Origin of the sequence: Actinomadura sp. NTSP31 (assembly GCF_041951385.1) — a bacterium.
GTDB classification, from domain to species: Bacteria; Actinomycetota; Actinomycetes; order Streptosporangiales; family Streptosporangiaceae; genus Spirillospora; species Spirillospora napierensis.
Genome location: NZ_JBGNUT010000024.1, coordinates 112,940 through 160,426, shown reverse-complemented (window position 1 = coordinate 160,426; position 47,487 = coordinate 112,940). Strand labels below are relative to the sequence as shown.

Here is a 47,487-nt window from a genome sequence, read left to right as displayed (position 1 = left end):
GCGCCCGGTGCCCGGCGTTCTAGGGGGACGCGGCGTCCCAGGGGCGGTTCAGTGCGTCGACGGAGACCAGGCCGTTCTCCACGATGGTGACCGCGCGGTCGAGGGCCGTCCGCATCGACAGCGGGTCGTAGCCGTGGCGGCGGCAGTGCACCACGACCGCCTGCATTCCGCCCACCGCGACGCCTGCCGCCGCGACGGCGTCGATCTCGTTGATGCCGGGGCACAGGTCCCGTAGCAGGCCCTCGATCTTCTCTTGCGTGTCGGTAAGGCGCTGCAGCGCGCGCGCCTGCAGGCCGGGGCGTTCCAAGATGAGCGCTATCTGGACCGGGCCGTACTCGCCGTGCTCGCTGACGATCGCCTCCAGGACGGCGACGACGCCGCGCCGGATCGCCTGCATGGGGGACTCGCCGGGGACGCGCGTGGCCAGCCGTTCGGCGACCTCCGCGAGCCGGTCGTCGACCTCGGCGAAGACGACGTCCTCCTTGCTCGGGAAGTAGCCGAAGAAGGTGCGGGGGGCCACGTCGGCGGCGGCGGCGATGTCGGCGATCGTCGTCTCCTCGTAGCCGCGCTCGGCGAACAGCCGCAGCGCCGCGGACGCGATCGCGCGCCGGGTGCGGCGCTTCTTGCGCTCCCGCAGGCCGGTCCGCTCGTCCATGTGACGGACGTTACCACGGCTGCAAAGTTGCATCTATTGCAAAAATGCACGAATGCTGTTTCTCTGCGACCATGGCCGGATTCCTGGACGCACTGGGGCGTTTCTGCGTGCGCCAGCGGCGCACCGTCTTCGAGGTCTGGCTCGCGGTGATGCTCGGCGCCGGCGTCCTCGGCCTCGTGCACGGCGGCATGTTCGTCCAGCAGAGCAGCCTGCCCGGCACCGAGACGCAGCGGGCGGTCGACGCCCTCGCGCGCGACTTCCCGTCCCAGACCGGGCCCACCGCGACCGTCGTGTTCCACCAGACACCGCAGGCCAGCCCGGCGGACTGGCGCGTAGCCCTGACCATCGGCCGGTCGATCGACAACCTCGGGAAGCTCGACCGCGTCGCGTTCGTGCAGAACCCCTACGTCCCCGGCATGGGCGGGCTGAAGGACGACAAGGCCGTCGTCGTCCAGCTCAACTTCACCGGCACGATGAGCGACCTCAGCGCGGGCGATCTCGACCGGCTTCGCGAAGCCGTCGAGCCCGCGCGGATGGCAGGGCTGGACGTCAAGTTCGGCGGCATCGCCGCGATGATCCTCAACCAGCCGAAGAGCGGGCCGCAGGAGGCCGCCGGGATCGTGCTGGCCCTGATCGTGCTGCTGCTGGCGTTCGGGTCGTTCCTCGCCGCCGGCATCCCGATCCTCGTGTCGCTGTGCGGGCTGGCCGTCGCCTACTCGCTGATCCACTTCGGCGCGTCGCTGTTCCAGGTGGCGCCGACCGCGCCGATGGTCGCCGCGATGCTCGGCCTCGGTGCCGGCATCGACTACGCGCTGTTCATCGTCACCCGCTACCGGCAGCAGCTCGCCGACGGCGACGACGTCGAGACGGCCGTCGGACGCGCCATGGCCCATTCCGGCCACGCCGTCGTGTTCGCGGGCGGGACGGTCGTGTTCGCGATCTGCGGGCTGTTCCTGTCCGGCATCGCGTTCATCGGCCGGATCGGGCTCGCCTCCGCCATCGCCGTCGCGATCATGGTGGTGGCCGCGCTCACCCTGCTGCCCGCCGTGCTCGGCGCGCTCGGCCCGCGCATCGACCGGTACCGGCTGCCGCGCGTCCGCCCCGACCGCTCCTCCGCCCGCTGGATCGCGTGGGGCCGGCACGTGGACCGGAATGCCTGGCCTTACGCGATCCTCGCCACCCTGGTCCTGCTCGGGCTGGCCGTCCCCACCCTCAGCCTGCGGTTCGGCGTCATGGCCGACAGCATGTCCTCGAAGAAGCTGGAGGCGCGGCAGGCCTACGACATCGTCGCGCGGGAGTTCGGCGCCGGCCACTACAGCCCGTTCGTCGTCGTCGCGAAGGTGCCGGGCCCGGAGAGGACCGTCAAGAGCAAACCGCCGGTCGTGAAGGGACCGCAGGGCCTCAGCGGCCTCAGCGGCCCGCCCGCCGGGGCGGCGCCGTCGGCCGCGCCGTCCGCCGCGCCGCGCGTCAAGGGCGCCCCCGACCTCACCAAGAAGCCCGACAAGCAGGCCACGCTGATCGCGCAGGAGCTCGCGCAGCGCATCTCCGAGGTCTCCGGCGTGGTCTTCGTGGGGGAGCCCGTCGTCACCGGCACCACCGCGACCCTGACGGTCGTGCCGCGCGACGCCCCGCACGAGCAGTCGACCACCGACCTCGTCCACCGGCTCCGCGACACCACGATCCCCGCCGTCCGCGACGCGCACCCCGGCGCGCGGGTCTACCTCGGCGGCGAGAACCCCGCGATCATCGACATCGCCGACACGGTCGGGGCCCGGATGAGGACCGTCGTCGTCGCGGTCGTCGTCGTGGCGCTCCTGCTGCTGGTCATCGCGTTCCGCTCGATCGTCGTGCCGGTCAAGGCGGCGCTGATGAACCTGCTGTCGATCGGCGCCTCGTTCGGCGTCGTCACGGCCGTCTTCCAGTGGGGCTGGGGCGTCCGGCTGCTCGGCGTCGACCAGGCCATCCCGATCATGGCGTTCGTGCCGCTGTTCATGTTCGCGCTGATCTTCGGGCTGTCGATGGACTACGAGGTGTTCCTGCTGTCGCGGATCAAGGAGGAGTACGAGCGGTCCGGCGACCCGCACGAGAGCGTGGTGGTCGGCATCGGCTCCACCGCCCGGCTGATCACCTCCGCCGCGCTCATCATGATCTTCGTGTTCGCCGGGTTCGTCCCGCAGCCGGACCCGACGATCAAGCTGATGGCGCTCGGCCTCGCCGTCGCCGTCGCGGTGGACGCCACGATCGTCCGGCTCGTCCTGGTCCCGGCGCTGATGAGCCTGCTCGGGCACGCCAACTGGTGGTGGCCCGGCCGGGGCCGTCCCGTCCCGCCGCCGCCACCGCCCTCCCCGGCGCCCGTGGCCGAGCAGCTCGAGCTCGAACCTTTGCCTTGATCGGTCCGGAAGGCGCCGCCCGCCCGCGATGAGTTCCGGCGCCGCCCCTGGTCTAACCGGGGACGAACACCATCGACCATCGGGAGCGGTGAACATGGGGAAGGTCAGCACGTGTCTGTGGTTCGACGGCCAGGCCGAGGAGGCGGCCGCGTTCTACACGTCCATCGTGAAGAACTCGCGGGTGATCGACATCGTGCCGTACGGCGAGGTGGGCCCCGGCGAGAAGGGCTCGGCCATGCTCGTGCGGTTCGAGCTGGACGGGCAGCAGTTCGCGGGCCTCAACGGCGGCCCGCAGTTCACCTTCGACGAGGCGGTGTCCGTCCACATCTTCTGCGACTCCCAGGAGGAGATCGACGAGCTGTGGGAGAAGCTCACCGCGGACGGCGGCGAGGAGGGGCCCTGCGGGTGGCTGAAGGACAAGTACGGGCTGTCCTGGCAGATCGACTCGCGGGCGCTGTTCGAGATGATCGTCTCGCCCGACCAGGAGGCGGCGGCCAGGGCGACCAAGGCGATGTTCACCATGAAGAAGCTGGACGTCCAGGCGCTCCAGGACGCCTTCGACGGCAAGTCCTGAGCGCGGCGCCGTCCTTCCACCGGGCAGGCCGGGCGCCCCACATGACGGGTGGATCGCGCCCGGCCTGGACCGCGGTGCGGACGCCGGCTGGCCGGCGGATCCGCGGGTGCCGGGTCACCCGGCCATGCCCGGGCGCCGGGCCGGGAAGCCGTGGACGCGGGCGCCCGCGACGGCGATGAAGGCGGGCACCAGGAGCAGGAGGACGCTCCAGGGGAGGGACGTCGCGCCGAGCGCGTCGAGCAGGACGCCGCCGATGATCCCGCCCGCGGCCATGGCGACGTTCCACAGGGTCACCAGCATGGCTTGGGCGGCGTCGGCGCTCGCGCCTCCCGCGTCCGCGGCGGCCGTCTGCAGCAGGGTGGGCAGGCCGCCCCAGCCGAGGCCCCACAGCAGCGCCGCCAGGTAGACCAGAACGTCGCTGTGGGTCGGGATGCCGAGGAGGGCCGCGGCGGCGCCGACGAGCAGGACGCTGCTGATGGTGAGGGTGCGCAGCCGCCGGTCGATGTGGGCCCCGGTGAACCAGATGCTCACCAGGGAGGCGATCCCGAAGTCCAGGAGGACCAGGTCGGTCGACCCGCCCATGCCGATGTGGTCGAGGAAGGTGGCGATGTAGGCGTAGATGACGGTGTGGGCCAGGACGAAGACCAGGGTGACGAAGAGGACCGGTGCCACGCCCGGGACGGCGAGCGCCCGCAGCATCCGGGGCCGCTCCTGCGAGCGCTGGCCCGGGTAGTCCGGGACGGCCGCGGTGATCCAGCCGAGCAGGACGAGGGCGAGCCCCGTCATGGCCAGGAAGGCCACCCGCCAGCCGAGTGCCTGGCCGGTGAAGGTGCCGGCGGGGACGCCCAGGGACAGGGCGACGGGGATGCCGGCCATGGCGACGGCGACCGCCTTGCCCTGGAGGTGGGCCGGTGCCATGCGGCGGGCGTAGCCGGCCAGCAGGGCCCAGGCGAGCCCGGCGGCCACGCCGGCGACGAACCGGGCGATCAGGGTCAGCGCGTAGTCGGACGAGACGGCCGTGACCGTGTTGGCCGCGGCGAATCCGGCCATGGCCGCCAGCAGCAGCCGCTTGCGGCGCCACCCCGCGGTGGCGGCGGTCAGCGGGATGGCGGTGAGGGCGGTGCCGGCGGCGTACACCGTCACCGCCTGCCCCGCTGCGGACTCGCCCACATGGAGGCTGCCGCTCATCTCGGGGAGGACCCCGGCGGGAAGCGTCTCGGTCAGGCTGGTGATGAAGACGGCGGTGGCCAGTGCCAGCAGCGCCGCCATCGGCAGTTTCTCGGTGCTGATCGGTGCCCGGAGATCGACGGGCCGATCCGTGCTCTCGGTCGACATGGCAGGATGGTCAAACCTTCACATGGATGTGAAGGTCAAGCCGAGACCATGTGAGGTGGGACATATGCGCATCGGACGGCTGTCCGAACTGACCGGCGTCTCTCCCCGGCTCCTGCGCTACTACGAGGAGCAGGGCCTCATTATCTCCGAGCGCTGCGCGAACGGCTACCGCGACTACGACGAGCGGAGCGTGGACCGCGTCCTGCAGATCCGCGGGCTGCTGGACGCCGGCCTGCCGACCCGCATCATCAAGCAGATCCTGCCGTGCCTCGACAAGCCCCGGCGCATCGTCTTCTCCGACGCCACACCGGAGATGCTCGCGACGCTGGAGGGCGAGCTCCAGCGCATGAGCCGGCGCATCGAATGCCTCGCCCGCAACCGGGACGCCATCGCGGGATACCTCGAAGAGGTCCGAGCCGCCAGCTCCGCCCCTGAGGGGCGAACCGACCCGCTTCCGGTGCCCGCGGCGTCCTGATGACCGGCGAGCGTCCGGCGCATCGAACCGCTGATGGGCTCTAGAGGGTCTGCTTGAGTGCCCTTTCGATGATCTGGGCGATCTGGAGCACCCGCGTCTGCCGTTCGGCGTCCGTGCGCTTGTCGGGGCTCTCCGTGAGGTAGACGCCTATCTCAGCGTTCCGCAACGTGAAGATGATCTTCTCGCCGCGCCAGTCGCTCTGCCCGTCACCGCCCTTCGATTCCCGGACCGCGGCGTCCCCGAGACCGGGAACCCTCGTCCAGTGCAGGAGGTCCGCCACCGTCGATCTCCGGGGAAGGCCGGCGCGGACCGCCAGCGTGGCATCGACGGTCCGGGACGTTCCCTCGTCCCGGACGACGTCGCTCCACGCGCAGGAGTCGGCATCGTCATGGTCCTGGTACGGGCCCCAATCGAGGATCTCCGAGACTTGGGGGTTGGACATGAGTTCCTTGAGAACGGGCCCGTTCCTGACAACGGCGCAGGCGTCCGGAATGGACTCGAACCTGTCCTTTGAATCCGCGTCGGACGACATCAGGAACGGAACGCTCACGCCGATCCCGGCAAGAACGAGGAGGACGACAAGGATCGCCGTGACCAGCAGGCCCTTTTCCGGTTTCCGGAGTATCGACCTTTCCGTCAGTGTCCTGGTCGGAGCGTGCCCGTCCGCGACGGCCCTCAGCCCTTGCGCGGCGCGCCCCGAGTCCCAGCGCTTTCCCGGGTCTCTCTGCAGCAGTCCCCTGAGGACGGGCTTCAGCGCGCCGGACCGGACGAAGACGGGGTCGTCTCCCATGAGGAGCCGGCCGATGAGGACTTCCAGTTCGTCGGCCTGAAAGGGCGGATGGCCCTCCACCGCCATGTAAAGGGTCGCCCCCAATGACCACAGATCCGATGCCGGGCCCTGCGTGCCGGACCGGAACCGTTCGGGGGCCATGAAGACGGGCGTTCCGACGAACCTGCCCGTCCGGGTGTAGGCGGTGGCGTTGGACACCGCCGCGATCCCGAAGTCGGTGAGGACGACACGGCCGTCATCGGCGATCAGGACGTTGGCGGGCTTGACGTCGCGGTGCAGGATGCCCGCCTTGTGCGCGCAGTCCAGCGCGTCCAGCAAGGTGAGCCCGACCTGGGCGGCCCGGGCGGCGGGAAGCGGTCCGTCGGCGCGGACGATCTGCTCCAGGGAGCGGCCCCGGACGTACTGCATGACGATCCACGGGCCCTCGTCGTCCTCGATGACGTCGTGGACGTTGATGATCGCCGGATGGTCCAGCCTCGCGGCGGCGCGGGCCTCGCGCAGGAACCGGCCTTTGAGGGCGCCTCGCTCCTCCTCGGCCAGGTCATCGGGGACCTGGAGCCGCTTCATCGCCACCTGGCGTTCCAGGGCCCGGTCGTGCGCCTTCCACACGATCCCCATGCCGCCCCGGCCGATCTCCTCGTCGAGCCGGTACCGGCCCGCGACCACGGTCCCTTTCAGCACGGGATCGACTCTATCCCGTACAGACGCCGGTGTTCCTTTAAGTGCCCGCCACGTGCAGGGGCGGGACCGGCCCGCAGACGACCGGCGTCCCTCCGGACGGTGCGGCCCGGAGGGACGCCGGTGCGCCGCCGGGGATCAGCGCGTCCAGGTGGCGGTGGGTCCGTCGCTGTAGGCGTCGCTCGACCAGGTGGCGCCGGTGACGGGGCTTCCCGGCGCGGCCAGGACGGGGGCGCAGGTCCGGTACGACTTGCCGGGCGGGAACTTGTGCGTGTCCGGGTAGCCGTCGCACTTGGGGAACCGGCCCAGGACCGACAGGCTCCTGGCCTGGCCGCCGTCCGCCAGGACGCCGCGCGGACCGTCCGGCATCGTCAGCGACAGGTCCGTCGTGCCCGCGTTCTTGATCACGGCGTGGATGTAGTACGGCACCATCTTCTTGGCGTCGCCGCTGAGGTCCAGCCCGGACAGGTCGGCGACGCGGCCCTTGGCGATGCCGGTCACGGTGATCTGCAGCTTGCCCTTCTTGTCGTTGTAGGCGAAGTCCATCACGGCGGGCTGCCCGAACTTCAGCGTCTTGTCCGCCTGCGGTGTGGCGGCGGCGCTCGCGGACGGCCTGGAGGGCGCGGGCGTCCGGCCGGCCGAAGGCTTGGCGTCGGAGCCGCCACCGGATGACCCGCACCCGGCCAGGGCCAGGCCGGTGACTGCGATGGCGGCGATGCTGCGGGGGCTGTGGAGTACGGTTCTCGAACGTGGCATAACGGCTGATGAGTGTATTAGCCCCTCAAGCAGCGCGATCGGCTAGCGCGCCACGCGGTAGCGGAGGTAGACGACCTTCGAGACGAAGGTGCGGGTCTCCACGAGTTCGAGGTCCACCCGGCGCTCGCGCTGGGGGAAGAACGGAACGCCACCGCCGACCAGCACCGGGTAGACCCTGGCCCGGTACTCGTCGATCAGGTCCGCCGCGGCCGCCTCGGCGGCGAGGGTCGCGCCGCCGATCGCGATGTCGCCCTCGTCCGGCTCGGCCCGCAGCCGCTCGATCTCCTCCGCCAGGCCGCCCGAAGCCAGCTGGGCGTTGCCCTGCACCGCCGACAGCGTGGTGGAGAACACCACCTTGGGGAGCGGCTTCCAGAGCGCGGTCCACTCTCGCATCGAGTCGTCGAGCGATGGGTCCTGGTCGGCGGTCTCCCAGGCCAGCATCGTCTCGTAGAGGCGCCGTCCCATCAGGTGGACGCCGACCTTCCGTATCTCGTCGATGGCGAAGCGAAAGACCTCCTCGTCGGGTGCCGACCAGTCGAAGCCGCCGTCCGGCCCGACGATGTAGCCGTCCAGGGAGACGCTCATCGAATAGGTCACGCTGCGCATCAGCAGTCCTCCTCGCCAACGGGTTCGACAGTACGACCGCCGGACGCCCCAGGACTCATCGCTCGCCGCGGCGGCGGACGCGGTAGCGCAGGTGGGTGACCTGCCGCGCGGGATCCTCGCCCGGCGGAGTGGTCAGCCGGCGGACCAGTTCGAGGTCGACGTGCCCGGCCGGCAGGTCGCCGAACAGGCGCCGCCCCTGCCCGAGCAGGACCGGCACGACGTGCAGTTCCAGTTCGTCGAGCTGCCCGGCTCGCAGCAGGGCCTGCGCCGCCCCGGCACCGTGCACCATCACGTCGCCGTCTCCGGCCGCCGCGCGGGCCTGCGCGGCGCACTCCCGTACGTCGGTGACGTAGCGGACGCTGCCCGGTGCGGGTTCGTCCGGGACGTTGTGGGTCAGGATGAAGACGGGCACGCCGTTGTGATGGTCGCCCTGCCAGCGGTTGGCGTGTTCGTAGGTGCGGCGGCCCGAGATGACGGCGCGGGTGGCCATCACCTCTGTGTAGACCTGGCCGTTGGGCCCCGGGTCGTTGCGCCGGTCGAGCCAGTTGAAGAGGCGGAACCCGTCGATGCCCATCGGGTCGTCCATGCTGTCCCGCGGCCCGGTGACGTAACCGTCCAGGGACATGGTCATGTAAAGCCGGATGATCGCCATCGCTCAGCCCTCCGTCCTGACGCGGTAGCGCAGGTGCACCACGCCCGGCCCGTCCACGGCATCGAGCAGTTCGAGTTCGACGTGGTCGGGCGGCATGTCCTCGAAGAGCGGTTCGCCCTGTCCCAGCAGGACCGGGACCAGGTGGATCCGCAGTTCGTCCAGGACGCCGGCGGCCAGTGCCAGCCGAGCGGTGCGGGCTCCGTGGACCAGCACGTCCTTGTCGCCGGCGGCCGCCCTGGCCCTGCTCATCGCGTCCGTCACGTCGCTGACGTAGGTCACCCCCGGCCATTGCAGCGCGGGATCGGGCCGGTTGCGGCTCAGGACGAAGATCGGCACGCCGTCGTGGTGGTCGCCGCCCCAGCCGTCGGCGAGCTCGAACGTCCGCCGGCCGACGACGACCGCCCCGGTGGCCATGAATTCGTCCATGACCTCGCGGTTCACACCCGCCATGCGGCCGGTGTCCCTCCTGCGTTCGGGGTCGGCGTCCGGCAGGAACCACTCGTGCAGCCGGCGCCCCTGGTCACCGAGCCCATTGCCCGGGGCCACGTTCGGCCCGGCGATGAACCCGTCCACCGACATCGACATCGACAGAATGGTCCTGCTCATGTTTCCCGGTCCTTTCGGTACGCCCAACGGGGTGCCACGAGAGTCATCGCGGGTCCGGTCCGGTGGCCGTGAAGGTACGGGCGCTGAGAGCGGTATTGGCGGTGGTCATGGCTACGGCTCCGGTTGAGTGATCCGGCCCGGCCGGACGCGTACTGCTTTGTGCGCCCAGCATGCGAGATCGCGGAGCTGATTCATATCCCAGATTTCTGGGGTCAGGCCGTCGATCGCTATAAAGTCCCCATCGTGGGCAACGTGATGGCGGCGCATGCGCGCGCCCGCGACGAAATCCTCAAGCTGGTCCACCGAGGGTTGCCCGTGCCGGAATTCTCACGGGCCGTCGGCGACGCCCTGGGCCGGGCCGTGCCCGCCGAAGGCACCTGCCTGATGACGACCGACCCGGCGACCATGCTCCCCACCGCGGAGTTCGTGGAGAACGGCCTGCCCGCGGCCGGACTGCTCCGGCTCGTGGAGATCGAGGCGCGCGAGCCGGACTTCAACAAGTGGGCGCAGCTCGCCCACGCCGGCCGCGCGACCGGCAGCCTGAGCGAGGCCACCGCCGGTGATCTCGACCGCAGCCTGCGTCAGCGGGAGATCCGCCGCCCCGGGGGATTCGCCGACGAATTGCGGGTGGTGCTCGCCGGCAGTACGGGGATGTGGGGGCAGCTGACCGTGTTCCGGGAGGCGGGGCGCCCGCACTTCTCCTCGGCCGAGGTGGAGTTCGCATCGTCGGTCGCCGGACTGATCGCCGATGGTCTGCGGCGGGGCATGCTGCTCGGTGGCGCCCAGACCGGCGATGACGACGTCGGTCTGCTGGTCCTCGACCCCGACGACGGCGTGCGCATGTCCAACGGGACGGCGGACCGCCTGCTGGACGAGCTGGGCACCGGTAGCAGAGAGGGCGCCCGGCTGCCGCTGGTGATCTCGTCCGTCGCCCGCCAGGCCCGTTCCCTGTGCGGCCCGGAGACGAGCGCGGCACCCGCGCCGGCCGGCGCCCGGCCGGCCAGGGCCCGAGCGCGCACCCGGGCCGGCCGGTGGCTGATCGTCCGGGGCTCGCTGCTGAACGACGGTCCGGAACCGCAGGTCGCGGTGATGCTGGAGGCCACTCGCCCCGCCGAGATGGCACCCCTGATGGTCGATGCCTACGGCTTCACCGACAGCGAGCGCCGTGTCACCGAACTGGTCGCTCAGGGCCTGTCGACCAAGCAGATCGCCGCCCGGCTGCACGTGTCGTCCTACACCGTGCAGGACCACCTGAAATCGATCTTCGCCAAGTCCGGCACCGGTTCACGCGGAGACCTGATCGCCCGGCTGTTCCTCGACCACTACGCCGTCTCCTTGACGTCGGGCACCTGATCTAGAAGACCAGGCCGACGGCCTGGCTCACGACATCTTCCTGTCGAGGGAGGTCGGAGTGGCGCAGTGCTCGTCGCCGCCGGTCAGGTCGTCGCGCACCAGGACGAGGAGTTGCGTCAACTGTGCGCGCTGGGCATCGGTCAGCGAGCGGAAGAGGTCGTCCTCCACCTCCTGCTGCGCGGCCGTCGCCGCTTGCAGCCGCCGCCGTCCCGCCTCCGTCAGCACCACCAGGTGGCGGCGCCGCGTCCGCCACCCGTCCGCCCGTGCCGCTCCTCGATCCGAGTGCGGATCTGGGCCTCCACGGGGCCCGCGCCGTCGTCACCGGAGGAACCCGTGGCATCGGCGCCGCCACGGTGCGCCGCCTGGCCGCGGCCAGCGCACACGTGGTCGCCATCGCCCGCAACACGGCCGAAGTGCCCGCCGGAGTGCACCTGGTGACCGCCGACCTGAACACTCCCGGCGGGGTCGAGCACGCGGCAGCCGCAGCATCCGATCTCCTGGGCGGCATCGACGTGCTCGTCGACAACGCCGGACGCAACACCCAGGTACCCGACGGCGTCCTCGCCGCGACCGACGAGGACTGGCTGGCCAACCTCCAGGCCAACCTGCTGTCCGCCGTCCGCCTCGACCGCCTCCTCGTCCCGCGCATGACCGCGCAGGGCCACGGGGCGGTCGTCCACGTGTCGTCGAACGCCGCCCGCTACCCGCAGCCCAACGGCGCTCCCTACGCCGCCGCGAAGGCCGCCCTCAACGCCTACAGTAAAAGCCTCGCGCTCACCTGCGGCCCGCACGGCGTGCGGGTGACCGCGGTCATGCCGGGAGTCATCGAGACCGGCGCCGTGGAAGAGAGCCTGCGGCAGGCGGCCGAACGCACCGGCCGCGACCTGGACACCGTCCGCAAGGAGTTCCACCAGCGCCTTCCCGCCCCGCTCGGCCGTCCCGGACGGCCGGAGGAGGCCGCAGAACTGATCGCCTTCCTCGCCTCCCCGCGCGCCTCCTACCTCACCGGCATCACCATCTCGGTCGACGGAGGCATCCTCCCCACCCTCTGACGAACCGTCCGGGAGACACCTCGGACCCGCGCACGGGCTGAGCGAGAGCCGCCATATCCGGCGGAAAGATGGTGCCGGTGAACTGACCGCCGGACTCCCGCGAGGCTAGGTGGCCGTCGGCGGTGCCTGGAGGACGAAGAACAGGAAGCAGGGTTTGGTCGCGAGGTCGCGGACGTCGTCTTCGGGAAACAGTTCGCGAGCAGCCGGATCGGGCTGCGGCTCGCTGATGGCGGCCAGGCGGAAACCGGCGGCGGCGAAGGCATCGGTCATCGCGTGCAGCGGCTTGCGCCACAACTTCATCGGGATGAGCCGTCCGTTGAGCATCCATTCGAAGGAATAGCTGGTGGTCGCGAAGTAGTCGGGCCGGGGCTCGGAGATCGTGTAGGCCACGAAAGGGTGGTCCACCGACGCGATCAGCCTGCCGCCGGGCCTCAGCACGCGCCGCATCTCGGCCAGCGTCGGCCCCCAGTCCTCCAGGTAGTGCAGGACCAGCGACGCGACCACGTCGTCGAACGCGCCGTCGTCGAACGGCAGGGGGTCTTTCAGGTCGGCCACGTGCAGGGCCGCGTCGTCACCGAGCCGCTTCCTTGCCAGCGCCAGCATTCCGGCGCTGGCGTCGATTCCGGTGACGATCGCCCCGCGGTCGCGCAGTGCGGCCGTCAGGGGACCGGAACCGCAGCCGGCGTCCAGGACCCGGCGGCCGGCCACGTGTCCGGCGAGCGCCAGCATCGCGGGCCGCTCGTAGTAGGCGTTCACGAGACTGTTCTCGTTCTCCGCCGAATACACCTCGGCGAAGCCGTCGTAGTCGTTCACCTTGGCCGGATCCGCAGGCTGGGCCAGACCCTCGGGCATGTCCGTCGCTCGGTCCATCGGCTCAGCCTAGGCCGTGTCTCTTCGATCAATGACCTTTGTTCTGATCACAGCGAACGGTCGACCTCGCTGGGGCACCCAACTGCGCTGTTAACGTGTCCTTTTGAGCGAGGGGGATGAAGAGAGCAGATGGCATCGGCCACTTTTCTTATCGGCGGGGATCTGAGTGTGCAGCGGCTCGGGTTCGGAGCCATGCACCTGCCGGCCGAGCCCGCCTCCGACCGCCGGGCATCCCTTGCGGTCGCCCGGCGGGCCGTCGAGCTGGGCGTCACGCTGATCGACACCGCCCACTTGTACGGTGGGGGCGCCAACGAGGAACTCCTTGCTGAAGCCCTGTACCCCTACCCGGACGGGCTTCTCATCACCACCAAGATCGGCGTCGCACGATCGGCCTCCTCAGGCGAGTGGGGACTGGACGGCCGGCCGGCCGTTCTACGCGCTCAGGTCGAACAGGCCCTCCGTCGGCTTCGCGTTGAGCGGATCGAGCTCCTCCAGCTGCACCGCATCGATCCGACGACACCTCTTGCCGATCAGCTCGGCACGCTGCAGGACCTTCAGACCGAAGGCAAGCTCGGCCGCATCGGACTGTCCGAGGTCACCGTCACCGAGCTGGACCAGGCACGCGAGATCATCAACGTGGCGAGCGTGCAAAACCGCTACAACCTGCTCGACCGTGAGCACGAGCCCGTGCTCGCGGCCTGCGAGGCGGCGGGCATCGCCTTCTTGCCGTGGCGGCCCGTCGCCGCAGGGGCGTCGGGCGCGCAGGCCGAGATCGCCGCCGTGGCGGCCGAGATCGGCGCCACGCCCACTCAGGTCGCGCTCGCCTGGCTTCTCGGCCGTTCGCCGGTCATCCTCCCGATCCCGGGCACCGCCCGGATCGACCACCTGGAGGAGAACCTCGCGGCGGCGGACCTCCGTCTCGCTCCGGCCCAGCGCGAGCGCCTCGACCGGCTAGGCGAGCCGGTGTAGGTCTCCTTCCTCACGAGGCGGAGCCAGCTGAGGAGCGCGGCGGCAGTGCCGCTGTCTTGGTAAAGGTGTCCGCGCTGTCCTCTCAAGCATGAGCGGACGTGCCGTCCCGCCCCACCGACCCGCGTCAGCGGGGCGGAAGGGGCCAGACGTTCTTCAAAGTGTCGGTCAGGTGCCGGAACTGGTTGCGGCTCAGGACGAGCATCGGGCCGTCCGGGTCCTTGCTGTCCCGAACCGCCACGACGCCCGTCCCGTCCGCGACCTCAACGCAGTTGTCACCCTCGGCCGTGCTCCGCGAAGCCTTCCGCCAGCCGGTCTCGGAGCCCGGCACTGAGGCCAGTTCGACGCAGTTGTCGCCCGACTCATTGCTGAGACGTGCTTTGCGCCAGGCCAGCGCGGACCTCGGGAAGGAAGCGAACTCGACGCAGTCATCGCCTTGTTCGCTGCTGTGAGACGGCTTGTGCCAGGTGACGTCGGTCAACTCCAACACCTCGTCTACGCCGGGGGAGAAGCTAGTACGCGCAGCCTAAATGTTTTTGAGGGTCTCGGCTAGCTGGCGGAAATCGCTGCGGCACATGGTGAGCCTGGGTCCGTTGGGATCCTTGCTGTCACGGACGGCAATGACGTGCTCGATTGACGCAAGCTCGATACAGGCGTCGCCCTCTTCGTGGCTCTTCGCGGCTTTGCGCCAGAGTTGCTCGTTCAACTCCATCTTTCTCTGATTACCTTTCTTATTAGTTCACGTGAGTCGTGCGTGTTGAGGGATTGTGCGGTCAGAGTGTGCATCACTGTGCTGACCTTGGAAAGCTCGGACGGGTCGCGCGTGATCTCTCCTCCCGTCGCCTTCACGACGTAGGCGATTTCGCTTCGATCGGGCTGCGTGGCGATGTGGAATGACGCCTTCGCGTTCCGGTAGTGCCCGGTTTTGGCTATCTGGATGAAGATGCCCTCCCGTAGGGAAAGCTTAATCAGGTGCTCGAGTTGCTCGCACATGACCTTTCCTGAGCCGACCTCGCGATACAAAATGCTTTCTTCCAATACCACGCTGATCAAAGGCGGAGGTTTTCGGGTCAGAAGCTCCTGTCGCTTCATCCTGGTGGCTATCGGCTCGTCGTCGACTAGTAGCACACGAGCATACGCCTCGGTCTGAAAGAGGCCATAGACGAGATGCGTCTCATACACCCGTAGCTGATCGGCCGACGCCTCTGCCTTGGGGAAGGCGACGAAGTGGGTCGGGTACCTCACTTGCTTGATCTGCTCGAGCAGGTCGTCCCAGGCTTCGGCGATCTCTCCGTTCGTGTTGAGCATGCCGTCGAGGCGCTCGGCGAAGTCCCGGCGGCACTTCGTCCGGCCACATTCGACATGGCTGATGTAGGAGCGCGCGACGTTGACGAGCTGCGCCAGCTCGTCCTGCTTTAGGCCGTTCGCCTCACGGAACCGCCTGACCACAGTGCCGAAACCCACCAGTTCGGGATCGATCGTGGGCCTGGCGCTACCACTTGCAGGCATGACTGCTCTCCTCGGTGACGCTAGTAGCGCGCCAGTGGCCGCTACTGGAATGTGGCTGTTCTGCTGCTCTCTCGTGAGAATACGAGTTTCTGTGGCCTCATGGTGTTCGTTCGATGACAGAGAGTGATTTGGGGCGGGATCTTCCGGTTTGCGGGTGAGAGTCGTCCGAGGTCGCTGACGTTCGCGCTCGAAGGGCGTACACCGATGCCAGCAGCATCCACACCGGAGTCACCGGCTCTCGTGCTCGCGCCGACCGACCAGGCGCCTCGCCACGCGCGCCGCTTCCTCGTGGAGCGGTTCCGCGAGCTGGGGATCGCGGAGACCTACGTGGGGCGGGTCGTGGTTACCGAACTGGTGACCAACAGCTACAAGCACGTGGGGTTCGGGCACATCGTCGTCCGCGTTCTGCCGGACGTGCGGGACGGCCTCGTGCGGATAGAGGTCTGGGACCAGGGCGCTGGGACGCCCGAGGTCCGTCCGGAGAACTACGAGGCGACCAGCGGGCGGGGCCTGCTGATGCTGGCGCAACTCGTCCAGGACTGGGGTGTGCGGCCGCTCGTGGAGGAAGGAAAGGTCGTTTGGGCGGCCTACGTCCCTTGAAGCCGTGCGCTTTGCGGTGGCGCACCCTGCGCGGCCGCGCGGGTCGGCGCTGTTCTGAAGCACCGCATGTCCCCGTCCATCTGGTGACCGGAGGTACCGCTGTGTTCTCGCAGGACTCGGAGTTTCGTCATCGCGGGGCGGTGGGCGCCGGTCCTGCGCTCGTCCCGCCGCCCGGCCACCGGTACGGGAACCGGCTGGAGGTCGATTCCGACATAGAGCTCGCCGTGGAGCGGTTGCGGCTTGCCTTTCCCGGCGTCTGCGTCTGGCACGGCGAGTTCACCGGATCGCTGTGGGCGTTGCTGCCGGGGCGGTTGGTCGAGGCGCGTGTCGCCGATGACCTCGCGCGGCGGCTGCATGCGGAACTCGGCGGCTCCCGGATCCGGCCGGCCGACGTCGGCGTTCCGGTACCGGGACGGCGGGGAGCGGACGAGCCGGTGCCGATGAGGCGGCCTCCCGGGCGGGTTCGGCGGCGGCGGTCGGTGCGGACGATCGTGGAAGCATGGTTGCGTCCTCTGGTCCGGCCTCGCCGGGGTGCGTTCTGAATTGCCGCATCCGGGAACGCGGAGATCAACAGGCCGGGTTTTCCACGGTTTTCGTGACCGCTTGTGGGCGCTGGGCGGAATCTGTGTCGTGGGACGGGCGGCCGGTGTCTAACGTTCCGCCATGGTCGCGTTTCCGCATGAGTGGGCGTTGGTGGACGTGGAGACGTCCGGGTTCAGTTCCGCGCGGCACCGGGTGCTGTCGGTCGCCGTGGCGACGATCGGGAAGGACGGGAGTCCGGGGGAGGAGTTCTCGACGCTTCTCGATCCCGGATGCGATCCGGGCCCCGTTCACATTCACGGGTTGACGGCCGGTCGGCTGAAAGGATCCCCGGTGTTCGGGGACGTCGCCGAGCGGGTCGCGCGAATGCTCAAGGGGCGGGTTCTGGTGGCGCACAACGCGCCTTTCGACTATGGATTCCTCGCCCAGGAGTTCGGGCGTGCGGGGAAAGGTCTTCCGGTCGAGTCGAGGCTGTGCACGCTCGCGCTGAACCGGCGTCTGGCTCCGGCGACGTCCGATCTGAAGCTCGGCACGCTGGCCGCGCATTACGGTGTGCGGGTGGGGAGGGCGCATGACGCCCGGGAGGACGTCCGGGCGCTTGCCGGGGTACTGCGGGGGTCGCTCGGCGAGGCGGCCCGGCTGGGCGTGCGGTTGCCGCTGGTGACGTGCCCGCCCAAGCAGAATGCCAGGCAGAACGGCGTGTATCCGCCGTCCGCGCCGAAGGTCCACTGCGCGTTCGCGTGTCCGGGGCGGTTGGAGAACGGCGCGCCGCTCGTCCAGGGGATGAAGGTCGCCATCACCGGGGAGACGGACGTTTCCCGTGACGAACTCGTCGCGCGGTCCGTGGCGGCCGGGCTGAACGTCATGGGGTCGGTCAGCAGGTTCACGAGCGTGCTCGTGACCAACGACGGCGGTTCCGGGACGGCCAAGGCCCGCAAGGCGAGCGAGAACGGGGTTCCGGTCATCGATGAGCGGACCTTTCTGCGGCTGCTGGACGGTGTCCGTCCGGGCAGCGCTCATGACGAACCGCGACCTGCGGTCCCGGCGCCGGTCGCGAAGGCGGAGGTCACGCGGCCGTTGGACGGGCGGCGGGTGCTGGTGCTCGGCGGGACGCACCCGAAGGCGTCCAAGGCGCGGGGACGGGTCGTGGAGCTGGGCGGTGCGGCGGCGGTCAATCTGTCGGCGAGCGTCACCGACGTGGTCGCGCTCGACGCCGGCGACCGCCGCATGGAGCGGGTCGTGAAGCTGGAGCTTCCGGTGCACGCGGAGGTCTGGTTGGAGGCGCCCGAGCGGGGTCCGGTGCGTGAGGGAACGCGGGTCCTGCCGCGTGGCGGTGCCGTCGACCTGCCGAAGGGTGGGCGGTGGACGGTCGAGGCGTCGTGGGTGCGGCACCCGTCATGCGAGGTCGACGTGGTGGCATTCGCCCTGGACGAGGACGGTCAGGTGGCGAGCGACGAGGACTTCGTCTTCTACAACGCCGCCGAGACGCCGGACGGATCGGTGCGCCTGGTGGCCGACGGCCCGGCCGAGCAGGCGATCACCGTCGACCTCGACGGCCTGCCCGGTGCCGTGCGGACGGTCACCGTCGCGGCGGCGATCGACGGGGCGGTGACGTTCGGGGATCTCGGCGCCATCGAGGTCGTGGTCGGGCCGGACGACGCGGAGAGCGCCTTCGTCCAGGCGACCCTCGACGCGGGCACCAGCGAGCGGACGATGCTGCTCGCGGACATCTACCGGCGCGGCGACGGCTGGCGCGTGCGGGTCGTGGGGCAGGGCCACGAGTTCGGCCTGGACGGGCTGGCGCGCGCGTTCGGGGTCGACGTGGAGGACGAGGGCTGAGTCACCCGATGATCAGGGGCAGCTTCGCGGCGAGGTCGCCCAGCACGGCCTTCTCCGCGTCCGAAGGTGCGCGGCGGCCGGTGCCGACCAGCAGGGCGTCCTTGTCGGAGAACGAGGGCGGGAACGGTGCCCCGGCGATCCTCTCCAGCAGGGCGCGGGCCGCCGCGAGGGGTTCGGCGGGCGGTTCAGCGGCCGACGGCAGGTGCGCGATCAGGTCGAGGTGGTGCAGCGTCCATTCGAGCACGTACGCGGACAGGTAGTCCCCGGCGATCAGCACCTTGTCCTGGGTGGCGACGCGGGCAGCGGGGTCGGCGAGCCGGGCGGCGCGGCCGGCGGCGGAGCCGACGTCGTCAAGGTGGAACTTCAGCAGCCGCGGCTCCCCGTATGCGGCGGCCAGCCGGGGGATCAGGGCGTCGAGCGGGTCGTCGCCGGTGGGCGGGTCGACGAGGTCCCAGTAGGTGGCGGCGTCCGCGGTCGGTTCGGTGTCGGCGGGCGTGACCAGGGTGATCAGGACGTCCTGGGCGTCGATGACCAGGTGGCACGCGAGGTCCCGGACGAGCCAGCCGGCGCAGCCGGACGGCCGTGCGAAGTCCTCGTCCGGAAGTTCGGCGACCGCCGCGAGCAGGGCCGTCCACGAGCGTGAGAAATGATCCACCGGGGCACGGTAGGCCGGGACCGGGGCGTCGGACAACCGGATTGAGCGCGCCGGGCCCGGCAAGGTTCACGGGACGGAAGGTGAGGATTTGGTGGACGTTTCGGACACCGGCCGTCCGACCGGGTAGACCAGCATTCGTGCAGGTGAGTTATGTGAGCGAGGCGACGCCGGGGCGGCCCAACGAGGACTTCGTCGCGGCGGGCCCGGGATGGGTCGTGCTGCTGGACGGGGCGACCGCGCCGGCGGGGGTGGACAGCGGCTGCGCGCACGACCCGGCGTGGCTCGTGCGGCGGCTCGGCGGGCAGATCGCGGCGCGGATGGCGCTGGAGGACGGCAAGCCGCTGCCCGACCTGGTCGCCGAGGCGATCAAGGTGACGGGGGAGGCGCACACCGGGACGTGCGACCTGGAGAACCCCGACAGCCCGTCCGCGACGGTGTCGCTGCTGCGGCGGCGCGGCGGCGCGGTCGAGTGGTTCGTGCTGGCGGACTCGCCGATCGTGCTGGACGTGGGGGAGATCCGGGTGATCCGGGACGACCGGGTCGACCGGCTGCCGAGCTACACCCTCGACGCCGTCCGCAAGTCGCGCAACAGCCCCGGCGGGTTCTGGGTGGCGAGCACGAAACCGGAGGCGGCGTACGAGGGGCTGACCGGCGAGGTGCCGGTCGCGGGGCTGCGGCGCGCCGCGGTGCTGAGCGACGGGGCGTCCCGCCTGGTCGAACGGTTCGACCGGCTCGACTGGGACGGCCTGCTGCGGCTGCTGGACGAGGAGGGGCCGCGCGAGCTGGTCCGGCGGACCAGGGCCGCGGAGGAGTCGGAGACGTTCGCGCGGGGCAAGCGGTACGACGACGCCACCGCGGTCCTGGTGCGGTTCTAGAGCGGGTTGTTCGGCTCGGCGATGTGCCCCCACCAGCCGGTGAGGTCCTCCGGCAGGTGCATGCCGTCGACGCGCAGGGTCGCGGGCATCAGCGGGAACCGCCGCCCGGCCGGGAAGGTGCGCTGGTAGGACGGCGGGTCGAGGACGATGACGCGGGTCCCGTTGACGGCGGGGACGTCGGCGGGCACCCCCTCGTTGTAGATCCACTCGCCGCGGGCGTCCACGAGGTTCCACGGGCTGGACACGATCGGCCGGCCGGGCGGGACGTCGGCGTCGAGGAAGCAGGCGACGATCTCCGGGGCGGGCGGGGTGCCGGGCATGCCGCCGGGACGTCCGACGAGGGCGCCGGCGAGCAGCATGTGCAGCTGGAAGTTGTCGCCGACGCCGCCGATGGTGATCGTCCAGCCATGCCGGGTGGCACGGTCCAGCACGAGGATCTGCTCGCCGTCCAGGACCTGTAGCAGCGCGTGGACGTGCCCCATGTGCGGGAGGTACTGGGCGGCCTTCTCGGCGGCGAACACGCGGAAGTCGCGCTCGTCCAGGCCGGCGCGGGTGGACGGCGACATCTGCAGGACGGTGCTGCCCGCCATCGCGAACCGCGGCAGCGCGAACCACGCCATCATCGCGGTCACGGTGCCCTCGCCGAGCACCGGGCTGACGGTGTCGAAGACCTGCTGGGAGGGCTGCTCCTCCTGCATGTCGGGCGGTTTGCCGCCGGTGGCCTCCTCCCAGGCGTTGCCGAACGCCAGGGCCGCCGCGGTCGTGTCGGTGAGCCGGTTCACCACGGCCGGCCCGACGGCGGCGGGGTCGGCGCCGGACTCGATCCACGCGCCCGACATCACGGCGAGCCATCCGCCGAGGTTGACCGGCGACTCGGCGATGCCCTCGGCCAGGCGGGGCAGCGCCGCGGTCTTCGCGGCGGTGGGCGCCGACTGCGACTCCTGCATGAGCCGGGGTAGGAGATCGCTGAAGGACTGGTCCTCGACGAGCGCCGCGCGGACGATCTCGTCGACGAGTTGCTGGAAGGCCGTACTCATGAACGATCACCCTGGCACAGCCGGGGCGCCGCGCGGACTTCTTGGAATCTGATTCTAGAATGGTGCCCATGGAGTCACAGGATTTCGCCGACGTGCTCAAGGCCGTCCGCAGCTTCGTCCGCGACGAGGTCGTCCCCCGCGAGGAGGAGATCGAGGAGACCGACGCGATCCCGGAGCCGCTGCGGCGGACGTCCCGGGACATGGGCCTGTTCGGGTACGCCCTGCCCGAGGAGTACGGCGGGCTCGGCCTGTCGCTCAGCGAGGAGGTCCGGCTCGTCTTCGAGCTCGGCTACACCAGCCCCGCCTTCCGCTCCATGTTCGGCACCAGCAACGGCATCGCCGGGCAGGTCCTGGTGAACTCCGGGACCGACGGGCAGAAGGCCGCCTGGCTGCCGCGCCTCGCGTCCGGCGAGATCGTCGGCGCGTTCGCGCTGACCGAGGCCGAGGCCGGCTCCGACCCCAGCACGCTGTCCACGTCCGCGGTCCGCGACGGGGACGACTACGTCATCAACGGCGCCAAGCGGTTCATCACCAACGCCCCCGAGGCCGACGTCTTCATGGTCTTCGCCCGGACCGGCGGCGCCGGCTCCCGCGGCATCTCCACCTTCCTCGTGGAGAGCGGCACCGACGGCCTCAGCGTCGGCCCCGCCGACCACAAGATGGGCCAGCGCGGCGCCCACACCGCCGAGGTGTTCTTCAACGACGTCCGCGTCCCCGCGAGCGCGATGGTCGGGCCGGAGGGCACCGGGTTCCGCACCGCCATGGCGTCCCTCGCCCACGGACGCGTCAGCATCGCCGCCCTCTGCGTCGGCCTCGCCCAGCGGATCCTGGACGACACCGTCGAGTACGCCAAGAACCGCAGCCAGGGCGGCAGCACCATCGGCGAGTACCAGCTCATCCAGGGCCTCATCGCCGACTCGCAGGCCGAGCTGTACGCCGGGCGGGCCATGGTGCTGGAGGCCGCCCGCGCCTACGACGCCGGCGAGGACACCAAGCTCGGCCCGTCCTGCGCCAAGTACTTCTGCTCCGAGATGGTCGGACGCGTCGCCGACCGCGGCGTCCAGGTCTTCGGCGGCATGGGCTACATGCGCGGCGTCTCCGTCGAACGGTTCTTCCGGGACGTGCGGCTGTTCCGCATCTACGAGGGCACCAGCCAGATCCAGCAGCTCGTCATCGCCCGCAGCCTGCTGCGCTGACCAGCGGAGACGCCTGCCGGCGGCGTCCGGGGCAATCCAGTTCGCGCGCGGTCCCGAGTCCGTGTATCGTTTTCCCTGCGCGAACGACGCAAGCCCCTTTAGCTCAGTCGGCAGAGCGTCTCCATGGTAAGGAGAAGGTCTACGGTTCGATTCCGTAAAGGGGCTCCACGGCATAATGGCCGCCATCCGGATCACCGGACGGCGGCCTTCGTCGTCCCCGGGCCTGGCGCCCCCGGACGCCGCCGGGCGGGACCTCCCACCGCGCCGGGACAGGCCGCCGCGGACCGATTCGCTCGAAACCGGGCCCTGTGATACCGTCCCACCGGTTCCAGCAGGGCGTTCGTCAGGCCACCCTCCTCCACCGGGTAACCTGGGGAACGGCCCGCGGGCCACGGAACTCCGATTCCCCGACCACGGTCCGGGAATTCGCGTTTCCAGGGTCAGGTGAGCATCCGGTATCCTTGCAATCCGGTCCACACCGACCAGCACGGCGGGGTAGCTCAGTCAGGCAGAGCAAGCGGCTCATAATCGCTGTGTCGCCGGTTCAAGTCCGGCCCTCGCTACTACCCATCTCCCTCACCCCCACCGGGGGTGAGGCGGGCTGGGTCGAATCGCCGGCCGCCCTTCCACGGGCGGCCGGGATGCGTAGTCCATGTTCCTAGCTCAGAAAGGCACTCCATCGTGGCTGCCACCGACGTACGGCCGAAGATCACGCTGGCCTGCCAGGAGTGCAAGCACCGCAACTACATCACGCGGAAGAACCGGCGCAACGACCCGGACCGCCTCGAGATCAAGAAGTACTGCCCCAACTGCCGCACCCACCGCCCGCACCGCGAGACCCGCTAACAGGGTCCGCTGGCCGGTGGTCCCGGACGGCGCGCGGCCCGGCCCGCGCCGTCCGCAGGACGGTTGCAGAATCCTCGGTCAGGGCGAATCGGCCAGTGCAGGTCGCACGCCTGAACCGTCACGCGAGCGCGTTATCTGACCGGCGAGGCGACGCCGAAGGCGAGCCTCGCCGGGAAGCTCGCGAAGCGAGGTCGCGCTCGCCCGAGCACGGTCAGGATGCGAGCCGCCAGGCGAGCATCCTGGGCCGGGATCGTGAGAACACAGCCCGTTTCCCGCAGTGAGACCCGCGGGGGACGGGCTGAACGTCGTTCTGTTACGGTCCGTCGAGACGTTGCAAGTGTGCTCGGACGCGGGCGGCGCCGCCGCGAGCCCCGCCGGGACCTGGAGGGACGGACTGCATGGCACTCAACCGTGACTTCATCGGGCGGAGCTTCCCGCCCAGTGAGCCGTACGAGGTCAGCCGCGTGAAGATCCGCGAGTTCGCGGACGCCATCGGCGACCCCAACCCGATCTACCGCGACCGCGAGGCGGCGAAGGCGGCGGGCCACCCCGACGTCATCGCCCCGCCGACGTTCCCCATCGTGGTGTCGCTCGGCAACCCGGGCCTGGCCGACAAGGACCTCGGGCTGAACTACGCGATGGTCGTGCACGGCGAGCAGCGGTTCGAGTACACCCGGCCGGTGCGCGCCGGGGACGTGGTGACCTGCACCTCGACGATCACCGAGATCAAGTCGATCGGCAACAACGAGAAGATGGTCGTCGAGACCGACGTGACGACCGTCGAGGGCGAGCTGATCTGCAAGACCTACAACACGATCGTGGAGCGGGGGGCCTGATGACCGCCAAGGTGAACTACGCCGACGTCGAGGTCGGCACCGAGATCCCGGCGCGCTCGTTCCCGGTCGACCGCGCGAACCTGGTGATGTACGCCGGCGCGTCCGGCGACTTCAACCCGATCCACTGGCGGGAGAGCTTCGCCAAGGCCGTCGGCCTGCCGGACGTGATCGCGCACGGCATGTTCACGATGGCGCAGGGCGGCCGGTTCGTCACCGACTGGGCCGGGGATCCGGGAGCCGTGGTGGACTACGGGGTACGGTTCTCCTCGCCGGTCGTGGTGCCCGACGAGGGCGGCGCGACCCTGGAGATCAGCGGCAAGGTGGAGGAGAAGCTCGACGACGGCAAGGTCGTCGTGGCGCTCACCGCCCGGTCGAACGACCAGAAGGTCCTCACGCGCGCCAAGGCCGTCGTCCGGCTCGCCTGAGGGCGCGCCGGGACACGCACCGGCCGGGCGTCCGGCCGGTGCGGACGTGCACGTTCGGGGAGGGGACAGGGCTGTGGCGGTGTTCGCGGAAGAGGTGAACCTGGCCGGCTACACCACGTTGCGGCTGGGCGGCCCGGCGCGGCGCTTCGTCGAGGCGACGTCGGAGGACGAGCTGGTCGCGGCGGTCCGCAAGGCCGACGACGCGGGCGAGCCGCTGCTGGTGCTCGGCGGCGGCAGCAACCTGGTGGTGTCGGACGACGGTTTCCCCGGGACCGTGGTGCACGTCGGGGCGCGCGGCGTCGAGCGCACGGCGGGGGAGGGCGACACCGTCCTCGTCCGGGTGCGGGCCGGCGAGGACTGGGACCCGTTCGTCGCGCGCTGCGTCTCGGACGGCCTGGCCGGCGTGGAGTGCCTGTCCGGGATCCCGGGACGGGTCGGCGCGACCCCGATCCAGAACGTCGGCGCGTACGGGCAGGACGTCAGCGAGACGATCGTGGAGGTCCGCGCGTACGACCGGCAGGCCCGCGGGTGCGTCACCCTCGACCGCGACGCGTGCCGCTTCACCTACCGGCACAGCGTGTTCAAGGGCAGCGACCGGTACGTCGTGCTGCACGTGACGTACGCGCTCCGCGAGACCGAGGAGTCGCAGCCGATCGCGTACGCGGAGCTGGCGAAGCGCCTCGGCGTCCGGCCGGGCGAGCGGGTGTCGCTGAAGGAGGCGCGCGACGCCGTCCTGGAGCTGCGCCGCGGCAAGGGCATGGTCCTGGACGCCGGGGACCCCGACTCGCGCAGCGCCGGCTCGTTCTTCACCAACCCGATCCTGACCCCGGAGCAGCTCGCCGGCCTGGAGCGCCGCGTCGCCGAGCGGCTCGGCCCGGACGCCTCCTTCCCCCGCTACCCGGAGCCGGACGGGCGGACCAAGACCTCCGCGGCCTGGCTGATCGACAAGGCGGGGTTCGCGAAGGGGCACGCGCTCGGCCCGGCGCGGATCTCCACCAAGCACACCCTCGCGCTGACGAACCCGGGCGGCGCGTCCACCGCCGACCTGCTGGCGCTGGCCCGCGAGGTCCGCGCCGGCGTCCGCGCCGCGTTCGGCGTCGAGCTGGTGAACGAACCCGTCATGGTCGGCGTCGCCCTCTGACCCCGGGCGCCCTCTGACCCCGGGCGCCCTCTGACCCCGGGCGCCCTCTGACCCCGGGCGCCCTCTGACCCCGGGCGCCCTCTGACCCCGGGCGCCCTCTGACCCCGGGCGCCCTCTGACCGCGGGCGCGCTTTGACGTCGCAGGTGCGGGGGTTGATAGCCTGCACGTGTCGAGGGGGAGTAGTCCCGAATCGCGTGATCGACATGCTGGCGCCGTTCGCGGTGCCCGGTCGCGCGGGCCTTCACAGGAGGCGGACGAGACCTTCGGCCCGGCACAACACGCCGGGTCGAGGTCGTGCGCGCCCGAAACGGCTCCCCCCGCCCTCGCCCGGCATCCGAGCGAGAGGGACCCGGTGGTCACCGCATTCATCCTCAGCCTGGCCGTGATCTTCGTCGCGGAACTGGGCGACAAGAGCCAGCTCATGGCCATGACCTTCGCCACGCGCTTTCGCGCCATGCCCGTGCTGATCGGGATCACGGCCGCGACGGCGCTGGTGCACCTGGCGAGCGTGGTGGTCGGCGCGGTGCTCGGCGCCGCGCTGCCGACCCGGCCGATCTCGGTGCTGGCCGGGCTGGCGTTCCTCGGCTTCGCGCTGTGGACGCTGCGCGGCGACGAGCTGGACGACGAGGAGCGCGACAAGGCCAAGAAGGCGCGCGGCTCGGCGATCCTGGCCGTCGGCACCGCGTTCTTCCTCGCCGAGCTGGGCGACAAGACGATGCTGGCGACGATCACCCTCGCCGCCGACCACGGCGGCTTCCTCGGGCTGACCGGCATCTGGCTCGGCTCCACGATCGGCATGGTCGCGGCGGACGCGCTGGCCATCCTGGTCGGGCAGCTGCTCGGCAAGCGGCTTCCGGAGCGGGTCATCAAGTACGGCGCGGCGGCCGGGTTCGCCGTCTTCGGCGTCCTGCTGCTGGTGGAGGGCATCGCCGGCTGAGCCGCCGCGGCCGCCCTTGACGAAGTTAGTGATTGGACACTAACTTTCTCCCCATGGGCCCGAGGATGAGCGCCGCGGAGCGCCGCGAGATGGCGGTCGAGGCCGCGGTGGCCGAGTTCGCGCGCGGCGGCTACGACGGCACGTCCACCGCGGCCATCGCCGAGCGCGTCGGCGTCTCTCAGCCGTACATGTTCCGGCTGTTCCCGACCAAGCGCGCGCTCTTCCTCGCCGCGATCGACCGCTGCTTCGTCGACATCGAGGACCTGCTGCGCGAGGCGGCCGGCGGCCACCGCGGGAAGGCCGCGACCGCCGAGATGGCCGAGGCCTACCGGCGCATCCTCAAGGAGGACCCGCACCTCCTGCGCTTCCAGCTGCAGATCTACGCCGCCGCCGTGGGGGACGAGGAGATCGGCCGGATCGGCCACGCCCGGTGGGCGCGGCTGTGGCGGCTCGTCGCCGACGTGTCCGGCGCGGAGCCGGCCGAGGTCACGCGGTTCATGTCGGTCGGCATGCTGGTCAACGTGCTGACCGCGTTCCAGGTCCCCTACGTGCCGGGCACGGCGCTGCCCGAATCCCTGCGCGACTGGGCGGAGGGCCTGCGCGGCGCCGACCCGGACGCCGTCGACACGGGAGGGGACCGTTAGGCGGGCGGCCACGACGGCCGACCGGGCACTCGATTTTTTTTATCCCGGTAAGTTAGTGAGTGATAACTAATGATTAAGCCGCATCCCATCCGGACCTTCGTCATCACCGGCGTCGCGCTGTTCATGGTGGCGCTCGACAACCTCATCGTCACCAACGCCCTCCCCGACATCCGCACCGACCTCGGCACCGGCCTCGAAGGCCTCGAATGGACGGTCAACGCCTACACCCTCACCTTCGCCGTCCTGCTGCTGCCCGCCGCCGCCGTCGCCGACCGGTGGGGACGCCGCCGGCTGTTCATCGGCGGCCTCGCCGTCTTCACCGCCGCGTCCGCCGCCGCCGCGCTCGCCCCGGACATCGGCACGCTCATCGCCGCCCGCGCCGTCCAGGGCGCCGGCGGAGCGATCGTCATGCCGCTCACCCTCACCCTGCTCGCCGCCGCCGTGCCCCCGGCCCGGCGCGGCGTCGCGCTCGCCGCGTGGAGCATGATGAGCGGCCTCGGCGTCGCGCTCGGCCCCGTCCTCGGCGGCGCCGTCACCGAGGCCGCCACCTGGCAGTGGATCTTCTGGATCAACGTCCCCGTCGGCGCCGTGCTGCTCGCCCTCGCCCCCGGGTTCCTCACCGAGAGCCGCGGCGCCGCCAAGCGCCTCGACCTCGTCGGCACCGTCCTCGTCGCGGGCGGCGTGCTCGGCCTCGTCCTCGGCCTCGTCCGCGCCAACGAGCACGGCTGGACCAGCGGGCAGGTCCTCGGCTCCCTCATCGGCGGCGCCGTGCTCCTGCTCGCCTTCGCCGGCTACGAGGCGCGCACCGCCGAGCCGGTACTGCCCATGCGGATGTTCCGCAGCCGCGGGTTCAGCGTCGTCAACGGCCTCTCCCTGGTCATGTCGTTCGCCATGTTCGGCGCCACGTTCCTGCTCATCCAGTTCATGCAGGGCGTCCAGCACATGAGCCCGCTCGGCGCCGGCGTCCGCTCGCTGCCCTGGACCGGCATGCCGCTGCTCGTCGCCCCGCTGACCGCGCCGCTCATCGCGCGCATCGGCGTCCGGAACGTGCTGGCCCTGGCCATGGCGTTCCAGACCGCCGGCATCGCCTGGCTCGCCGCCGTCCTGTCGCCCACCGCCACCTACGGCGAGATGGTCCCCGCGTTCGTCCTCGCCGGCATCGGCATGGGACTGTTCTTCCCGCCCATCGCCCGCGCCGTCCTCGGCTTCGCCCCGCCCGAACTGTCCGGCGTCGCGTCCGGCGTCAGCAACTCGCTGCGCCAGCTCGGCACCGTCCTCGGCATCGCGGTCCTCGGCGCCGTCTTCGCCGCCCAGGGCGACTTCACCACCCCGCAGGCCTTCACCGACGGCCTCCAGCCCGCCCTGTGGCTCGCCGCCGCCGTCCTCGGCGCCGCGGCCGCCGCCGCCCTGCTCGTCCCCGCCCTCCCCGCCCACGGCGAGCAGGTCCCCGTCGAGGCCCCCGAGCCCGCCGAGACGCCCGCCTGAACGACGCGGCCGTTCAGTTGAGCCAGGCGTCGATGCCGTCCAGGAGCCTGCGGCGGACGTCGCCGGGCGCGGCGGACGCCCGCACCGACTGGCGCGCCAGCTCCGCCAGATCCGCATCGGAGAACCCGTGCACCGTGCGGACGAGGTCGTACTGGCGCGCCAGCCGCGACCCGAACAGCAGCGGGTCGTCGGCGCCCAGCGCGATCGACGCGCCCGCCTCGAACAGCCGCCGGACCGGGACGTCCTCCGCCGTCGCCGCGACCCCGAGGCTCACGTTCGACGCCGGGCACACCTCCAGCGTCACGCCCCGGTCCACGATCCGCTCCAGCAGCCGCGGATCCTCCACCGCCCGCACGCCATGGCCGATCCGGTCGGCGTCCAGCGTCTCCAGGCACTCCCGGACGCTCGCCGGGCCCAGCAACTCGCCGCCATGCGGATCCGACAGCAGACCGCCCCGCTTGGCGATCCGGAACGCACCCTCGAAATCGTAGGCGCGGCCCCGCCGCTCGTCGTTGGACAGCCCGAACCCCACCACCCCCTGATCGGTGTAGCGGACGGCCAGCCGCGCGAGGGTCTTCGCGTCCAGCGGGTGCCGGGTCCGGTTCGCCGCGATCACCACGCCGATCCCGACCCCGGTCGCCTCCGACGCCTCCCGCGCCGCGTCCAGCACCAGCTCGACGGTCGGCGTCAGCCCGCCGAACCTCGCCGCGTACCCGCTCGGATCCACCTGGATCTCCAGCCAGCCCGAGCCCTCCGCCGACTCGTCCTCCGCCGTCTCCCGCAGCAGCCGGCGCAGGTCGTCCGGCGTCCGCAGGACCGACCGGGCGATGTCGTACAGCCGCTGGAACCGGAACCAGCCGCGCTCGTCGGTCGCGTGCAGCTTCGGCGGCCAGTCCTCCACCAGCGCGTCCGGCAGATGGACGCCGTGCCGGGCGGCCAGCTCCACCAGCGTCGAATGCCGCATCGAGCCGGTGAAGTGCAGATGCAGGTGCGCCTTCGGGAGCAGGGCCACGTCCGGGCGGGCGGAGCCGGGCCGCTCCGCGGCGGGCTCATGGCGGTCCGGCTCGCCGTCCCGTCGCTGCGGACGGTCCTGGGCCGGGCGGGGTGACACGGTACGGGCCTCCATGGACCAATGTTGCCGGATCGCGCCGCCGCTCGAACCCCCCGCCCCACCAGGATCATCACACCGGACTACCCCGCATGGCCCCCGGCGGCCATCCCGGCCCGTGGACATCATCGAAAAAAACTTCGGAACCGCGTGCAACCCCGCTCCGTGGTCGCGCGTATACGAGGGGCGCAAGAGGCGAAAAGCAGAGCGACGGGCAGAGAGGGACACACGATGATCACGCTGAAGGCCGCACTGATCGCTGCGGGCGCCATCGGCACGGTGGCCGTGGGCGGCGGCGCCACGTGGGCCATGACCGGCTCCCACCAGGACGCGGGGCTGCGGTCCGACGCCGCGAAGCTGCCCGGCGCGCACCGCGTCGTGGACGCCGCGCCGAAGTCCGCGCCGACCTGCCTCCCCGCGTCCGCGCTGCGCAAGACCGGCAAGCTCCCCGAGAACGCCGAGCTGCCGAAGACCGACAAGCTGCCGAAGACCGGCGACCTGCCCACGGCCGGCCTGCCGACGACCGGGAAGCTGCCCGAGGGCAAGGTGCCCTCGAGCAAGCTGCCCGCCGCGGAGAAGCTCCGCCAGGAGGCCGAGGCCGCCAAGAAGAAGGCCGACGCCGCCAAGCCCGGCGTCCAGGTGCCGAACCCCGGCGTCCCCGGCGTCGTCGCCCCGGGCGCCGCGCCGTCCGCGGCCCCGTCCGTCCCGGCGAACCTGCCCGCCTGCGCGCCGTCCGCCAAGCCCCTGCCCGCCGGCGGCGCCCCGGCCGCCAAGCCGTCCGCGCGCGTCCCCGGCAAGCCGGCGCAGCCCGCCGCGCCCGCCCTCGACTGCCGCACGCTCGCCCCCGCCGTGAAGATCGGCGGACCGGTCGAGAAGACCGTCATGCTGGCCAAGGGCCTGAAGTACACCACCGCCACCCCCGGCGGCGCCGACCTGCAGAAGCTCCGCGTCTGCGCCATCACCCAGAAGTGGACCGGCAAGGCCGGGCAGTGGCTCACCGTCGAACGGCTGAAGACCCCCGCCGGGATGACGCAGAATCAGCTCCGGCAGGCCCTGAAGCTGCCCGAGGGCGGCACCCCCCTCACCGTCGGCGGCTTCGCGGCCTACCAGGGACCGCACGGCGGCGGCGTCCTGGTGTTCGACCCGAACGGCTACTCGCTGTTCGTCAACGGCAGCCCCGTCCTCACCGGCGGGCCGAAGGACGTCGCCACCGCCCTGCGGCAGGCGCACCAGTAGAAAGGCGGGGCGGACGGTCCTGGCGCGGGGCCGTCCGCCCGGCACGCGGGAACCCCTCCACCCGGACGGAGCACAGTGGGGCGTCGAGACGACGAGTCGTTCGTTGAGTTCGTGGCGGCACGCGGCGATGCCCTGCTGCGCACCGCCTCGCTGATGTGCGGTGCCCGGCAGGACGCCGAGGACATCCTGCAGACCGCGCTGGAAAAGGCGTACCGGCACTGGGGACGGCTGGACGCCGACACCGATCCCGAGCCCTACGTCCGCCGGATCCTGGTCAACCTGGTGATCAGCCGGTCCCGGCGGTGGAAGGTGCTGCGGGAGATCCACATGGCCAGGCCGCCCGAGACGCCGACGCTCTCGGGAACCCACGCCGTCGAGCTGAGGGGGACGCTCATGAACGAACTGCGCGGACTCGGCGCACGGCAGCGGGCGGTGCTCGTCCTGCGCTTCTGGGAGGACCTCTCGGAGGCGGAGACCGCGCAACTGCTCGGCTGCTCGGTCGGCACGGTCAAGAGCCAGACCTCCCGGGGGCTCGCCAGGCTCCGGGAGCGACTCGGCGCGAACCTGGCGCCACTGGGGAGCTGAACGATGGATCTGGAGAGCGAACTGCGGAAGGCCATGGCCGAGCGGGTGGCCGGGACGACCGCGCCGCCCTCGCTCGTGGCCGACGTCAGGCGCCGCCACCGGCGCCGGACGAACCGCGTCCGCGCCACCGTCGGCGTCGCCGCCGCGTCCGTCGCCGCGCTCGCCCTGGTACCCACCTACCAGTCGTTCCGGGCCACACCTGCCGGGGACTCCTCGACCTCCCGCCCCACGGGCGGGCCGTCGATCCTCGAGCAGCCGGGACGGCGGCCCGCCCCGGGCCTCCCCGCGTCCCCGTCGCCAGAGGGGAGGCCCGAGGCGGGAACCACGCCCAAGCCGTCCGCGCCCGAGCCGTCCGGCGGAACCGGCGGCGGGGGAGACCCGCGGCCCGGCGCCCCCGGCGCCGCCGTCCGGCTCCCGCACTGGATGACGTACCTGCCCGGCGGCCTCACCGCCACCGGCCCGTGCGCGGTCACCGGCGACGCCGAGCGCCGCACCACCACCTGCAAATGGCGCGGGACGGCCGGCTGGGTGCAGGTCGCCCTCGTCAAGGCGAGCGGCCTCGGCCTCACCGACCTGGCCCCCGTCGGCGGGGTCCCGGGCCGCACCACCGTCCACGGCACGCCCGCGCTCACCGCCGACCGCCCCGGCTCCGCACGCCAGATCTCCTGGATCGCCAAGCCCGGCACCGGCGTCACCGTCACCGCCGCCGGCACCGCCAAAGACCAGCTCATGCGCATAGCCGAAGGCGTCCACCCCTAGACCACGCTCCGGCGGGACAGTCCTCGAATGGCGGAGAGGGGCCGCCAGGACGGTCCCGCCGGAGCGACCCTGCTTATTGGCAGTGCCCTTGGCGGTCGGGCCCTGGGGGCCCTCCCTTCGGCGGGCACTGCGTGCGATCGCTGCATCGCTCCGACTCGGCCCTGGGGGCCTCGCTACGCGATCGGATTCTTGCTTCGCTCGAATCCGGCTTCGCTCGCGATCGCGACGGTTCGGGTCGGTGCGTGGCTGGGGTTGTGGGCTGGGGTCGTCGGAGGAAAGCAGCGGCCCCGGACGTTGGCGTCCGGGGCCGGTTTTGTGGCTGGGGTGGGTCAGGTCGCTTCGTTGAGGAGCTTCGCCACGCGGGAGACGCCTTCCACCAGGTCGTCGTCGCCCAGGGCGTAGGAGAGGCGGAAGTAGCCGGGGGTGCCGAACGCCTCGCCGGGCACCAGCGCGACCTCGGCCTCCTCCAGGATCAGCGACGCCAGCTCCACCGACGTCTCCGGGCGCCTGCCGCGGATCTCCTTGCCCAGCAGCGCCTTCACCGACGGGTAGGCGTAGAACGCGCCCTCCGGCTCGGGGCAGACGATGCCGGGGATCTCGTTCAGCATCCTCACGATCGTCTGGCGGCGCCGGTCGAACGCCTTGCGCATCTCCGCGACCGCCGACAGGTCGCCGGTCACCGCGGCGAGCGCGGCGGCCTGCGAGACGTTCGCCACGTTGGACGTCGCGTGCGACTGCATGTTCGCGGCGGCCTTCACCACGTCCGCCGGGCCGACCAGCCAGCCCACCCGCCAGCCGGTCATCGCGTAGGTCTTCGCCACGCCGTTCAGCACCAGGGTGCGGTCGGCCAGTTCCGGCACCACGACGGGCATCGAGTGGAACTCGGCGTCCCCGTACACCAGGTGCTCGTAGATCTCGTCGGTGATCACCCAGAGGCCGTGCCCGTCGGCCCAGCGGCCGATCGCCTCGATCTCGCCGCGGGAGTAGACGGCGCCCGTCGGGTTGGACGGGGAGACGAACAGCAGCACCTTCGTCCGGTCGGTGCGGGCCGCCTCCAGCTGCTCGACGCTCACCTTGTAGCCGGTGGTCTCGTCGGCGACCACGTCCACGGGCACGCCGCCCGCCAGCTTGATCGACTCGGGGTAGGTCGTCCAGTAGGGGGTCGGGACGAGCACCTCGTCGCCCGGGTCGAGCAGCGCCGCGAACGCCTCGTACACCGCCTGCTTGCCGCCGTTGGTCACCAGGACCTGCGACGCGTCCACCTGGTAGCCGGAGTCCCGCGCGGTCTTCTCGGCGATGGCGGCGCGCAGCTCGGGGAGGCCGCCCGCCGGCGTGTACTTGTGGAAGCGGGGCACCCGGCAGGCGGTCACCGCCGCCTCGACGATGTAGTCCGGCGTGGGGAAGTCGGGCTCGCCGGCGCCGAAGCCGATGACCGGGCGGCCCGCCGCCTTCAGGGCCTTGGCCTTGGCGTCGACGGCCAGGGTGGCGGACTCGGATATCGCGGCGATGCGCTTGGAGATGCGAGGACGGTCGATGCTCATGTCCCTATCGTTACAGAAGCGAGGCCATGACCCGAGCGATATGTCAGGGCCGGTGGGACGGCCCGGCGCGGCGCGCATGCCCGGGTTCGGGGGATCCGGTTCGACGCGGGGCCCTCGGGGCCGTAGACTCACCTGCCTAGTGACGCGTCAACGGCATACGACCCTGTCCGCACGCGGATGGGCTCAAGAGGTCGTAAGCTGGGGCACGGCACCGACCCGGTCCCGCGGCCGGGTGTTCTCCTTGGCGGGAGAATGAAGGGCAGTGGCTCAATTGGTAGAGCTCCGGTCTCCAAAACCGGCGGTTGGGGGTTCGAGTCCCTCCTGCCCTGCGAGGTGCGGTGCGCGCACCGGTGCCGGCCGCGCCACGGCACCCGCCGTGGCGTTCCACGACGCGGGTCCGCGCGACAACCACTGAGTGGTTGGAACACGACCTATGAGGTGAACGGCGGCAATGGCGACTGAGACGCGCGGCGAGGCCGCGGCCAAGGACGAGGGCAAGGGGAGCGCCGCTCCGAAGCGGACCACCCCGGCGCTGTTCGTGCGCCAGGTCATCGCCGAACTGCGCAAGGTCATCTGGCCGACCCGCCGGGAACTCGTCACCTACACGACCGTGTCCCTGGTGTTCGTGCTGATCATGGTCGCGGTCGTGTCCGGCTTCGACTACGGCCTGCAGCAGGGGATCTACGAGATCTTCGGCTGATCCGGCCCGTCGCGCGGCCACCGCCGCGCCGGCCGGCGCACCACCCGCGACCACCGCACCAAGGCGAACCACCGTAAGTCCATCACCGCAGACCGTCCGGAGAGAGAGTCACCGTGTCCGAGCCCTCACAGCCGCCCTACGACGAGGCCGTTGACGAGGCCCAGTCCGCCGCGGCTGCTCCGGCCGGCCAGGCGGCCGAGCCCGCCGAGGACGCGGCCGAGGCCGCCGTCGCCGCCGGCGAGGCGGTGCCCGCGGACGAGAAGCTCGAGGGCGAGGGCGTCGCCCCCGACGCCGCCGCGGACGCCGGCGACCTCGCCGAGGCCGTCGAGGGCCAGGATGCCGCGGACGCCGCGGCCGAGCAGGACGCCGACGCCGAAGAGGCCGCCGCGGAAGAGACCGGCGAGGCCGAGGCCGACGCCGAGACCGGCGACGAAGAGGCCGGCGAGGAGGGCGACGAGGAGGGCGACGAGGAGGCTCCGGCGGAGCCGCCCGCCGACCCGTACGCCGACTTCAAGATGCAGCTGCGCCTCCAGCCGGGCGACTGGTACGTCGTGCACTCCTACGCGGGGTACGAGAACCGGGTCAAGACCAACATCGAGACCCGCACCCAGACCCTCAACATGGAGGACTACATCTTCCAGATCGAGGTCCCCCAGCACGAGGTGACCGAGATCAAGGGCGGCAAGCGGCAGAAGGTCAACGAGAAGGTCCTGCCGGGCTACATCCTCGTCCGGATGGAGCTGACGGACGAGTCGTGGGCCGCGGTCCGCAACACCCCGGGCGTGACCGGCTTCGTCGGCCTGCTGAACAAGCCGTCCCCGCTGAGCCTGGACGAGGTCGCCAACCTGCTGGCGCCCGAGCCGGAGGAGGGCGTCACCAAGGCCAAGGAGCAGGCCAAGGTCGCCGCCACCGTCGACTTCGAGGTCGGCGAGTCGGTCACCGTCATGGACGGCCCGTTCGCCACCCTCCCCGCGACCGTCAACGAGATCAACGCCGAGCAGCAGAAGCTCAAGGTGCTGGTGTCGATCTTCGGCCGCGAGACCCCGGTGGAGCTGAGCTTCAACCAGGTCTCCAAGATCTGACCGGGGCGCCGCTGATCAGCGCGTATCCTGGACGGGTCGTCCCCGCCCGCGCGGGGACGGTCTGATGCCCGTACCGGCCTTTCGTGCCTGGTGATAGCGGTTGCACAGCCCTCATCCAGGGCGGGGCAGGCGCGCGGGAACATCGAGTTCAAGCGGTTCCTACACGGCGGATTCGTCCCAGCCGCCGTGTTGCCCGGGGGACCGGGAGTCGGAACCACCAATAAATGGGATAAAGGGGTTCGCATGCCTCCGAAGAAAAAGATCGCCGCGCTCGTCAAGGTGCAGCTCAACGCGGGTGCCGCGACGCCGGCGCCGCCGGTGGGTACCGCGCTCGGCCCGCACGGCGTCAACATCATGGACTTCTGCAAGCAGTACAACGCCGCCACGGAGTCCCAGCGCGGCAACGTCATCCCCGTAGAGATCACCATCTACGAGGACCGGTCGTTCACGTTCGTCACCAAGACCCCGCCCGCCGCGCAGCTCATCCTGAAGGCCGCCGGTGTGGAGAAGGGCAGCGGCGAGCCGCACAAGACCAAGGTCGGCTCGGTCACCGCGGACCAGATCCGCGAGATCGCCACCACCAAGATGCCCGACCTCAACGCCAAGGACCTGGCGGCCGCGGAGAAGATCGTCGCGGGCACCGCGCGGTCGATGGGCATCGAGGTCAAGTAACACCCCACCCAGTGGAAGGGCCGGGCGCGGCCCGCACCACGAGTTCCATGGAGGAACGAGCATGAAGCGCAGCAAGGGCTACCGCTCGGCGGCCGACAAGATCGACCGGGACCGGCTGTACAGCCCGGTCGAGGCCATCAAGCTGGCCAAGGAGACGAGCGTCACCAAGTTCGACGCGACCGTCGAGGTCGCGCTGCGGCTCGGCGTCGACCCGCGCAAGGCGGACCAGATGGTGCGCGGCACCGTCAACCTGCCGAACGGCACCGGCAAGACCGCCCGCGTGCTGGTGTTCGCGGGCGGCGCGAAGGCGGAGGAGGCCCGCGAGGCCGGCGCCGACCTGGTGGGCTCGGACGACATGATCGAGCGGATCCAGGGCGGTTTCCTGGAGTTCGACGCGGTCGTGGCGACGCCGGACCAGATGGGCAAGGTCGGCCGCCTCGGCCGGGTGCTCGGCCCGCGCGGCCTGATGCCGAACCCGAAGACCGGCACGGTGACGATGGACGTGGCGAAGGCCGTCACCGACATCAAGGGCGGCAAGATCGAGTTCCGCGTCGACCGGCACGCGAACCTGCACTTCATCATCGGCAAGGCCTCGTTCGGCGAGCGCCAGCTGGTGGAGAACTACGCGGCGGCCGTCGAGGAGATCCAGCGGCTCAAGCCGTCGGCGGCCAAGGGCCGGTACGTGAAGAAGGCGGTGCTGACCACGTCGATGGGTCCGAGCATCCCGGTGGACCCGAACGCGGTCCGCAACCTCACCGCGGAGCTCGACGAGGCCTGATCGCGGGCTTCCGGGCCCGCGCGTAGACCGGGCACGACGGCAGGGCGTCTCCTTCGGGAGGCGCCCTGCCGCGTTTTCCGCTGAGCGGCACCGGAGGATGCGGCCGGCGGGCCGCTCGGTAGATTCGTCGCCTGATCTTCGGGAGAGGGGCGGGATGGGCGGATCGCCGCGCGGGGAGTTCCAGCGGCTCCATGACGTGCTCGACGCGGCGGCGGAGGACGCCCCCGACGCTCCGGCGCTGTCGGTCGACGGCGTGACGTGGACGTTCCGGGAGCTGCGCGCGCGGGCGGACGCGCTGAGCGCCCACCTCGCCGGCCGGTGCGCGCCCGGGGCGCGGGTGGCGTTGCTGGCGCACAACCGCCTGGAGTACGTGGCCGCCTACTACGGGGTTCCGCGCGACGGCAGGGTCCTCGTGCCGCTCAACCAGCGGCTGCATCCCCGCGAATGGGCGGACCAGATCGCGCGCAGCGGCGCGGCGCTCGTCATCGGCGAGCCCGATCTGCTCGGCCGGCTGGCCGCCGAGGGGGATCTGGGCGCCGATCGTCCGCCGCTCGTCCCCATCACCGAGCTGCCCTGGGACCAGCCCGTCCCGGAACGGGCGTCGCGGTCCGGTGGGGGAGCGGACGAGGTCGCGTGGCTGATGTTCACCAGCGGGACGACGGGCCGTCCCAAGGGGGTGCGGCTCACGCACGAGAGCCTGCTGGCGGGTCTTCGGGTGTCGGCGTCCGGGCGGCCGGTCCGTCCGGGTGACGTGTTCTGCACGCCCTTTCCGCTCTGCCATGTGGCGGGGTACCAGGTGATGCTGCACCACCTGTTCCTGCGGCATGCCGTCGTGCTGCGCCGGTTCCGTCCGGCGGACCTCGTGGAGGCGACGCGCCGGCACGGCATCACGAGCCTGTCGCTGGCCCCGACCATGCTGGAGGACCTGCTCGCGCATCTGGCGGACGATCCGGCGGCGCGCGACGCGCTGCGCGGAAGCCTCCGGGTGATCTCGTACGGGTCGGCGCCGATGCCGGTCCCGCTGCTGCGCCGCGTCCACGACGTGCTCGGCTGCGATCTCAACCAGGGCTTCGGCATGACCGAGCTGTCCGGCAACGCGACGTTCCTATCTCCGGTGGACCACCGCGCCGCGATGGCGTCCAGGCCCGAGCTGGCGGCTTCGGCGGGGCGTCCCGCCGACGGCGTCGAGATCGGGGTGATCGGTGAGGACGGGGCGCCCGTCCCGCCGGGGGCGCTCGGCGAGGTCGTCGTGCGGGGCGCGCAGGTGACGCCCGGCTACTGGGACGATCCGGAGGCGACCGCCGAGGCGTTCGCCGGGGGCTGGTTCCGCACCGGCGACGTCGGCCGCGTCGACGCGGACGGGTATCTCTACCTGGTCGACCGGCTCAAGGACGTGATCGTCACCGGGGGCGAGAACGTCTCGTCGCGGGAGGTCGAGGACGTGCTGCGCACGGTGCCGGGCGTCGGCGAGGTCGCCGTGGTCGGGCTGCCGGACCCGCGCTGGGGCCAGTCGGTGTGCGCGGTGATCGTGGCCGACGGCGCCCCGCCGCCGGACGAGGAGCTGATCGGCGCCTGCCGGGCGCGGCTCGCCGGGTTCAAGGCGCCGCGCCGCATCGAGTACGTCGACGCCCTGCCGCGCACCGGCACCGGCAAGATCCGCAAGTCCGTCCTGCGCGCCCGGCTGGCCGAGCGCTGAGGGTCCGGCCGCGGGGCCGCGGGGCGCCTTGCCGCCATTGCGCCGCTCACCAGCGGGATACCGCGGTCACCGTCCGGAACAGGACACATCTATTGGACGGATTGTTTTGTTGCGGTTGGTGTGCTTGGTGTTGAATCGTCCCTGTGAAGCGCCGAACCGATCGGATCATCGCCGTCTCCGCCGTCGCGGCCGTGGCCGTCGTGCCCACCGCGATCCTGATGGCGGTGAAGACCGGCGTCATGTCGCAGACGGACTCCGGAGCGCTGCCGCCGAGCGCGCAGATGGCCCAGGCCGATCCGGCGAACCCGAACAGTGCCACGGCGGGCGCCGTGACCCCGTCGGCCTCCGCCGTCCCGGGCTCGGGCACCGGGGCCGGCGCGGGCGCCGGCACGCCGGGCGCAGGGACGGCCGGGCCGGGCGGCACCGCCGCGAACCCGTCGCCGAAGCCGGGCCCCGAACTGCGGTCGTTCGTCCGCAAGACGGACGTGAAGGTGGCGATCGGGACGGGCGGCGACTACAAGCAGGCGTCCGAGACCGCGCAGATCACGCTCTGGCCGGCGTTCGCGATGAAGGCGGTCGGCGTCACGCAGACGATGAAGGACGGCACGCTCAGCAAGATCACGCAGAAGGTGATCGTGAGCGGCAGCACGCTGTCCGGTTTCGACGGGCAGAAGTGGACGAAGTCGAAGCTCAGCCCGGCGCAGCTGGCGAAGCTGCGGGCCGGGTCCGACCCGCGGCAGTTCACCTACGTCATCCGCCAGGTGCCCGGCAACGTGGTGACCGGCCCGGACGCGAACGGCCGCAGCCACTACCTGGCGCAGGCGCTGATGGGCGACGTGTACGGGCTGCTGCCGAAGGACGCGGCGACCGACGTCCGCGCGGTGGTGCCGGCCACCGCCGGCGTCTCGCTCGACCTGTGGTCGGGCAAGCAGGACCGCCCGTCGACGATCGGCCTGGTCGCGAAGGCGCCCGACGGCGAGTTCGCCGGCTCGATGGCCTTCGGCTCCTACCGCTGACCCCGTTCCCGCATGGCCGTCCGGTTGCTGGAGGGTACGCCGTTGGTCGTACCGGCAAGGGGCCTCTTCGTACCACCGGGGGATGTAGCGCCGTTACCGCGCCGACAGACTGGGAACACCAGCAGGGCGACAAGGGAGGCCGAATCCTCATGAACCGACGACTGGTAGTGGCCGCCGGAGGCACCGCCGTGGGTGCCGCGCTCCTCCTGTCCGGGTGCAACGGGGACGGGTCGGGCGCCAACGCGGACGGGAACAGCATGAAGCTCAGCGCCAACGAGGCGCTGCTGAAATCGTCGCAGAAGACGGCGGAGTCGGACACGTTCAAGGCCGACCTGACCGTCACGGGCACCGGCTCGGACTCCGGGAAGATCCACGCGACGGGCCAGTTCCGGCTCAAGCCGACGCTGAAGTTCAGCGCGCAGCTGGACGAGGTGAGCCACAACGGCCAGGCCGTCCCGGCCGCGAAGGGGCAGGCGATCTTCACCGGCGACACGCTGTACGCCAAGGTCCCGCAGCTCGCCCAGTTCGTCAGCGGCGGCAAGCCCTGGGTGAAGATCGACGTGGCCCAGGTGTCGCAGCGGACCGGGTTCGACGTGCAGAGCCTGGTCAACCAGGTCGAGAAGGTGAACCCGGCCGAGCAGACCAAGATGTTCACCGGCTCCAAGGACGTGCACCGGGTCGGCGCCGAGACGGTCGACGGCGTCAAGACCGTGCACTACGCCGGTACGGTCACCGTCCAGGACGCGCTGAACCGGCTGGACGCGCAGGCCCGCCAGAAGGTCGACGGGTGGCTGCCGAAGGACCACGCCAACGGCAAGATCAACTTCGATCTGTGGACGGACGGGAACAACCTGCCGCGCAAGCTCGTGTCCAAGTCGTCCGACAAGCAGGGCGACGGCGGCTCGGTGACGGTGCTCTACAGCGACTACGGCAAGTCGTTCGGCGTGAACGCGCCGCCGTCGGACCAGGTCGGCAGCATGTCGCTCGGGTCGCTGCTCGGCGGCAACTGACAAATACGTCACACCAGACGACACGGGACAGACTGAACCCCGCTAGTCTCCCCTGCGTCCTATCCGGGGTCCGGTCCGAGCGTCCGGGCACCACGACGCAGACCGAGGAGAATCCCCCATGATCCGACGCTTCGCCACGGGCACGGCGGCCGCCGCCGGCCTCGCCCTCGCGCTGACCGGCTGTCTCGGCGACGCCGGGAGCAAGGCGGGCGAGGCCGGTGAGAACATCCGGCTCACCGCGGCCCAGGTGCTCGGCAAGACCGCGCAGAAGACCGGCCAGATCGACTCGTTCCAGGCCGACATGTCGATGACGGCGACCGGCTCGTCCTCGGGCGCGATGAACATGGCCGGCACGATGCAGTACCGCACCAAGCCGGACCTGGCGTTCAGCATGAACTTCACGAACATGACGGTCGGCGGCCAGTCGATGGCCGGCATGCAGGAGGTCCTGGTCGGCAGGACGATCTACATGAAGATCCCGCAGCTGACGCAGCTCGGCGGCGGGGCGTCGGCCAAGCCGTGGGTGAAGATGTCGCTGGACGAGGTCGGCGCGAAGTCCGGGATGAACGTCGACGAGCTGCTCCAGCAGTCCGAGCAGATGGACCCGGTCAAGAACACCAAGATGCTGACCGCGTCCAAGGACGCGCGCGAGGTCGGCAAGGAGACGGTGAACGGCGTGCAGACCACGCACTACACCGGCACCTACCGGACGTCCGACGCGGTCGCCAAGCTCCCGGCCGACCAGCGGCAGGCGTTCGAGAAGAACCTGGCGAAGTCCGGCATGAACGGCGACATGCACTTCGACCTGTGGGTCGACGGGCAGCAGCTGCCCCGCAAGATGACGATGAAGACCGGCCAGACGGCCGCGGGCGTCATGACGATCACCACCTCCTACCGCGACTTCGGCAAGCCGGTGCAGGTCAGCGCGCCGCCGGCGAGCCAGGTCACCGACTTCGGCACGCTGCTGAAGGGCCTCGGCACCGGCGGTACCCCGGGCACCTGACCGTCATCTCCGTGCGCATCGATGGGACCGCGTCAGGGCCGACGCGGTCCCATCGTCATGGTTCCCGAATTTGGCCTATCGGAGGGACAGGACGTACCCTGTTGTCTGCCGAAGACCGCCGGTCGCCGTTCCGCGAGGGACGGCCGAAGGTCCCGATCCGTTCGGGCGGCCTGCGTAGGTGCGACGTGAGTCTCCGCTTGGCCTTCCCGCCTGGCATGACGCCCCGTGCACACCTGCGCCGGGGCGTTTTTTGGTGGATCGGCGCCTGTCCCGCGAGGGCCGGGCGCGGATCGTGACCACCCAGGTAATCGGAAGGAGGCCACATGGCCAAGGCCGCAAAGGCCGCGGCGATCGCCGAGCTCAAGAACGACTTCGAGAGCTCCAACGGCGCCGTGCTGACCGAGTACCGCGGGCTGACGGTCGCGCAGCTCAAGGAGCTGCGCACCAACCTCGGCGAGACCGCGAAGTTCGCCGTGGTGAAGAACACGCTGACCAAGCGCGCCGCGAACGAGGCCGGTGTCGACGAGCAGTTCCGTGAGCTGCTCGAAGGCCCCTCGGCCATCGCGTTCGTCCGGGGCGACGTGGTCGAGGCCGCCAAGGGCCTGCGTGACTTCGCCAAGGCCAACCCGCTGCTGGTGATCAAGGGCGGCTTCATCGACGGCAAGTCGATGGACGCCTCCGAGATCACCAGGCTCGCGGACCTCGAGTCCCGCGAGGTCCTGCTGGCCAAGCTGGCCGGTGCGATGAAGGGCTCCATGGCCAACGCGGCCGCGCTCTTCAACGCCCTGCCGACGCAGGCCGCCCAGCTCGCCGAGGCGCTGCGCGCCAAGCGCGAGGCCGCCGGCGAGACCGCCGAGGCCCCCGCCGACGCGCCGGCCGCCGAGGCCGCCGACGAGGCACCCGCCGAGTAGGCACCCGCGGTTCCCCGTAAGACCCCAGATCGTTAAGCCATAGCGGAGGTAACACCATGGCGAAGCTCAGCACCGACGACCTGCTCGACACCTTCAAGGAGATGACCCTCCTGGAGCTGTCCGACTTCGTGAAGAAGTTCGAGGAGGTCTTCGACGTCAAGGCCGCCGCGCCCGTCGCGGCCGCCGCCGCGCCGACCGGCGCCGCCCCGGCCGCCGAGGAGGCCGCCGCGCAGGACGAGTTCGACGTCATCCTCGAGGGCGCCGGCGACAAGAAGATCCAGGTCATCAAGGAGGTTCGCACGCTGACGAGCCTCGGCCTCAAGGAGGCCAAGGACCTGGTCGACGGCGCGCCGAAGCCGCTGCTGGAGAAGGTCAACAAGGAGACGGCCGACAAGGCCAAGGAGGCCCTGGAGAAGGCCGGCGCGACGGTCACCGTCAAGTAAGGCGCTCCGGAGCTCCCGGAGCCCGCGCGGCTCCGCGCTTCTTTCGAGGCGGCCGTCCCACCGTTCGGGTGGGGCGGCCGCCTCTTCTCGTTCCCGGTAAAGGCTCCGGGCGAGGGGCCCGGTGCGGCGGTTCGCGGCGCGGCGCGGGGTGCTTGTCGCTGAGGTGCAACGAGAGCACCGTTCGGGCCGTGTTTCCTGTGTGCGAGTGATAAAGAGCTGGTGAAAAGCGTGCGCCGAGGCGGGTTGTGCGGTACTCGGCGGTCGGCGTAGCGTCCCGTCCTGACGCTGTGGCCACACCCGGCCGCCCTGTCCCGGCCACCGGCTGCAGCGCGTCCACCGCACCCCAGGCTTGAGGCGTCGGTTCTTGGACCACTAGTCTCATAGGGCCCGTAAGTAACGATTGTCTTACGACGTCGGATTTTGCCGCTGATCTGGGGTGGAACCCCTTCCATTTGGACGGGGGGCCGCTACGGTGGTGGCACCCGTCACGGCTACCGAGCGGTAGCAACGAGACGGGCACGAGGCGTGACGGGCAGACAGAGCCAGAGTGCTACTCGCTCATTGGTTCGGGATTCCCCCCGGCCTGGACGAAAGGTGACGAGTGGGCGTCGAGATCAGAGTCGAGGGCCTGACGAAGTCCTTCGGCCGCCAGGTGATCTGGCAGGACGTGTCGCTGACCATTCCCGCAGGTGAGATCTCCGTTCTTCTGGGCCCGTCCGGTACCGGCAAGTCGGTGTTCCTGAAGTCCCTCGTCGGGCTGCTCAAGCCCAATCGCGGACACATCTGGATCGGCGACAAGGACCTTCCCTACCTGCCCGAGTCGCAGCTCTACGAGACCCGCAAGCTGTTCGGCGTGCTGTTCCAGGACGGCGCGCTGTTCGGCTCGATGAACCTGTTCGACAACATCGCCTTCCCGCTGCGCGAGCACACCAAGAAGTCCGAGTCCGAGGTCAAGCGCATCGTCTTCGAGAAGATGGAGATGGTCGGCCTCCTCGGCGCCGAGCACAAGCTGCCCGGCGAGATCTCCGGCGGTATGAAGAAGCGCGCCGGCCTCGCCCGCGCGCTGGTGCTGGACCCGGAGATCCTGCTGATCGACGAGCCGGACTCCGGCCTCGACCCGGTCCGCACCGCGTTCCTGAACCAGGTGTTCATCGACCTCAACGCGCAGCTCAACGCGACGTTCCTGATCGTCACCCACGACATCAACACCGCCCGCACCATCCCCGACAACATCGGGCTGCTGTACCAGCGGAACCTGGCCATGTTCGGCCCGCGGGAGATGCTGCTGTCCAGCGAGGAGCCGGTCGTCCGGCAGTTCCTCAACGCCAGCAAGATCGGCCCGATCGGCATGTCGGAGGAGAAGGACGCCTCCGAACTCGAGGCCGAGGCGAAGATGGGCCTCGACTCGGGCAAGCTGCCGCCGATCCCGCCGCAGCAGATGGCCAGCAACGGGATGCTGCGGGCCGGCATGCACGCCCCCGGCGCCTGGTGCGCCGCGCACGGCGTGACGCCCCCGCCCGGCTCGTTCATCGACGACCTCGGCCGCAACTGGGTCGAGGAGTGGCCGCGGTACGTGGCGTCCATGTCCGCCGGCGCGGCCGCCGCCCCGGCGGCCCCGGGCGGACCGCCGCCCGCGGGCCCGCCGCCCGGCGGCCCGGGCGGGCCCGGCATGTTCCCCGGCAACCCGCCGCCCGGGGCGCCCGGAGGTGCGGCGTACTGATGTCCACTCCTGGTATCGGCGCGGACCAGCGAGCGGACAGCAGGGCCGGAGGCTCCTCCGGCACGTTCCGCAAGATCGGGGACGGCGCGGCGAACGTCGCGATCAGGGAGCCCGGCCGGTTCTTCGCGATGTGCCTGGACACGGGGCGGGCGGTGTTCCGCCGCCCGTTCCAGTGGCGCGAGTTCATCGAGCAGGCCTGGTTCATCGTCAGCGTCACCGTCGTCCCGACCATGCTGGTCGCCATCCCCTTCGGCGGCGTGCTGTCGCTGCAGGTCGGCGGGCTCATCCGGCAGCTGGGCGCGCAGTCCTACACCGGTGCGACCGCGGTGGTCGCGATCGTCCGCGAGGCCAGCCCGCTGGTCACCTCGCTGCTGGTCGCGGGCGCCGCGGGGTCGGCGATGTGCGCCGACATCGGCTCCCGCAAGATCCGCGAGGAGATCGACGCCATGGAGGTGCTCGGCATCAACCCGCTGCAGCGCCTGGTGGTGCCGCGCACCCTCGCGTGCGCGTTCGTCGCGCTGTTCCTGAACGGCCTGGTGTCGGTGGTCGGCCTGCTCGGCGGCTACTTCTTCAACGTCGTGCTGCAGGACGGCACGCCGGGCGCCTACCTCGCCTCGTTCAACGCGATCGCGCAGCTGCCCGACCTCGTGCAGGCGGAGATCAAGGCGTTCGTGTTCGGCATCACCGCCGGCCTGGTGGCGGCCTACAAGGGCCTGAACGCCAAGGGCGGGCCGAAGGGCGTCGGCGACGCGGTCAACCAGACCGTGGTCATCACCTTCATGTTGCTGTTCGTGGAGAACTTCATCATCTCGATGCTGTACAGCCAGTTCGTCCCGGCGAAGGGGATGTGATGGCGGCCCCTACCAAGGCGGGCAAGGCCGTCAACCGCGCGATGAGCGCGCCCCTGGATCGGCTCGACGACTTCGGCCACCAGATGTCGTTCTACGTCCGCGCGTTCGCGTGGACGTTCCGGGTGCTGCGCCGGTACCGCACCGAGGTGCTGCGGCTGCTGGCCGAGGTGAGCCTCGGCACCGGCGGGCTCGCGGTGATCGGCGGCTCGGTGGTGATCGTCGGGTTCATGACGTTCTTCACCGGCAGCCAGGTCGGCCTGGAGGGCTACGAGTCCCTCGACCAGATCGGCACCGCGGCGTTCACCGGCTTCATCGCCTCCTACTTCAACACCCGCGAGATCGCGCCGCTGGTGTCGGCGCTGGCGCTGTCGGCGACGGTCGGCTGCGGTTTCACCGCGCAACTCGGCGCGATGCGGATCTCCGACGAGATCGACGCCCTCGAGGTGATGGCCGTCCCGTCGATGCCGTTCCTGGTCACCACCCGGATGATCGCGGGAATGGTCGCGGTCGTCCCGCTGTACGTGGTCGGCCTGCTGGCCTCCTACGGCGCGACGCGGGTGATCGTGACGATGATCTACGGCCAGTCGCCCGGCACCTACGACCACTACTTCCACCTTTTCCTGCCGCCGCACGACATCTACTGGTCGTTCGGCAAGGTGATCATCTTCTCGGTGCTGGTGATGCTGATCCACTGCTACTACGGCTACAACGCCAGCGGCGGCCCGGCCGGCGTCGGCATCGCGGTCGGCCGCGCGGTGCGCACCAGCATCGTGGTGATCAACGTGGCGGACCTGCTGCTCGGCATGGCCATCTGGGGCACCAGCACCGGCGTCCGGATCGCGGGGTGAGGCGGCGGTGAACGAGAAGACGCGCTACCGCGTGCTCGGCATCGGGATGATCCTGGTGATCGTCCTGCTGCTGGCGCTGACCGTGGCGTTCTACAACAAGACGTTCACCCCGGTGACGAAGGTGAAGGTCGCCACGGAGCGGGCCGGGCTGCAGCTGCTGCCGCACGCGGACGTGAAGGTGCGCGGCATCATCGTCGGCGAGGTGCGCGGCACCCACGTCACCAGCAGCGGCGCCACGCTCGACCTGGCCCTGAACCCCGGCGAGGCCGACCGGATCCCGGCCAACGTGCAGGCGCGGCTGCTGCCGAAGACGCTGTTCGGCGAGAAGTACGTCGACCTGGAGATCCCGCAGCAGCCGGGCCCGAAGGGCCTGCGCGCCGGGCAGACGATCCAGCAGGACCGCTCGCAGCAGGCCGTCGAGATCAACAAGGTGCTGGACGACCTGCTGCCCGTCCTGCGGGCGGTGAAGCCGGCCGAGCTGAACACCACGCTGAACGCGCTCGCCACCGCGCTGCAGGGCCGCGGCGACCAGATCGGCCAGGACATCGACGAGGCCGACTCGCTGCTGAAGAAGGTCAATCCGGAGCTGCCGACGCTGGTGCACGACCTGCACAGCCTCGCCGACGTGTCCGACATCTACGACCAGGCCGCCCCCGACCTGCTGCAGACGCTGCGCAACATCAACGTGACCAGCAAGACGATCACCGACAAGAAGGCGACGATCGAGCAGCTGATCCCGGCGACGACCGACCTGGCGCGCGACGGGAACACGTTCATGACGCAGAACGCACCGAAGATCATCGGGGTGAACATCGCCAGCCGGGACGGGCTCGCGCTGATCGCGCGGTACTCGCCGTCGCTGCCGTGCGTGTTCGCCGGCCTGGTCAAGCTGCGGCCGGAGGCCGAGCGGGTGGCGGGCGGCAACGGCGGCAAGACCTTCAACCTGACGGTCGAGATCGTCAAGCCGCGGCCGGGCTACAAGTATCCGCTGGACCTGCCCGAGGCCAGGGACCAGCGCAACCCGCGCTGCTACGGGCTGCCGAACCCGAAGATCCCCTCGCCGGACTACCTGGCGCTCGACGGCACCCAGGACGACCTGTGGTGGAAGAACCCCGACGACCCGAACGGCGGTGGCGGCTCGCGCGGCCGCGGGATCTCCGACGTGTTCGTCGACCCGGGCTCGATGAGCGAGAACGAGAAGATC

The 47,487-nt window shown here is 70.9% G+C and carries 50 protein-coding genes and 3 tRNA genes (1 of these 53 running past the window's edge); 37 read left to right on the top strand and 16 right to left on the bottom strand.

Translation table 11 applies throughout. The annotated features are described in order from the left end of the window. Positions 1–19 precede the first annotated feature (19 nt). Positions 20–655 carry a TetR family transcriptional regulator gene (locus tag ACA514_RS33825; protein WP_375045325.1) on the bottom strand — a complete coding sequence of 212 codons (636 nt, stop codon included), beginning with the start codon at positions 653–655 and terminating at the stop codon, positions 20–22. A 71-nt stretch (positions 656–726) separates the two neighbouring features. Here ACA514_RS33825 and ACA514_RS33820 point away from each other — a divergent pair, with 71 nt between their 5' ends. Together ACA514_RS33820 and ACA514_RS33815 are read left to right on the top strand one after the other, a co-directional pair. After that, a complete protein-coding gene (locus tag ACA514_RS33820) occupies positions 727–3,045 on the top strand; it encodes an MMPL family transporter (RefSeq protein ID WP_375045324.1) in 2,319 nt (772 codons plus the stop codon). A 94-nt stretch (positions 3,046–3,139) separates the two neighbouring features. Then, on the top strand, positions 3,140–3,619 hold the full coding sequence (locus ACA514_RS33815) for a VOC family protein (protein ID WP_375045323.1): 480 nt from the start codon (positions 3,140–3,142) through the stop codon (positions 3,617–3,619). Positions 3,620–3,733: 114 nt separating this feature from the next. Here ACA514_RS33815 and ACA514_RS33810 read toward each other — a convergent pair whose 3' ends face one another. Continuing rightward, positions 3,734–4,954 (bottom strand): MFS transporter, encoded by a 1,221-nt coding sequence (locus ACA514_RS33810; RefSeq protein WP_375045322.1) that lies wholly within the window; start codon positions 4,952–4,954, stop codon positions 3,734–3,736. Positions 4,955–5,018: 64 nt separating this feature from the next. Between ACA514_RS33810 and ACA514_RS33805 the strand changes: the two genes are divergently transcribed. Next, positions 5,019–5,429, top strand: a complete 411-nt coding sequence (locus tag ACA514_RS33805) for a MerR family transcriptional regulator (protein WP_375045321.1) — start codon at positions 5,019–5,021, stop codon at positions 5,427–5,429. Between the two features lie 40 nt (positions 5,430–5,469). On the opposite strand, the gene ACA514_RS33800 is transcribed toward ACA514_RS33805, so the two are convergent. From ACA514_RS33800 to ACA514_RS33780, 5 genes are all read right to left on the bottom strand, one after another. Then, positions 5,470–6,900: a serine/threonine-protein kinase gene (locus tag ACA514_RS33800; protein ID WP_375045320.1), complete on the bottom strand. Its 1,431-nt coding sequence runs from the start codon at positions 6,898–6,900 to the stop codon at positions 5,470–5,472. A 135-nt stretch (positions 6,901–7,035) separates the two neighbouring features. After that, positions 7,036–7,653 (bottom strand): hypothetical protein, encoded by a 618-nt coding sequence (locus ACA514_RS33795; protein WP_375045319.1) that lies wholly within the window; start codon positions 7,651–7,653, stop codon positions 7,036–7,038. 42 nt (positions 7,654–7,695) lie between these two features. Further along, positions 7,696–8,259, bottom strand: coding sequence for a dihydrofolate reductase family protein (locus tag ACA514_RS33790; RefSeq protein WP_375045318.1), 564 nt, complete (start codon positions 8,257–8,259; stop codon positions 7,696–7,698). 55 nt (positions 8,260–8,314) lie between these two features. Then, complete coding sequence (locus ACA514_RS33785; protein WP_375045317.1) at positions 8,315–8,911, bottom strand: dihydrofolate reductase family protein; 597 nt, start codon at positions 8,909–8,911, stop codon at positions 8,315–8,317. A 3-nt stretch (positions 8,912–8,914) separates the two neighbouring features. Further along, positions 8,915–9,517 carry a dihydrofolate reductase family protein gene (locus ACA514_RS33780; RefSeq protein ID WP_375045316.1) on the bottom strand — a complete coding sequence of 201 codons (603 nt, stop codon included), beginning with the start codon at positions 9,515–9,517 and terminating at the stop codon, positions 8,915–8,917. A 123-nt stretch (positions 9,518–9,640) separates the two neighbouring features. Between ACA514_RS33780 and ACA514_RS33775 the strand changes: the two genes are divergently transcribed. After that, a complete protein-coding gene (locus tag ACA514_RS33775) occupies positions 9,641–10,870 on the top strand; it encodes a LuxR C-terminal-related transcriptional regulator (protein WP_375045315.1) in 1,230 nt (409 codons plus the stop codon). 27 nt (positions 10,871–10,897) lie between these two features. Here the strand turns inward: ACA514_RS33775 and ACA514_RS33770 are convergent, their stop codons facing one another. After that, positions 10,898–11,098 carry a hypothetical protein gene (locus ACA514_RS33770; RefSeq protein WP_375045314.1) on the bottom strand — a complete coding sequence of 67 codons (201 nt, stop codon included), beginning with the start codon at positions 11,096–11,098 and terminating at the stop codon, positions 10,898–10,900. A gap of 35 nt (positions 11,099–11,133) precedes the next feature. Between ACA514_RS33770 and ACA514_RS33765 the strand changes: the two genes are divergently transcribed. Beyond that, positions 11,134–11,922: an oxidoreductase gene (locus ACA514_RS33765; RefSeq protein ID WP_375045313.1), complete on the top strand. Its 789-nt coding sequence runs from the start codon at positions 11,134–11,136 to the stop codon at positions 11,920–11,922. Positions 11,923–12,027: 105 nt separating this feature from the next. On the opposite strand, the gene ACA514_RS33760 is transcribed toward ACA514_RS33765, so the two are convergent. Further along, entirely contained in the window at positions 12,028–12,792 is a 765-nt protein-coding gene (locus ACA514_RS33760) for a class I SAM-dependent methyltransferase (protein WP_375045312.1), read from the bottom strand. A 129-nt stretch (positions 12,793–12,921) separates the two neighbouring features. Here ACA514_RS33760 and ACA514_RS33755 point away from each other — a divergent pair, with 129 nt between their 5' ends. Continuing rightward, on the top strand, positions 12,922–13,761 hold the full coding sequence (locus ACA514_RS33755; protein ID WP_375045311.1) for an aldo/keto reductase: 840 nt from the start codon (positions 12,922–12,924) through the stop codon (positions 13,759–13,761). A 124-nt stretch (positions 13,762–13,885) separates the two neighbouring features. On the opposite strand, the gene ACA514_RS33750 is transcribed toward ACA514_RS33755, so the two are convergent. The 3 genes from ACA514_RS33750 to ACA514_RS33740 are packed head-to-tail and all read right to left on the bottom strand — an operon-like array spanning position 13,886 to position 15,267. After that, on the bottom strand, positions 13,886–14,239 hold the full coding sequence (locus ACA514_RS33750) for a DUF397 domain-containing protein (protein WP_375045310.1): 354 nt from the start codon (positions 14,237–14,239) through the stop codon (positions 13,886–13,888). Positions 14,240–14,284: 45 nt separating this feature from the next. Beyond that, positions 14,285–14,470 (bottom strand): DUF397 domain-containing protein, encoded by a 186-nt coding sequence (locus tag ACA514_RS33745; protein ID WP_375045309.1) that lies wholly within the window; start codon positions 14,468–14,470, stop codon positions 14,285–14,287. Further along, positions 14,461–15,267 carry a Scr1 family TA system antitoxin-like transcriptional regulator gene (locus ACA514_RS33740; RefSeq protein WP_375045308.1) on the bottom strand — a complete coding sequence of 269 codons (807 nt, stop codon included), beginning with the start codon at positions 15,265–15,267 and terminating at the stop codon, positions 14,461–14,463. The genes ACA514_RS33745 and ACA514_RS33740 overlap by 10 nt, the downstream gene beginning before the upstream one ends. 204 nt (positions 15,268–15,471) lie before the next feature. Here ACA514_RS33740 and ACA514_RS33735 point away from each other — a divergent pair, with 204 nt between their 5' ends. Beyond that, the gene (locus ACA514_RS33735; RefSeq protein WP_375045307.1) at positions 15,472–15,867 is read left to right on the top strand and encodes an ATP-binding protein; all 396 of its coding nucleotides are present in this window, start codon (positions 15,472–15,474) and stop codon (positions 15,865–15,867) included. Between the two features lie 663 nt (positions 15,868–16,530). After that, a complete protein-coding gene (locus ACA514_RS33730) occupies positions 16,531–18,246 on the top strand; it encodes a TerD family protein (protein WP_375045306.1) in 1,716 nt (571 codons plus the stop codon). A gap of 1 nt (position 18,247) precedes the next feature. Here ACA514_RS33730 and ACA514_RS33725 read toward each other — a convergent pair whose 3' ends face one another. Continuing rightward, on the bottom strand, positions 18,248–18,901 hold the full coding sequence (locus tag ACA514_RS33725; RefSeq protein WP_375045305.1) for a maleylpyruvate isomerase N-terminal domain-containing protein: 654 nt from the start codon (positions 18,899–18,901) through the stop codon (positions 18,248–18,250). 152 nt (positions 18,902–19,053) lie between these two features. Here ACA514_RS33725 and ACA514_RS33720 point away from each other — a divergent pair, with 152 nt between their 5' ends. Continuing rightward, on the top strand, positions 19,054–19,776 hold the full coding sequence (locus ACA514_RS33720) for a hypothetical protein (protein ID WP_375045304.1): 723 nt from the start codon (positions 19,054–19,056) through the stop codon (positions 19,774–19,776). On the opposite strand, the gene ACA514_RS33715 is transcribed toward ACA514_RS33720, so the two are convergent. Then, positions 19,773–20,813 (bottom strand): hypothetical protein, encoded by a 1,041-nt coding sequence (locus ACA514_RS33715; RefSeq protein WP_375045303.1) that lies wholly within the window; start codon positions 20,811–20,813, stop codon positions 19,773–19,775. The genes ACA514_RS33720 and ACA514_RS33715 overlap by 4 nt on opposite strands. A gap of 68 nt (positions 20,814–20,881) precedes the next feature. Here ACA514_RS33715 and ACA514_RS33710 point away from each other — a divergent pair, with 68 nt between their 5' ends. The 10 genes from ACA514_RS33710 (at position 20,882) to ACA514_RS33665 (ending at position 28,324) form a co-directional block, all read left to right on the top strand. After that, entirely contained in the window at positions 20,882–22,009 is a 1,128-nt protein-coding gene (locus ACA514_RS33710) for an acyl-CoA dehydrogenase family protein (RefSeq protein WP_375045302.1), read from the top strand. A gap of 92 nt (positions 22,010–22,101) precedes the next feature. After that, positions 22,102–22,177 (top strand) — tRNA-Thr (locus ACA514_RS33705). Between the two features lie 321 nt (positions 22,178–22,498). Then, positions 22,499–22,572 (top strand) — tRNA-Met (locus ACA514_RS33700). Positions 22,573–22,690: 118 nt separating this feature from the next. Next, positions 22,691–22,855 carry a 50S ribosomal protein L33 gene (gene rpmG, locus ACA514_RS33695; RefSeq protein ID WP_026404241.1) on the top strand — a complete coding sequence of 55 codons (165 nt, stop codon included), beginning with the start codon at positions 22,691–22,693 and terminating at the stop codon, positions 22,853–22,855. 398 nt (positions 22,856–23,253) lie between these two features. After that, positions 23,254–23,691, top strand: coding sequence for a MaoC family dehydratase N-terminal domain-containing protein (locus ACA514_RS33690; RefSeq protein WP_375045301.1), 438 nt, complete (start codon positions 23,254–23,256; stop codon positions 23,689–23,691). Further along, on the top strand, positions 23,691–24,116 hold the full coding sequence (locus tag ACA514_RS33685) for a MaoC/PaaZ C-terminal domain-containing protein (RefSeq protein ID WP_375045300.1): 426 nt from the start codon (positions 23,691–23,693) through the stop codon (positions 24,114–24,116). The genes ACA514_RS33690 and ACA514_RS33685 overlap by 1 nt, the downstream gene beginning before the upstream one ends. A 73-nt stretch (positions 24,117–24,189) precedes the next feature. After that, positions 24,190–25,257 (top strand): UDP-N-acetylmuramate dehydrogenase, encoded by a 1,068-nt coding sequence (locus ACA514_RS33680; RefSeq protein WP_375045299.1) that lies wholly within the window; start codon positions 24,190–24,192, stop codon positions 25,255–25,257. A gap of 353 nt (positions 25,258–25,610) precedes the next feature. Continuing rightward, complete coding sequence (locus ACA514_RS33675; RefSeq protein ID WP_375045298.1) at positions 25,611–26,195, top strand: TMEM165/GDT1 family protein; 585 nt, start codon at positions 25,611–25,613, stop codon at positions 26,193–26,195. 53 nt (positions 26,196–26,248) lie between these two features. Beyond that, positions 26,249–26,839: a TetR/AcrR family transcriptional regulator gene (locus tag ACA514_RS33670; RefSeq protein WP_375045297.1), complete on the top strand. Its 591-nt coding sequence runs from the start codon at positions 26,249–26,251 to the stop codon at positions 26,837–26,839. A gap of 69 nt (positions 26,840–26,908) precedes the next feature. Further along, a complete protein-coding gene (locus ACA514_RS33665; RefSeq protein WP_375045296.1) occupies positions 26,909–28,324 on the top strand; it encodes an MFS transporter in 1,416 nt (471 codons plus the stop codon). A gap of 13 nt (positions 28,325–28,337) precedes the next feature. On the opposite strand, the gene ACA514_RS33660 is transcribed toward ACA514_RS33665, so the two are convergent. Further along, on the bottom strand, positions 28,338–29,288 hold the full coding sequence (locus ACA514_RS33660; protein WP_375045332.1) for an adenosine deaminase: 951 nt from the start codon (positions 29,286–29,288) through the stop codon (positions 28,338–28,340). Positions 29,289–29,663: 375 nt separating this feature from the next. On the opposite strand from ACA514_RS33660, the gene ACA514_RS33655 reads away from it, so the two are divergent. The 3 genes from ACA514_RS33655 (at position 29,664) to ACA514_RS33645 (ending at position 32,012) form a co-directional block, all read left to right on the top strand. Then, complete coding sequence (locus ACA514_RS33655) at positions 29,664–30,668, top strand: hypothetical protein (protein WP_375045295.1); 1,005 nt, start codon at positions 29,664–29,666, stop codon at positions 30,666–30,668. Between the two features lie 75 nt (positions 30,669–30,743). Further along, complete coding sequence (locus ACA514_RS33650) at positions 30,744–31,253, top strand: SigE family RNA polymerase sigma factor (protein WP_375045294.1); 510 nt, start codon at positions 30,744–30,746, stop codon at positions 31,251–31,253. A 3-nt stretch (positions 31,254–31,256) separates the two neighbouring features. Then, a complete protein-coding gene (locus ACA514_RS33645) occupies positions 31,257–32,012 on the top strand; it encodes a hypothetical protein (RefSeq protein ID WP_375045293.1) in 756 nt (251 codons plus the stop codon). A 329-nt stretch (positions 32,013–32,341) separates the two neighbouring features. Here ACA514_RS33645 and ACA514_RS33640 read toward each other — a convergent pair whose 3' ends face one another. Continuing rightward, positions 32,342–33,553, bottom strand: coding sequence for a pyridoxal phosphate-dependent aminotransferase (locus ACA514_RS33640; protein WP_375045292.1), 1,212 nt, complete (start codon positions 33,551–33,553; stop codon positions 32,342–32,344). A 256-nt stretch (positions 33,554–33,809) separates the two neighbouring features. Between ACA514_RS33640 and ACA514_RS33635 the strand changes: the two genes are divergently transcribed. The 15 genes from ACA514_RS33635 to ACA514_RS33565 all read left to right on the top strand — a co-directional run. After that, positions 33,810–33,882: transfer RNA gene (locus ACA514_RS33635), tRNA-Trp, on the top strand. A 122-nt stretch (positions 33,883–34,004) separates the two neighbouring features. Beyond that, a complete protein-coding gene (secE, locus tag ACA514_RS33630) occupies positions 34,005–34,253 on the top strand; it encodes a preprotein translocase subunit SecE (RefSeq protein ID WP_375045291.1) in 249 nt (82 codons plus the stop codon). A gap of 113 nt (positions 34,254–34,366) precedes the next feature. Then, positions 34,367–35,335, top strand: a complete 969-nt coding sequence (gene nusG / locus ACA514_RS33625) for a transcription termination/antitermination protein NusG (RefSeq protein WP_375045290.1) — start codon at positions 34,367–34,369, stop codon at positions 35,333–35,335. 243 nt (positions 35,336–35,578) lie between these two features. Further along, positions 35,579–36,007, top strand: coding sequence for a 50S ribosomal protein L11 (rplK, locus tag ACA514_RS33620; protein ID WP_208243449.1), 429 nt, complete (start codon positions 35,579–35,581; stop codon positions 36,005–36,007). 61 nt (positions 36,008–36,068) lie between these two features. Beyond that, complete coding sequence (gene rplA / locus ACA514_RS33615; RefSeq protein WP_375045289.1) at positions 36,069–36,785, top strand: 50S ribosomal protein L1; 717 nt, start codon at positions 36,069–36,071, stop codon at positions 36,783–36,785. Between the two features lie 154 nt (positions 36,786–36,939). Next, a complete protein-coding gene (locus tag ACA514_RS33610; protein ID WP_375045288.1) occupies positions 36,940–38,481 on the top strand; it encodes a class I adenylate-forming enzyme family protein in 1,542 nt (513 codons plus the stop codon). 143 nt (positions 38,482–38,624) lie between these two features. Then, complete coding sequence (locus ACA514_RS33605; protein ID WP_375045287.1) at positions 38,625–39,497, top strand: hypothetical protein; 873 nt, start codon at positions 38,625–38,627, stop codon at positions 39,495–39,497. A gap of 149 nt (positions 39,498–39,646) precedes the next feature. Further along, the gene (locus ACA514_RS33600) at positions 39,647–40,507 is read left to right on the top strand and encodes a hypothetical protein (RefSeq protein ID WP_375045286.1); all 861 of its coding nucleotides are present in this window, start codon (positions 39,647–39,649) and stop codon (positions 40,505–40,507) included. Between the two features lie 118 nt (positions 40,508–40,625). Continuing rightward, positions 40,626–41,510: a hypothetical protein gene (locus ACA514_RS33595; RefSeq protein ID WP_375045285.1), complete on the top strand. Its 885-nt coding sequence runs from the start codon at positions 40,626–40,628 to the stop codon at positions 41,508–41,510. A gap of 323 nt (positions 41,511–41,833) precedes the next feature. Further along, positions 41,834–42,421 carry a 50S ribosomal protein L10 gene (gene rplJ / locus ACA514_RS33590; protein ID WP_375045284.1) on the top strand — a complete coding sequence of 196 codons (588 nt, stop codon included), beginning with the start codon at positions 41,834–41,836 and terminating at the stop codon, positions 42,419–42,421. Between the two features lie 56 nt (positions 42,422–42,477). Next, entirely contained in the window at positions 42,478–42,864 is a 387-nt protein-coding gene (rplL, locus tag ACA514_RS33585) for a 50S ribosomal protein L7/L12 (RefSeq protein WP_375045283.1), read from the top strand. 601 nt (positions 42,865–43,465) lie between these two features. Continuing rightward, complete coding sequence (locus tag ACA514_RS33580) at positions 43,466–44,584, top strand: ABC transporter ATP-binding protein (protein ID WP_375045282.1); 1,119 nt, start codon at positions 43,466–43,468, stop codon at positions 44,582–44,584. Positions 44,585–44,712: 128 nt separating this feature from the next. Beyond that, positions 44,713–45,435 (top strand): MlaE family ABC transporter permease, encoded by a 723-nt coding sequence (locus tag ACA514_RS33575; RefSeq protein WP_375045331.1) that lies wholly within the window; start codon positions 44,713–44,715, stop codon positions 45,433–45,435. 41 nt (positions 45,436–45,476) lie between these two features. Continuing rightward, the gene (locus ACA514_RS33570) at positions 45,477–46,283 is read left to right on the top strand and encodes an MlaE family ABC transporter permease (protein ID WP_375045330.1); all 807 of its coding nucleotides are present in this window, start codon (positions 45,477–45,479) and stop codon (positions 46,281–46,283) included. 7 nt (positions 46,284–46,290) lie between these two features. Continuing rightward, positions 46,291–47,487: the 5' portion of an MCE family protein gene (locus tag ACA514_RS33565; protein ID WP_375045281.1), read on the top strand. Its footprint extends 108 nt past the window's final position; only the first 1,197 of its 1,305 coding nucleotides appear in the window; the start codon lies at positions 46,291–46,293; its stop codon lies off the right edge, out of view.

Bases quoted from the DNA above. Each gene is read 5' to 3' on its own strand.
- ACA514_RS33730 (WP_375045306.1), top strand. From the start codon at position 16,531: ATGGTCGCGTTTCCGCATGAGTGGGCGTTGGTGGACGTGGAGACGTCC.
- ACA514_RS33690 (WP_375045301.1), top strand. From the start codon at position 23,254: ATGGCACTCAACCGTGACTTCATCGGGCGGAGCTTCCCGCCCAGTGAG.
- ACA514_RS33780 (WP_375045316.1), bottom strand. From the start codon at position 9,517: ATGAGCAGGACCATTCTGTCGATGTCGATGTCGGTGGACGGGTTCATC.
- ACA514_RS33740 (WP_375045308.1), bottom strand. From the start codon at position 15,267: ATGCCTGCAAGTGGTAGCGCCAGGCCCACGATCGATCCCGAACTGGTG.
- ACA514_RS33795 (WP_375045319.1), bottom strand. From the start codon at position 7,653: ATGCCACGTTCGAGAACCGTACTCCACAGCCCCCGCAGCATCGCCGCC.
- ACA514_RS33645 (WP_375045293.1), top strand. From the start codon at position 31,257: ATGGATCTGGAGAGCGAACTGCGGAAGGCCATGGCCGAGCGGGTGGCC.
- rplL (WP_375045283.1), top strand. From the start codon at position 42,478: ATGGCGAAGCTCAGCACCGACGACCTGCTCGACACCTTCAAGGAGATG.
- ACA514_RS33810 (WP_375045322.1), bottom strand. From the start codon at position 4,954: ATGTCGACCGAGAGCACGGATCGGCCCGTCGATCTCCGGGCACCGATC.
- ACA514_RS33640 (WP_375045292.1), bottom strand. From the start codon at position 33,553: ATGAGCATCGACCGTCCTCGCATCTCCAAGCGCATCGCCGCGATATCC.
- ACA514_RS33760 (WP_375045312.1), bottom strand. From the start codon at position 12,792: ATGGACCGAGCGACGGACATGCCCGAGGGTCTGGCCCAGCCTGCGGAT.
- ACA514_RS33785 (WP_375045317.1), bottom strand. From the start codon at position 8,911: ATGGCGATCATCCGGCTTTACATGACCATGTCCCTGGACGGTTACGTC.
- ACA514_RS33660 (WP_375045332.1), bottom strand. From the start codon at position 29,288: ATGCGGCATTCGACGCTGGTGGAGCTGGCCGCCCGGCACGGCGTCCAT.
- ACA514_RS33755 (WP_375045311.1), top strand. From the start codon at position 12,922: ATGGCATCGGCCACTTTTCTTATCGGCGGGGATCTGAGTGTGCAGCGG.
- ACA514_RS33745 (WP_375045309.1), bottom strand. From the start codon at position 14,470: ATGGAGTTGAACGAGCAACTCTGGCGCAAAGCCGCGAAGAGCCACGAA.
- ACA514_RS33805 (WP_375045321.1), top strand. From the start codon at position 5,019: ATGCGCATCGGACGGCTGTCCGAACTGACCGGCGTCTCTCCCCGGCTC.
- ACA514_RS33715 (WP_375045303.1), bottom strand. From the start codon at position 20,813: ATGAGTACGGCCTTCCAGCAACTCGTCGACGAGATCGTCCGCGCGGCG.
- ACA514_RS33685 (WP_375045300.1), top strand. From the start codon at position 23,691: ATGACCGCCAAGGTGAACTACGCCGACGTCGAGGTCGGCACCGAGATC.
- secE (WP_375045291.1), top strand. From the start codon at position 34,005: ATGGCGACTGAGACGCGCGGCGAGGCCGCGGCCAAGGACGAGGGCAAG.
- ACA514_RS33735 (WP_375045307.1), top strand. From the start codon at position 15,472: ATGCCAGCAGCATCCACACCGGAGTCACCGGCTCTCGTGCTCGCGCCG.
- ACA514_RS33575 (WP_375045331.1), top strand. From the start codon at position 44,713: ATGTGCCTGGACACGGGGCGGGCGGTGTTCCGCCGCCCGTTCCAGTGG.
- rplJ (WP_375045284.1), top strand. From the start codon at position 41,834: ATGGCCAAGGCCGCAAAGGCCGCGGCGATCGCCGAGCTCAAGAACGAC.
- rplA (WP_375045289.1), top strand. From the start codon at position 36,069: ATGAAGCGCAGCAAGGGCTACCGCTCGGCGGCCGACAAGATCGACCGG.
- ACA514_RS33655 (WP_375045295.1), top strand. From the start codon at position 29,664: ATGATCACGCTGAAGGCCGCACTGATCGCTGCGGGCGCCATCGGCACG.
- ACA514_RS33825 (WP_375045325.1), bottom strand. From the start codon at position 655: ATGGACGAGCGGACCGGCCTGCGGGAGCGCAAGAAGCGCCGCACCCGG.
- ACA514_RS33595 (WP_375045285.1), top strand. From the start codon at position 40,626: ATGATCCGACGCTTCGCCACGGGCACGGCGGCCGCCGCCGGCCTCGCC.
- ACA514_RS33610 (WP_375045288.1), top strand. From the start codon at position 36,940: ATGGGCGGATCGCCGCGCGGGGAGTTCCAGCGGCTCCATGACGTGCTC.
- ACA514_RS33665 (WP_375045296.1), top strand. From the start codon at position 26,909: ATGATTAAGCCGCATCCCATCCGGACCTTCGTCATCACCGGCGTCGCG.
- ACA514_RS33710 (WP_375045302.1), top strand. From the start codon at position 20,882: ATGGAGTCACAGGATTTCGCCGACGTGCTCAAGGCCGTCCGCAGCTTC.
- ACA514_RS33670 (WP_375045297.1), top strand. From the start codon at position 26,249: ATGGGCCCGAGGATGAGCGCCGCGGAGCGCCGCGAGATGGCGGTCGAG.
- ACA514_RS33820 (WP_375045324.1), top strand. From the start codon at position 727: ATGGCCGGATTCCTGGACGCACTGGGGCGTTTCTGCGTGCGCCAGCGG.
- rplK (WP_208243449.1), top strand. From the start codon at position 35,579: ATGCCTCCGAAGAAAAAGATCGCCGCGCTCGTCAAGGTGCAGCTCAAC.
- ACA514_RS33815 (WP_375045323.1), top strand. From the start codon at position 3,140: ATGGGGAAGGTCAGCACGTGTCTGTGGTTCGACGGCCAGGCCGAGGAG.
- ACA514_RS33570 (WP_375045330.1), top strand. From the start codon at position 45,477: ATGAGCGCGCCCCTGGATCGGCTCGACGACTTCGGCCACCAGATGTCG.
- ACA514_RS33790 (WP_375045318.1), bottom strand. From the start codon at position 8,259: ATGCGCAGCGTGACCTATTCGATGAGCGTCTCCCTGGACGGCTACATC.
- ACA514_RS33600 (WP_375045286.1), top strand. From the start codon at position 39,647: ATGAACCGACGACTGGTAGTGGCCGCCGGAGGCACCGCCGTGGGTGCC.